This window comes from Rhizobium sp. M10 (assembly GCF_002531955.1).
GTDB lineage: Bacteria > Pseudomonadota > Alphaproteobacteria > Rhizobiales > Rhizobiaceae > Rhizobium > Rhizobium etli_C.
In genome coordinates this window covers 222,306-279,976 of the sequence record NZ_NWTA01000006.1, presented here as the reverse complement: position 1 = coordinate 279,976, position 57,671 = coordinate 222,306, and the positions used below count along the sequence as shown (strand labels likewise).

The 57,671-nt window shown below is 62.4% G+C and carries 48 protein-coding genes (1 of these 48 only partly in view); 28 read left to right on the top strand and 20 right to left on the bottom strand.

All coding sequences use genetic code 11. The features are described 5' to 3' along the window. The first annotated feature begins 106 nt into the window (after positions 1-106). The 5 genes from CO671_RS12785 to CO671_RS12765 are packed head-to-tail and all read left to right on the top strand — an operon-like array spanning position 107 to position 6,018. Positions 107-1,252 carry an isovaleryl-CoA dehydrogenase gene (locus tag CO671_RS12785; RefSeq protein ID WP_097606222.1) on the top strand — a complete coding sequence of 382 codons (1,146 nt, stop codon included), beginning with the start codon at positions 107-109 and terminating at the stop codon, positions 1,250-1,252. Next, positions 1,249-2,859, top strand: coding sequence for a carboxyl transferase domain-containing protein (locus CO671_RS12780; protein ID WP_097606221.1), 1,611 nt, complete (start codon positions 1,249-1,251; stop codon positions 2,857-2,859). The genes CO671_RS12785 and CO671_RS12780 overlap by 4 nt, the downstream gene beginning before the upstream one ends. An 8-nt stretch (positions 2,860-2,867) precedes the next feature. Continuing rightward, positions 2,868-4,733 (top strand): acetyl/propionyl/methylcrotonyl-CoA carboxylase subunit alpha, encoded by a 1,866-nt coding sequence (locus tag CO671_RS12775; RefSeq protein WP_097606220.1) that lies wholly within the window; start codon positions 2,868-2,870, stop codon positions 4,731-4,733. Continuing rightward, positions 4,733-5,185: a MaoC family dehydratase gene (locus tag CO671_RS12770; protein WP_010030463.1), complete on the top strand. Its 453-nt coding sequence runs from the start codon at positions 4,733-4,735 to the stop codon at positions 5,183-5,185. Before CO671_RS12775 ends, CO671_RS12770 begins: the two co-directional genes overlap by 1 nt. Next, positions 5,182-6,018, top strand: a complete 837-nt coding sequence (locus CO671_RS12765; protein WP_010030464.1) for a CoA ester lyase — start codon at positions 5,182-5,184, stop codon at positions 6,016-6,018. The genes CO671_RS12770 and CO671_RS12765 overlap by 4 nt, the downstream gene beginning before the upstream one ends. 8 nt (positions 6,019-6,026) lie before the next feature. On the opposite strand, the gene CO671_RS12760 is transcribed toward CO671_RS12765, so the two are convergent. The 3 genes from CO671_RS12760 to CO671_RS12750 form a co-directional block, all read right to left on the bottom strand. After that, the gene (locus CO671_RS12760) at positions 6,027-7,478 is read right to left on the bottom strand and encodes an efflux transporter outer membrane subunit (protein ID WP_097606219.1); all 1,452 of its coding nucleotides are present in this window, start codon (positions 7,476-7,478) and stop codon (positions 6,027-6,029) included. Positions 7,479-7,593: 115 nt separating this feature from the next. Then, entirely contained in the window at positions 7,594-8,883 is a 1,290-nt protein-coding gene (locus CO671_RS12755) for an ATP-binding protein (RefSeq protein WP_097606218.1), read from the bottom strand. A 2-nt stretch (positions 8,884-8,885) separates the two neighbouring features. After that, on the bottom strand, positions 8,886-9,572 hold the full coding sequence (locus CO671_RS12750; RefSeq protein WP_097606217.1) for a response regulator: 687 nt from the start codon (positions 9,570-9,572) through the stop codon (positions 8,886-8,888). 206 nt (positions 9,573-9,778) lie between these two features. Here CO671_RS12750 and CO671_RS12745 point away from each other — a divergent pair, with 206 nt between their 5' ends. Then, entirely contained in the window at positions 9,779-10,879 is a 1,101-nt protein-coding gene (locus tag CO671_RS12745; RefSeq protein WP_170964978.1) for an efflux RND transporter periplasmic adaptor subunit, read from the top strand. Further along, positions 10,879-14,031 carry an efflux RND transporter permease subunit gene (locus CO671_RS12740; RefSeq protein ID WP_097606215.1) on the top strand — a complete coding sequence of 1,051 codons (3,153 nt, stop codon included), beginning with the start codon at positions 10,879-10,881 and terminating at the stop codon, positions 14,029-14,031. Before CO671_RS12745 ends, CO671_RS12740 begins: the two co-directional genes overlap by 1 nt. Positions 14,032-14,296: 265 nt before the next feature. On the opposite strand, the gene CO671_RS12735 is transcribed toward CO671_RS12740, so the two are convergent. From CO671_RS12735 to CO671_RS12690, 10 genes are all read right to left on the bottom strand, one after another. Beyond that, positions 14,297-15,718 carry a mandelate racemase gene (locus CO671_RS12735; protein ID WP_097606214.1) on the bottom strand — a complete coding sequence of 474 codons (1,422 nt, stop codon included), beginning with the start codon at positions 15,716-15,718 and terminating at the stop codon, positions 14,297-14,299. Continuing rightward, positions 15,715-16,731 carry a hydroxyacid dehydrogenase gene (locus CO671_RS12730; RefSeq protein ID WP_097606213.1) on the bottom strand — a complete coding sequence of 339 codons (1,017 nt, stop codon included), beginning with the start codon at positions 16,729-16,731 and terminating at the stop codon, positions 15,715-15,717. The genes CO671_RS12735 and CO671_RS12730 overlap by 4 nt, the downstream gene beginning before the upstream one ends. 4 nt (positions 16,732-16,735) lie before the next feature. Next, positions 16,736-17,554: a TIM barrel protein gene (locus CO671_RS12725; protein ID WP_097606212.1), complete on the bottom strand. Its 819-nt coding sequence runs from the start codon at positions 17,552-17,554 to the stop codon at positions 16,736-16,738. A gap of 11 nt (positions 17,555-17,565) precedes the next feature. Continuing rightward, positions 17,566-19,431 carry a hypothetical protein gene (locus tag CO671_RS12720; protein ID WP_010033049.1) on the bottom strand — a complete coding sequence of 622 codons (1,866 nt, stop codon included), beginning with the start codon at positions 19,429-19,431 and terminating at the stop codon, positions 17,566-17,568. 68 nt (positions 19,432-19,499) lie between these two features. Further along, on the bottom strand, positions 19,500-20,333 hold the full coding sequence (locus CO671_RS12715) for a 5-deoxy-glucuronate isomerase (RefSeq protein ID WP_010033052.1): 834 nt from the start codon (positions 20,331-20,333) through the stop codon (positions 19,500-19,502). After that, a complete protein-coding gene (locus CO671_RS12710) occupies positions 20,333-21,391 on the bottom strand; it encodes an oligopeptide/dipeptide ABC transporter ATP-binding protein (protein ID WP_170964977.1) in 1,059 nt (352 codons plus the stop codon). The genes CO671_RS12715 and CO671_RS12710 overlap by 1 nt, the downstream gene beginning before the upstream one ends. Next, complete coding sequence (locus CO671_RS12705) at positions 21,391-22,455, bottom strand: ABC transporter ATP-binding protein (RefSeq protein ID WP_170964976.1); 1,065 nt, start codon at positions 22,453-22,455, stop codon at positions 21,391-21,393. Before CO671_RS12705 ends, CO671_RS12710 begins: the two co-directional genes overlap by 1 nt. Continuing rightward, a complete protein-coding gene (locus CO671_RS12700) occupies positions 22,430-23,563 on the bottom strand; it encodes an ABC transporter permease (protein WP_097606209.1) in 1,134 nt (377 codons plus the stop codon). The genes CO671_RS12705 and CO671_RS12700 overlap by 26 nt, the downstream gene beginning before the upstream one ends. A 12-nt stretch (positions 23,564-23,575) precedes the next feature. Further along, positions 23,576-24,562: an ABC transporter permease gene (locus tag CO671_RS12695; protein ID WP_097606208.1), complete on the bottom strand. Its 987-nt coding sequence runs from the start codon at positions 24,560-24,562 to the stop codon at positions 23,576-23,578. A gap of 101 nt (positions 24,563-24,663) precedes the next feature. Continuing rightward, positions 24,664-26,589: an ABC transporter substrate-binding protein gene (locus tag CO671_RS12690; protein WP_097606207.1), complete on the bottom strand. Its 1,926-nt coding sequence runs from the start codon at positions 26,587-26,589 to the stop codon at positions 24,664-24,666. 191 nt (positions 26,590-26,780) lie between these two features. Here CO671_RS12690 and CO671_RS12685 point away from each other — a divergent pair, with 191 nt between their 5' ends. Continuing rightward, on the top strand, positions 26,781-27,788 hold the full coding sequence (locus tag CO671_RS12685) for a LacI family DNA-binding transcriptional regulator (RefSeq protein WP_097606206.1): 1,008 nt from the start codon (positions 26,781-26,783) through the stop codon (positions 27,786-27,788). Beyond that, positions 27,788-29,152, top strand: coding sequence for an alpha-L-fucosidase (locus CO671_RS12680; RefSeq protein WP_348627716.1), 1,365 nt, complete (start codon positions 27,788-27,790; stop codon positions 29,150-29,152). The genes CO671_RS12685 and CO671_RS12680 overlap by 1 nt, the downstream gene beginning before the upstream one ends. Positions 29,153-29,180: 28 nt before the next feature. Here the strand turns inward: CO671_RS12680 and CO671_RS12675 are convergent, their stop codons facing one another. Continuing rightward, positions 29,181-29,522, bottom strand: coding sequence for an FCD domain-containing protein (locus CO671_RS12675; RefSeq protein WP_348627714.1), 342 nt, complete (start codon positions 29,520-29,522; stop codon positions 29,181-29,183). Further along, positions 29,519-30,577 (bottom strand): LacI family DNA-binding transcriptional regulator, encoded by a 1,059-nt coding sequence (locus tag CO671_RS12670; protein ID WP_097606317.1) that lies wholly within the window; start codon positions 30,575-30,577, stop codon positions 29,519-29,521. The genes CO671_RS12675 and CO671_RS12670 overlap by 4 nt, the downstream gene beginning before the upstream one ends. A 145-nt stretch (positions 30,578-30,722) precedes the next feature. Between CO671_RS12670 and CO671_RS12665 the strand changes: the two genes are divergently transcribed. The 5 genes from CO671_RS12665 to ugpC all read left to right on the top strand — a co-directional run bounded on the left by CO671_RS12665 (position 30,723) and on the right by ugpC (position 37,116). Beyond that, entirely contained in the window at positions 30,723-33,044 is a 2,322-nt protein-coding gene (locus tag CO671_RS12665; RefSeq protein WP_097606204.1) for an alpha-L-rhamnosidase, read from the top strand. Positions 33,045-33,081: 37 nt separating this feature from the next. Further along, positions 33,082-34,365, top strand: coding sequence for an extracellular solute-binding protein (locus tag CO671_RS12660; protein WP_097606203.1), 1,284 nt, complete (start codon positions 33,082-33,084; stop codon positions 34,363-34,365). Positions 34,366-34,431: 66 nt separating this feature from the next. Continuing rightward, positions 34,432-35,310, top strand: coding sequence for a sugar ABC transporter permease (locus tag CO671_RS12655; RefSeq protein WP_097606202.1), 879 nt, complete (start codon positions 34,432-34,434; stop codon positions 35,308-35,310). Continuing rightward, positions 35,307-36,134, top strand: coding sequence for a carbohydrate ABC transporter permease (locus CO671_RS12650; protein WP_097606201.1), 828 nt, complete (start codon positions 35,307-35,309; stop codon positions 36,132-36,134). The genes CO671_RS12655 and CO671_RS12650 overlap by 4 nt, the downstream gene beginning before the upstream one ends. Before the next feature lie 4 nt (positions 36,135-36,138). Continuing rightward, a complete protein-coding gene (gene ugpC, locus CO671_RS12645) occupies positions 36,139-37,116 on the top strand; it encodes a sn-glycerol-3-phosphate ABC transporter ATP-binding protein UgpC (RefSeq protein WP_097606200.1) in 978 nt (325 codons plus the stop codon). A gap of 22 nt (positions 37,117-37,138) precedes the next feature. On the opposite strand, the gene CO671_RS12640 is transcribed toward ugpC, so the two are convergent. The 4 genes from CO671_RS12640 to CO671_RS12625 all read right to left on the bottom strand — a co-directional run bounded on the left by CO671_RS12640 (position 37,139) and on the right by CO671_RS12625 (position 40,533). Further along, entirely contained in the window at positions 37,139-37,489 is a 351-nt protein-coding gene (locus tag CO671_RS12640; RefSeq protein ID WP_010027426.1) for a type II toxin-antitoxin system RelE/ParE family toxin, read from the bottom strand. 2 nt (positions 37,490-37,491) lie between these two features. Then, positions 37,492-37,743, bottom strand: a complete 252-nt coding sequence (locus tag CO671_RS12635; RefSeq protein ID WP_096769271.1) for a transcriptional regulator — start codon at positions 37,741-37,743, stop codon at positions 37,492-37,494. Positions 37,744-37,841: 98 nt separating this feature from the next. Then, complete coding sequence (locus tag CO671_RS12630; RefSeq protein ID WP_097606199.1) at positions 37,842-39,134, bottom strand: FAD-binding oxidoreductase; 1,293 nt, start codon at positions 39,132-39,134, stop codon at positions 37,842-37,844. A gap of 1 nt (position 39,135) precedes the next feature. Then, a complete protein-coding gene (locus tag CO671_RS12625; RefSeq protein ID WP_097606198.1) occupies positions 39,136-40,533 on the bottom strand; it encodes a PLP-dependent aminotransferase family protein in 1,398 nt (465 codons plus the stop codon). A gap of 229 nt (positions 40,534-40,762) precedes the next feature. Here CO671_RS12625 and CO671_RS12620 point away from each other — a divergent pair, with 229 nt between their 5' ends. The 14 genes from CO671_RS12620 (at position 40,763) to CO671_RS12555 (ending at position 57,182) form a co-directional block, all read left to right on the top strand. Then, positions 40,763-41,845: an ABC transporter ATP-binding protein gene (locus tag CO671_RS12620; RefSeq protein WP_097606197.1), complete on the top strand. Its 1,083-nt coding sequence runs from the start codon at positions 40,763-40,765 to the stop codon at positions 41,843-41,845. Between the two features lie 49 nt (positions 41,846-41,894). After that, positions 41,895-42,944 carry an ABC transporter substrate-binding protein gene (locus CO671_RS12615; RefSeq protein ID WP_097606196.1) on the top strand — a complete coding sequence of 350 codons (1,050 nt, stop codon included), beginning with the start codon at positions 41,895-41,897 and terminating at the stop codon, positions 42,942-42,944. Positions 42,945-43,013: 69 nt separating this feature from the next. Further along, entirely contained in the window at positions 43,014-44,270 is a 1,257-nt protein-coding gene (locus CO671_RS12610; protein ID WP_097606195.1) for an ABC transporter permease, read from the top strand. Next, positions 44,270-45,091, top strand: a complete 822-nt coding sequence (locus CO671_RS12605) for an ABC transporter permease (protein ID WP_097606194.1) — start codon at positions 44,270-44,272, stop codon at positions 45,089-45,091. The genes CO671_RS12610 and CO671_RS12605 overlap by 1 nt, the downstream gene beginning before the upstream one ends. Before the next feature lie 14 nt (positions 45,092-45,105). Then, positions 45,106-45,462, top strand: coding sequence for a RidA family protein (locus CO671_RS12600; protein WP_097606316.1), 357 nt, complete (start codon positions 45,106-45,108; stop codon positions 45,460-45,462). A 248-nt stretch (positions 45,463-45,710) separates the two neighbouring features. Beyond that, positions 45,711-46,337, top strand: coding sequence for an SIS domain-containing protein (locus tag CO671_RS12595; protein WP_097606193.1), 627 nt, complete (start codon positions 45,711-45,713; stop codon positions 46,335-46,337). A gap of 16 nt (positions 46,338-46,353) precedes the next feature. Further along, positions 46,354-47,592, top strand: coding sequence for a glycosyltransferase family 2 protein (locus tag CO671_RS12590; RefSeq protein ID WP_010034485.1), 1,239 nt, complete (start codon positions 46,354-46,356; stop codon positions 47,590-47,592). Positions 47,593-47,612: 20 nt separating this feature from the next. Further along, the gene (locus tag CO671_RS12585; RefSeq protein ID WP_097606192.1) at positions 47,613-49,583 is read left to right on the top strand and encodes a hypothetical protein; all 1,971 of its coding nucleotides are present in this window, start codon (positions 47,613-47,615) and stop codon (positions 49,581-49,583) included. Next, on the top strand, positions 49,580-50,539 hold the full coding sequence (locus tag CO671_RS12580) for a lysylphosphatidylglycerol synthase transmembrane domain-containing protein (RefSeq protein WP_097606191.1): 960 nt from the start codon (positions 49,580-49,582) through the stop codon (positions 50,537-50,539). The genes CO671_RS12585 and CO671_RS12580 overlap by 4 nt, the downstream gene beginning before the upstream one ends. A 32-nt stretch (positions 50,540-50,571) precedes the next feature. Continuing rightward, positions 50,572-51,513 carry an NAD-dependent epimerase/dehydratase family protein gene (locus CO671_RS12575; protein WP_097606190.1) on the top strand — a complete coding sequence of 314 codons (942 nt, stop codon included), beginning with the start codon at positions 50,572-50,574 and terminating at the stop codon, positions 51,511-51,513. Further along, complete coding sequence (locus tag CO671_RS12570; protein WP_097606189.1) at positions 51,503-53,452, top strand: HAD-IIIA family hydrolase; 1,950 nt, start codon at positions 51,503-51,505, stop codon at positions 53,450-53,452. Before CO671_RS12575 ends, CO671_RS12570 begins: the two co-directional genes overlap by 11 nt. After that, positions 53,449-54,429 (top strand): GHMP kinase, encoded by a 981-nt coding sequence (locus CO671_RS12565; RefSeq protein WP_097606188.1) that lies wholly within the window; start codon positions 53,449-53,451, stop codon positions 54,427-54,429. Before CO671_RS12570 ends, CO671_RS12565 begins: the two co-directional genes overlap by 4 nt. Before the next feature lie 9 nt (positions 54,430-54,438). After that, complete coding sequence (locus CO671_RS12560; RefSeq protein ID WP_097606187.1) at positions 54,439-55,656, top strand: NAD(P)-dependent oxidoreductase; 1,218 nt, start codon at positions 54,439-54,441, stop codon at positions 55,654-55,656. Then, positions 55,653-57,182 carry an FAD-dependent oxidoreductase gene (locus CO671_RS12555; protein ID WP_097606186.1) on the top strand — a complete coding sequence of 510 codons (1,530 nt, stop codon included), beginning with the start codon at positions 55,653-55,655 and terminating at the stop codon, positions 57,180-57,182. Before CO671_RS12560 ends, CO671_RS12555 begins: the two co-directional genes overlap by 4 nt. 91 nt (positions 57,183-57,273) lie before the next feature. Here the strand turns inward: CO671_RS12555 and CO671_RS12550 are convergent, their stop codons facing one another. Next, on the bottom strand, positions 57,274-57,671 hold the 3' portion of the coding sequence (locus CO671_RS12550; protein ID WP_097606185.1) for an NAD-dependent succinate-semialdehyde dehydrogenase. It continues 1,057 nt past the right edge of the window; the window shows 398 of its 1,455 coding nt (coding positions 1,058-1,455); its start codon lies off the right edge, out of view; it ends in the stop codon at positions 57,274-57,276.

The window sequence follows — 57,671 nt, the reverse complement described above, 5'->3', positions numbered from 1 at the left end:
GCGGGCTTGCCGCACCACCTTCCATTAGCGCTTCCAAATACCATTCAACCAACAGCACTTTGAACCTGCCGCAACCCGCGCTACATATTTTAGCGGGAGGAGTGCCATGTTTGATTTTTCGCTCGGCGAAACCGCGGATGCGATCCGCGACACGACGGCGCGGTTTGCCGCCGATCATATTGCTCCGCTGGCAGCGGAGATCGACGAAAGCAACACGTTTCCACGCCAGCTCTGGCCGCAGATGGGCGCGCTCGGCCTGCATGGGATCACCGTCGAGGAGGAATTCGGCGGCGCCGGTCTCGGCTATCTCGAGCATGTCGTCGCGATGGAGGAGGTGTCGCGCGCCTCGGCCTCCGTCGGCCTGAGCTATGGCGCCCATTCCAATCTTTGCGTCAACCAGATCCGCCGCTGGGCCTCACCGGAACAGAAGCGTCGCCATCTGCCCAAGCTGATTTCCGGCGAGCATGTCGGCTCACTTGCCATGTCGGAGGCCGGCGCCGGGTCCGATGTCGTCTCGATGCGGTTGCGGGCCGAGCGCAAGGGCGACCGCTACATTCTGAACGGCACCAAATTCTGGATCACCAATGCGCCCCATGCCGAGGTGCTGGTCGTCTATGCAAAGACCGATCCCGCCGCCGGCCCGAAAGGCATTTCCGCCCTCATCATCGAGAAGGGCATGCCCGGCTTCAGCGTCTCCAAGAAGCTCTCCAAGCTTGGCATGCGCGGCAGCGATACGGCCGAGCTGGTCTTTGAGGATTGCGAGGTACCGGCCGAGGCGCTAATGGGCCGGGAAGGCGAAGGCGTGAAGATCCTGATGTCCGGCCTCGACTATGAGCGCGCCGTGCTTGCCGGCGGCCCGCTCGGCATCATGCAGGCCTGCCTTGATGTCGTGCTGCCCTATGTGCGCGATCGCAAGCAGTTCGGCAAACCGATCGGCGATTTCCAGCTGATGCAGGCCAAAATTGCCGACATGTATGTCGCGCTGAATTCGGCACGCGCCTATGTCTATTCCGTCGCCCGCGCCTGCGACGCCGGCCGCACAACCCGCACCGACGCGGCAGCCGCGATCCTTTTTGCCAGCGAGAACGCCGTGAAGGTGTCGCTGGAGGCGATCCAGGCGCTCGGCGGCGCCGGTTATACCAAGGAATGGCCGGTCGAGCGTTTTCTGCGCGACGCCAAGCTCTACGATATCGGCGCCGGCACCAACGAGATCCGCCGCTACCTGATCGGCCGGGAGCTCATCGCATCATGACGGTGATATCGACCGCGATCGATCGCGACAGCGAGAACTTCAAAGCCAATGCCATCAAGAACAAGGCGCTGACCGACGAGCTCAGCGAGCGTTCCGCGAAGGCGCGCGAGGGCGGGTCGCAATCGGCCCGTGAACGTCACACGAGCAAGGGCAAGCTCCTGCCCCGCGACCGTATCCAGTTGCTCATCGATGCCGGCAGTCCCTTCCTGGAGATCGGCACGCTGGCGGCCAACGGCATGTATGGCGGCGAGGCGCCGGGTGCCGGCATCATCGCGGGCATCGGCCGCGTTTGCGGCCGCGAGGTGATGATCGTCGCCAATGACGCGACGGTAAAGGGCGGCGCCTATTTCCCAATGACGGTGAAAAAACATCTCAGGGCACAGGAAATTGCCATGCAGAACCGGCTGCCCTGCCTTTATCTGGTCGACAGCGGCGGCGCCAATCTGCCGCATCAGGCCGAGGTCTTCCCCGACCGCGATCATTTCGGCGCGATCTTCTACAACCAGGCGCAGATGTCGGCCGAAGGCATTGCCCAGATTGCCTGCGTCATGGGAAGCTGCACGGCAGGCGGCGCCTATGTTCCCGCCATGTCCGACGAGACGGTGATCGTGCGTAATCAGGGTACGATCTTCCTCGCCGGCCCGCCGCTGGTCAAAGCCGCGACCGGCGAAATCATTTCGGCCGAAGAGCTCGGCGGCGCCGAGACGCATGGCCGCCGATCGGGCGTCGTCGACCATGTCGCCGAAAACGACGAACATGCGCTGCTGCTAGTGCGCGATATCGTCGCCAGCCTCAACAGCGTCAAATCGGTCGATATCGACATTCAGCCTCCGCGTCCCCCGAAGCTCGACGTCGAGGACCTTCACGGCATCATTCCTGAGGACGTGCGTTCGCCCTATGATGTGCGCGAAGTGATCGGCCGGATTGTCGATGGCTCGGAACTGCATGAGTTCAAGCCGCTCTACGGCACCACCCTCGTCTGCGGCTTCGCCCGCATCTGGGGTATGCCTGTCGCCGTCATTGCCAATAACGGGGTGCTCTTTTCCGAAAGCGCGCTGAAGGGCGCGCATTTCATCGAGCTTGCCTGCCAGCGCCGCGTGCCGCTGCTCTTTCTGCAGAACATTTCCGGCTTCATGGTCGGCGGCCGCTACGAGGCCGGCGGCATCGCCAAGGACGGGGCAAAGCTGGTGACGGCGGTTGCGACTGCGACCGTGCCGAAAGTGACCGTCATCATCGGCGGCAGCTTCGGGGCCGGCAATTACGGCATGTGCGGCCGCGCCTATCGCCCGCGTTTCCTCTTCACCTGGCCGAACAGCCGCATCAGCGTCATGGGCGGCGAACAGGCGGCCTCGGTGCTCGCCACCATCCGCCGCGACGCGATGGAGGCGCGCGGTGAGGACTGGCCGACCGGCGCGGAAGAGGCTTTCAAGGCGCCGATCCGCGCCGGTTACGAGGCCGAGGGCAACCCTTATTATGCCACCGCCCGCCTCTGGGACGACGGCATCATCGATCCGCGCCAGACACGCGACGTGCTGGGCCTTGCCTTTTCCGCCAGCCTGAATGCGCCAATCCCGAAAGGGCCGCGCTTCGGCCTGTTCAGGATGTGAGGCGTGCTATGATGGAAAGTCTTCTCATCGCCAACAGGGGCGAAATCGCCCGCCGCATCATCCGCACGGCAAAGATGCTCGGCATCCGCACCATCGCCGTCTATTCCGAGGCCGATGCCGGCCTGCCCTTCGTCAGGGAAGCGGACCAGGCGATCGCCATCGGCCCGCCGCCGGCCCGCGAAAGCTACCTTTCTGAGGCACGCATCCTGGAAGCTGCCCGCAAGTCAGGTGCTGCCGCCATCCATCCCGGTTACGGATTCCTGTCGGAAAATGCCGACTTTGCCGAAGCGGTTGAAAAGGCCGGCATGATCTGGGTCGGCGCTCCCCCGGCTGCCATCCGCGCCATGGGTCTGAAGGACGCCGCCAAGGAATTGATGCAGGCGGCAGGTGTCCCCGTCACCCCCGGTTATCTCGGCCTGGACCAGAGCGACGCAAGGCTTGCGGCCGAGGCCGATACGATCGGCTATCCCGTGCTCATCAAGGCCGTTGCCGGCGGCGGCGGCAAGGGCATGCGCCGCGTCGACCGGCGTGAGGATTTCGCTGAACTTCTCGCCTCCTGCCGGCGTGAGGCGGCCGCCGCCTTCGGCGACGACCGCGTGCTGATCGAACGCTATATCGCCAATCCGCGCCATATCGAAGTTCAGGTCTTCGCCGATAAGCTCGGAAATTGCGTCCATCTCTTCGAACGCGATTGCTCGCTGCAGCGCCGGCACCAGAAAGTCATCGAAGAGGCCCCTGCCCCCGGCCTTGATGCCGCCACCCGCGCGGCGATCTGCGATGCGGCGGTCAAGGCTGCAAGAGCGGTAAACTATGTCGGCGCCGGCACGATCGAATTCATCGCCGACGCCTCCTCGGGCCTCAATCCCGACCGCATCTGGTTCATGGAGATGAACACGCGCCTGCAGGTGGAGCATCCCGTCACCGAGGCCATATCAGGCGAGGATCTGGTCCTCTGGCAGCTGAAGGTCGCAAGTGGCGAGCCGCTGCCGAAAAGCCAGGACGAGATCACCATGAACGGCTGGGCCTTCGAAGCCCGGCTCTATGCCGAAAACCCCGCCGCCGGCTACCTGCCCTCGACCGGCCGGCTCGACCATCTCAAACTGCCGCAGGCGGTCCGCGTCGACAGCGGCGTCGAGCAGGGAGACGAGATCACCGCCTTCTACGATCCGATGATCGCGAAGATCATTTCGCATGGGCCGAACCGCGAGGCCGCCTTGTCGAAGCTCGCCGCCGCCTGTGCCGGCATCGAGGTCTGGCCGGTCAAATCCAATGCCGGTCTTCTCGCCCGCATCGCCACCGATCCGGATTTCCGTGCAGCCCGGATCGACACCGGCTTCCTCGACCGCCATGGCGAAAGCCTTGTCGCCAACGATCCTGATGAAACCGTCATTAACAAAGCGGCCACGGCACTGTCGAAGGACATGGATGGCGATCCCTGGTCTGCGCTGACCGGCTTCCGCATCGCTGGGCCAAGCGACAGCCGCGTGCGGGTGCGCATCGACGGTCATCTCCATTGGGGACGCGCCTACACCGACCTCGAAGCGAATGCCGTCGAGATGGACGAGACAACGGTGCTTTTCGATGCGGGCAATGCCTGGTCGATCGGCCTGCCTCACGCAGGCGAGGTCGAGGCGAACCACGGTGTGGGCGATGGCGCCATCCTGTCACCCATGCCGGGCCTCGTCATTTCGGTGGAGGTCACGGAGGGCGATCGTGTCGCCAAGGGAGACCGCCTACTGACGGTCGAAGCCATGAAAATGGAACATTCGCTGCGGGCGCCCTTCGACGGCATCGTCGGCAAACTGCAGGTTTCCCCCGGCGTCCGTGTTTCGGAAAACCAGCTGGTCGTCACCGTCATGAAGGGAGAGGACTGATGGCCGGCCGCTATTTCGACGAATGGGCGGTCGGCGACCGCATCGCACATAACATCCGCCGCACGGTTACCGAGACCGACAACCTGCTCTTTACGACCCTGTCCCACAATCCGCAGCCGCTGCATCTCGATGCCGAATATGCGGCCGGCACCGAGTTTGGCCGGATCGTCGTCAACGGCACCTTCACCTTTGCGCTGACCGTCGGCCTTTCGGTCGGCGACACCACACTCGGCACGCTCGTCACCAATCTCGGCTATGACAAGGTGACGATGCCGAAACCGGTCTTCATCGGCGATACGCTTCGGGTGGAAACGGAGGTGACGGAGCTGCGCCGCTCGAACTCCCGCCCCGATGCCGGCATCGTCACTTTCCGTCATGTAACGCTGAACCAGCGCGACGAGATCGTCTGCCAGTGCCTGCGTACCGCCATGCTGAAGGGGAAGCCATCATGAAGCTGCGCTCGCTGCTCTTCGTGCCCGGCGATCGGCCGGAACGTTTCGAAAAAGCGCTCACATCGGGCGCCGATGCCGTCATTCTCGATCTGGAAGATTCCGTCGCGCCGGCCAACAAGCCAAAGGCCCGCGACAGCGTCCACGAATTCGTGCAGCGCCATGCCGGCGAGACCAAGCTCCTCATCCGCATCAATCCTCTCGCCTCGCCGGAATGCGAGGACGACCTCGCCGCCCTGAGCGGTCTTCAGCCTTTCGCGCTCATGCTGCCGAAGGCCGAAGGCGCCACTTCGGTGCGCAAGCTTGCAAGCGCTCTCGCGGCGGCTCCTCCCATCCTGCCGATCGCGACCGAAACGCCATCGGCGATCTTCGAGATCGGCAGCTATCGGGATGTCTCGGACAAGCTCTGCGGCCTGACCTGGGGCGCCGAGGATCTGCCGGCTGCGATCGGGGCTGCGACCGCGCGCAGAACGGACGGCCGCTATACGCCGCCTTACGAGCTTGCCCGCTCGCTCACGCTCTTTGCAGCCCATGCCGCAGCTGTTCCGGCAATCGATACTGTCTATCCCGATTTTCGTGATCTCAACGGACTGCGAGCCTATGTCGGCCGCGCCCGGCGCGACGGCTTTTCCGGCATGATGGCCATCCATCCGAGCCAGGTGGAAACGATCAACCACGCCTTCACGCCGGATGCCACCGAGATCGCCTGGGCGGAGAAGGTCACCGCCGCCTTTGCCGCCCAGCCCGATGCGGGTGTCATCCAGGTGGACGGACGCATGCTTGATATGCCGCATCTGAAGCTCGCGACTCGCATTCTGGAGAGTGCCAGACGATAGAGTGCAGATTAGCCCGACTTTGCGGTTGGTTTGGCGGCGACATGCTCCGGCTCAAGGTAGCCGGCACCGATGGCGACGTAGAGATCCACATAGTCCTTGGCGACCTGCTGCACGGTGGCGGCAAGGCTTGCCTCAGCGTCGGAGACCGAACGCTGCGCGTCGAGGACATCGAGCAGCGACGAGGCGCCATCCTTATAGCTCGTGGTCGAAAGCGCGAGTGATTCCTGCGCCGTCTGCACCTGCCGGCGCAGCGGCTCCAGCGTCTGCGTGTCGCGACGAACAGCCGTCAGTGCGTTTTCGACTTCTTCGACGCCGCTCAGCACCGCTGCTTTCCAGGCGAGATACTGGGTCCTGGCGTCGGATTTTTCGATCTCGACATTCGCCCGCAACGTGCCGCCGTCAAAGATCGGCAAGTTGAGCGATGGCCCGAACGACCAGCTGGTCAGACTTCCGCCGCTGGCGCCCGACGCTTTGACCCAGCTCGGCGAGATCGAACCGGAGAGCGAGATCGACGGATAGAGCTGGGCTTCGGCCGCGCCGATATCGGCAACGGCGGCCGCCAGCTCGCGTTCGGCCTTGCGAATATCGGGACGGTTGCGGATGAGGTCGGCCGGAATACCGGCGCGAATGTCGCCGCGGAAGACCGGCTGGCCGGCACTCTTCTGCAGCTCCCCCATCAGCGCGGATGCCGGCATCCCGATGAGCGTGGCGATGTGATGGGCCGATTCCGTGAAGCTCTTTTCGAGGCCGGGAATATCGGATTTGGTTGACTGTACCAGGCCCTCCGCCTGAACAACATCGAGGCGGGAGGCCGCACCGGCTTTCAACTGCAGCTGCGTCAGCTCGTAAGTCTGCTGGCGAGATTTCAAACTCGCCTGCGACAGCGCGATGCGCTCCTGGTAGTAGCGGGCGTCGATATAGCTCTCGACAAGGTCCTTGAGGAAGGTGAGCTTGGCATTGTCGGCCGTTGCATAGGCGGCCCCGAGCGTGGCGATTGCACTTTCCCTGGAGCGACGATACTGGCCGAAAAAGTCGAGCAGCCAGGAAAGGCTGGCATCGCCGCCGGTCGTGTTGGTCGTGCCGACGCTCGTGCGCAACCGGCCCTTCTCCCCGGAGACCGTATGCGATGCGCCGACAGTCAGGCTCGGCAGGCCGCCGGCGCCGGCGACGGTGACGTTGGCAGCTGCCGAATTGATGCTTTCGAGCGCCTGCAGCACATCGAGGTTCTCGCTGAGGCCATGGGCCACCAGGCCGTTTAACTGCTTGTCGCGATAGGCCGTCCACCACTCGGCCGTCACGACATTGCCGTTGCTCTTGTTGCCCCCTTCTTCGAATTTGGCGGGCAGCGGCATTTGCGGGGGAACGTGATCCGGGCCGCTGACGCAGCCTGCCAGCAGAAGTGTCAGTGCGGATGCGGCGTAGCGGAGGGATGATAGTCTTATGCGAAGCGACGTACTCACGGGCGAGCCTCTTGAACCGGGATCGTGGGTTCAGGCTTAGCGGCGCCAGTGTTAATGGCGGTTAAGGAACTGTAAAGTTAGGTAAAATCCGGCACCGCCTGTCGAGCGATGCTGATCAGCTTTCACCGCCGGCCGCACCATAAGGCATCGGCCGCCTCGGAAGCTCGAGCGTGATCGCCAGGCCGCCGGCTTCCGGCAGCGAGGCATGCACGCGCCCGCCGTGACGCTCGATCGCCTGCCTGGCGATAGCAAGGCCGAGACCATATCCGCCGCGCGGCATGGCATCCTTGCCGCGGGAAAACGGCTGAAAGATCCGTTCGAGCTCATCACGCCCGACGCCTGGCCCCTGATCGGTGACGCAGATCCTGAGGCGGTCGGCCATCGTTTCGCAGGATACGGCCACACGCGAATGCTCGGCGGTATATTTGACGGCGTTGCGGACGACATTTTCGAGCGCCCTGTAGATCAGTTCGCCTTCCACCTCGGCACGGAAGATGCCGTCGACGCTCGCCGTGATCGCGACCTCCCGCGCCTGGGCTTCGAATGCCGCGTCGCCCAAGATTTCGTTGAGGAGCTCGATGATGTCGAGGGTCTGCGTCTTCAGCGGCCGGCCGGATCCCGCCGTCAGCCTGGCAAGGGTCAGAACCTCGCCCACCAGCGTATCGAGCCGTTCGACCTCCCTGTCCATACGGTCCAGCATGGCGCCGAGTTTAGCGGGGTTCTGCCGGAGCACGCCGACGGCTGCCTGCAGGCGGGACAAAGGCGAACGCAGCTCATGGGAGACGTCATGGAACAGCCTCTGCTGCGCATCCTGAAGCTCCTGAAGCCGGGCGGCGCTCGCATCGAAATCATAGGCAAGGGCGGTCACTTCATCCTTTCGCCCGGCCATCTTGTCGCCGATGCGAAAGTCGAAACGGCCATGGGCGAGCGCGCTCAGGCCATCGCGCAGATGCACGACGGGACGAATGAGATATCGCGCCAGCGCGCCGGCCGCGATCGTGCTGGCGACCAGGATGGTGAGCCACGGTAGGAATGGGCCAAGGCTGTCGAAGGTGGAACCGGCCGGAGCCGACACGGAAAGCCGATAGCAGACTCCATCCTTCGGCACGGATCGGGAGGTGACCGTGTTCTTCTCGGCGCAGGCATCGGCCTCGGCAGGCTTCGACAGGGACAGGCCGAGCGGTTGCGTCTTTTCGCTTGTGGTCACGAAACGCGCCGCGGCCGCTTCGCCGTCCTCAGCCAGAATATTTGCAGTCAGGTTGAGCACAAGCGTCCGCCGCTCATGTTCCAGCTCGCTTGCGAAGGGGACCGCCTGAAGGAGTTTGACGATAAGAATAATGGCAGCAAGGCTTGCCGCCAGAGTCAGCCAGATAATCCTGAAGAATTTCCAGAAAAGCCGGGGCATGGTCAGTCCACGAGAAGTTGATAGCCCTGGCCGCGGACGGACTGGATCCAGGATTGCCCGTCCTCCCGCAGCCCGAGCTTCTGACGAACGCTGCTGATATGGACGTCGATGCGGCGATCGAACGGCGTGAGCGGTTTTCCGAAGGCCCGCTTCGAAATCTCCTGCTTCGACACCAGCTGGCCGGCGCTGCGGGCGAGGACTTCGAGCAGGCTGAATTCGGTGCCGGTCAGCTCCAAGGTCTCGCCGCGCCATTCGGCGCTTCTATTACCGGAATGGATGACGAGCTGCCCCGCCCTGATCGTGTCGGTCGATACACCCGTCGCTGGCTGACCCGCGCGGCGCAGGATGGCGCGCAGCCTTGCCGCCAGTTCGCCCGGGGAGCAGGGTTTCGGCACATAGTCGTCGGCGCCGAGATTGAGGCCCGATATCCTGTCCACGTCATCGCCTCTTGCCGTCAGCATCAGGACGGGAACCTGGCTCAGCTTCCTGATCCGCTGCAGCACCTCGATCCCGTTCATCCGCGGCATCATGATGTCGAGCACGATGATGTCGACCGTATTGCCGGCAGCCGCGGCAATGGCGGCACGGCCGTCCGTATCGGTTACGACATCATATCCTTCCTCGACCAGATATTCCTGCAGAAGCGTCGTCAGCTCGGCATCGTCGTCGATGAGGAGAACCTTGTTCATTCGCGTTATCCGTCTTTAATCCCGGCGAGCCATACAGCACGAAAGCGCGCGGGCGGCCAAGTTTTACCTATCTTAACACTAACTTGACCGCGCTTAACGTTCGCCCCGTTACTTATGCTGCCATGACATGGATGCGCACCAGGACGGGTCGCCTCGACATCAGCGGCAGTCCTTCGTCGCGTTCGCGCGGAACGCAAAGGCCACCCATGCCTTTGACCACAAGGAATGCTTTGTTGAGAAACCCATCCAGAATACTTGCCGCCGCGCTTGTCGCGGCAGCTCTTGTCTCCCCCATGCGTTCTGCCATGGCGGAACAGGCCGCTGCAACGGCTCTCACCGTCTCTTTGACGTCGCCGATGCAACGAGACTGGCCGGAGACCGTTCCGGCGAGCGGATGGCTGAAGCCCTGGCAGGAAGCGGTCATCGCCTCCGAAACCAGCGGCCTGCGCATCACCGATGTCCTGGTCGACGTCGGGTCCGTGGTCACGAAAGGACAGACGCTCGTCCGGCTTTCCCAGGAAAGCGTGCTTGCCGATCTTCGCAAGCAGGAGGCGGCCGTCGAGAACGCCAAGGCAAGTCTTTCGAAGGCCAAGGCCAATGCCGACCGGGCGCGGCAGCTGCGTCCTTCCGGCGCGCTCTCCGACGAGAAGATCGTCGAATACCTGGCCGACGAGCAGACGGCGACGGCAAGCCTTGCATCCGAAGAGGCCGCACTCGACAGCGAAAAGATCAAGCTTGCGCAAACCACGATCACGGCCGTCGACGACGGCCTCATCACCTCCCGTTCCGCCGATCTCGGTGCCGTCGTCTCCGCCGGCACGGAGCTGTTCCGCATGGTCCGCCAGCAGCGTGTCGAATGGCAGGCCGAGATTTCCGCGCGCTATCTCTTGCGTATTTCGGAAGGCTTGAGCGTCAAGATCAACGGGCCGGACGGCCAGGTCATCGATGGCAAGGTGAGGCTTGTCGGGCCTTCAGTGAGCACCGACACCAGCCGGGCCATCGTCTATGTCGCGCTTCCCGCCGATGCCCGTCCGCGCACCGGCCTTTACGTCACCGGCAACATCGAACTGCAGACCTCTCCGGCGCTGACCGTTCCCGAGACGGCGATCGTGTTCCGGGACGGGATCAGCTACCTCTTCACTTCAGGCGAGGATCAGCGGGTGCAAAGGGTCAGGGTGGAAACGGGCCGCCGCAACAATGGCGAGGTGGAAATCGTCTCCGGCATCGACCGCTCGTCGAAGGTGGTGACCTCGGGCGGCGCCTTCCTGTCGGACAATGACCTCGTGAAGATTGCGGAGAAAAACTGATGAACTTCTCATCCTGGTCGATCCGCAATCCCGTGCCGGCGATATTGCTGTTTGTGATGCTGACCGTCGGCGGACTGTTGGCCTTCAAGCAGTTGCCGATCCAGAACTTCCCCGATATGGACCTTCCCACGATCAACGTCACCGCCACGCTCGAAGGCGCCGCACCGACGCAGCTCGAAACCGAGGTCGCCCGCAAGATCGAGGATGGTCTTGCCGCCCTCAGCTATCTCGACCATATCACCACGACGATCACGGACGGCACCGTCTCGATCAAGGTGTCCTTCAAGCTGGAAAAAGACAGCGAAACGGCCCTGAACGAAGTCCGCAATGCCGTCGACAGCGTCAAGGGCGATCTGCCGGCGCAGATGGAAACACCCAGCGTCAGCAAGGTCACGGTGCAGAGCTCCCCTTTGGTCACCTATGCCGTCCGCTCCACCGCTCTCAACGAGACCGAACTTTCCTGGTTCGTCGACAATGATCTGACCAAGGCGCTGCTGTCGGTATCCGGCGTCGGGCAAGTCAACCGCATCGGCGGCATCGATCGCGAGGTTCATGTGGATCTCGATCCCGCGACGATGGCGTCGCTGGGCGTCACTGCGGCCACCGTATCGTCGCAGCTGAAGGCGGTGCAGACGGATACGTCGGGCGGCCTCGGCGAAATCGGCGGCACCCGCCAGACCTTGCGCACGCTCGGCGCCCTGCCGTCGGTCGAGGCGCTGAAGGGACTCAAAATTCCCCTGGCGAACGGCCAGCAGGTTCGCCTCGATGACGTGGCATCCGTCACCGACAGCTTCGCCGAGCGCTCCTCGATGGCTTATCTCGACGGCAAGCCGGTGATCGCGGTCGAGATCAAACGCTCGAACGGATTTTCCGACAGCGGTGTTGCCGCCGACGTCGACAAGGCGATCAAACAGTTCGCCGCCAAGCATTCCAACGTTGAGATCGACGAGGCTTACAGCACGATCGGACCGATCATCGGCAATTACGACGGTTCGATGCACATGCTCTACGAAGGCGCGATCCTGGCGATCATCGTCGTCTGGCTTTTCCTGCGGGACTGGCGGGCGACGATCCTGTCGGCCGTGGCGCTGCCCTTGTCTGTCATACCGACCTTCCTTGTCATGTATTTCGCCGGCTTCAGCCTGAATATCGTCACGCTGCTTGCGCTGTCGCTGGTGGTCGGCATCCTCGTCGACGATGCCATCGTCGAGATCGAGAACATCGCCCGCCACTTGCAGATGGGCAAACGGCCGATCGATGCCGCCCTCGAAGCGGCCAACGAGATCGGGCTTGCCGTTATCGCAACCACCTTCACGCTGGTCTCGGTCTTCCTGCCGACGGCCTTCATGAGCGGCATACCGGGCCTCATTTTCCGCCAGTTCGGCATCACCGCTGCCGTCGCCGTGCTCGCCTCGCTCGTGGTCGCGCGCCTGCTGACGCCGATGATGGCCGCCTATTTCATGAAGGCCCATCCGACCGAGGAGAAGGATGGCCGGATCATGCGTGCCTATATATCAATCGTGAAGGCTGCCATGAACCGCAGGAAGACGACCGTGGCCGTCACCGCCGTCGTCGTGGCGCTGTCGCTTGCGACCATCCCGCTGCTGAAATCGGGCTTCCTGCCCGCGTCCGACGACGCGCGAACCCAGATCACCCTCACCATGCAGCCGGGCGCCACCATCGAGCAGACGGATGCCACGGCCAGGAAGGCCGCGGATATTATCGGCAAGCTTCCCGACGTGACGCATGTCTTTTCCGCCGTCGGTTCGACCTCCTCGGGCGGCGGCCCCGACGCCAGCACCACGAGCGATGTCGGATCGGCGACAATCGTTGCCGTGCTGCCGCCCATCGACGAGCGCGACCGCAAGCAATCGGAAATCGAAAACGATATCCGGCAGGCGCTTTCCGTCCTCCCCGGCGTGCGTGTGGAGGTCGGCGGCGGCGGCAATGGCACGAAGCTCGAGATCACACTAGCAAGCGACGATGCGAACGTGCTCGACAGCGCCAGCACGGCGCTCGAGGAACAGCTCCGCTCGCTGCAGGGCATCGGCGCGGTGACATCGACCGCGGCCAGGCAGGCGCCCGAGATCCAGATCACGCCCGATTTTGCACGCAGCGCCGCGCTCGGGGTCACGTCGAGCGCTATCGCCGAGGCTGCGCGCGTGGCGACGAACGGGGAATATTCCTCCGATCTGCCGAAGCTCAATCTGCCTCAGCGGCAAATCCCCATCGTCGTCCGCTTCTCGCCCGAGACCCGCACCAATCTGGACGACATCAAGAACATGCGGGTGGCCGGAACGAACGGCAACGTCGATCTCGGATCGATTGCCGATGTGAAGATCGGCGGCAGCCCCTCCGAGATCGACCGCATCGATCGGATGCGCAATGTCACCCTTTCCGTCGAACTGAACGGCCGGATCCTCGGCGACGTCAACCGCGAAGCGCAGGCGCTGCCCGCTCTCCAGCACCTGCCGGCGGGCGTCACCCTGGTCGAACAGGGCGAACTTCAGCGCAGTTCGGAGCTGTTCCAGAGCTTTGCTCTTGCCATGGCAATCGGCGTGTTCTGCATCTATGCGGTCCTCGTTCTGCTCTTCCACGATTTCCTGCAGCCGCTCACTCTGCTGATGGCTCTGCCGCTCTCGCTGGGCGGCGCGCTGATGCCGCTGGTGCTGACCGGAACGAGCTTCTCCATGCCTGTTGTCATCGGCCTGCTCATGCTGATGGGCGTGGTGACGAAGAACTCCATCCTGCTCATCGAATATGCGATCATGTCACGTCAGCGGGGCATGGCCAGGTTCGACGCCCTGGTGGATGCCTGCCACAAGCGCGCACGGCCGATCGTCATGACCACCATCGCCATGGCCTCAGGCATGCTGCCGGCCGCGCTCAGTCTGATGGGCGGCGATTCCAGCTTCCGCCAGCCGATGGCGATCGTGGTGATCGGCGGCGTGGTGATGTCGACGCTGCTCAGCCTGATCGTCATCCCCGTCATCTTTACCTTCGTCGACGATTTCGAACAGATCCTCAAACGGGTCCTGCGCCGGCTCGGACTGGCCCAGGACATCGCCGGGGATAAGCCGCATGCGTCCAACGATCACGCAGCGGTCGCCTTCCAGCCCGAGCAGGCAAGACGAGGGCAAGGTCACAGATGATGTCCGCTGCCCGACAAGGCGACAGAAAGTGACGGCAAGCTCTTCGGTCGCGTTCTCTCCCCCACGGGAACAAGACCGCGGGACGTACTCCCCCGCAGGCGGCCTCAAGCCGCCTGCGCGTCCTGCATCCCAATCAGGAGGTACAGAAATGGTTCGGAAAGAGCGTGATGCCCTGTCGGGAGACATATCAATTGGTGGAACGGGGTGATCCGATCTCCCAGTTCAACAGAGCAGCGCTGCTGCCTATGCTGAATGTTGCCAAGTCTCACGACAATGGCCTCATCGACCCGAAATCGGGTAAAGCGCCGCTCGCGTAGCCGACGGCGCCGAGCGAAGCGATGGCGATCCGGCCGTCGCGGATCGACAGCAGCGGCCCCTCCCGCCCCTGCTCGTAGAGATCGGAATGGGCAGCGGCAAAACGCACCTTCTCCGCCTGCGGTGCGCCCTGCATGCCGGTCACATAATGATGGCCGTTGCGCTCGACATGGAAGAGGCCGAGCAGCGAAACCAGCGCCAGATCCTGCTGCACGGCAAGCCCGGCTTGGCAGGTCAGATCCTCGCCGGTGAGAAACAACCCCGGCACGCCTGCCGTTTTGATGCGGATCGCTTTCAGCAGCGAGCGGTAAATGCCCTTGCAGGTCTTCGAGGAGACGCCGGTATAACCAAGCCGCCGGGCGCGGGCGAAGGCGCCGTCGCCATCGTCGCTCTCATCAATCAGGAAGGGCAATTGCGCGGCCAGATTCCCGAGCGGTGTTTCCATGGTGATCGCGCGCGAGAACGGCTGTTCGACAAAGGCAATGGCCGCGCGCAGCCGCGACAGCCGCGGCATGGCCGCGATCCGCACCAGCAGGGCAGCAAGCTCGTCGACTGCTGTGAACTGTTCGTTGCCATCGACCGTCACCCGATAGTCCGGCAGATGGTCCAACGCGGCGGCGATGCGCGCCAGCCGGTCGATATCGGCATCGACCGCGCCCGAAAGCTTGATCTTGAACCAGCGATTGCCATAGCGCGCGATCACCGCCTCGAGGCTCTGCGGCAGGCCGTCATCGACGGGATCGACGATCTCGCTCTCGGTGATCGGGTCGAGAAGCCCGATCGTATGCCGGGCCGAGATGGAACCGGCGGGACGAAAGCCGGCCAGCACAGCCGACACTGCATCCGCGTCGATATCGCCGGGCAGCATCGGGCCGCCGATGCCGATGAGGTTGCGGCTCACCACCTCGAAAAATGAAAACCCCGCAAGACGGCAATAGGCATCGAGCGCCGCGCGGGCGATCAGCGAAGGACCGAAACCGGCGGCCAGTGGATTTCCAGGCAGGCGGCGGGCGGTTTCCATCTCGTTCAGACGGGCGGCGGCGAACAATGTCATCGGGGCGGACGGTTCCCGCGACGCAGCCGTGGCGACGCGGATAGAGCCGCGCAATTGATCGACATTCTGCGCCGGCGTCAGCGCCGGATTTTTGTCGAACCATTTCGGCACCATCATTTCGGCGGCAGCACCGATGGCACTTTTCCCTGCCTCATCCTCGACACGCACTCTGAGGAAGGCCTGCGGCGCCTTTTCCAGCGTCGCCGCACCGAAGCGGAACGGCAGGCGCAGGCTGATATCGCGCTCGAAGGCGTCGATCTCGACAATTTTGATGCGCGGCGCCGTCACGGAACCTCCGATGCTTCTGTCCATGGTCACGCCATCCGGTCCAGCATGGCGCGTGATACTTCGTGCTGAAGCGGTTCACGGCGCAGCAGCCGGCCGATCTCGTCGACCATGGCCTGCCCTTGGGCGAAATGTGCCTCCTCGGTGTGGCCGGCGGCATGCGGCGAAATGGTGACATTGGTCAGCTGAGGGTCGCGGAACGGACTGTCCTGAGGCAGCGGCTCTTGATCGAAGACATCGAGAGCCGCCTCGATGCGGCCGGACCTGATTTCGGCGAGCAATGCGACTTCGTCGACCAGCTCGGCCCGCGCCGTGTTGATGAACAGGGCGCCGGGGCGCAGCAGCACCAGCTCGCGGGCGCCGATCATCCGGCGCGTTTCGGGCAGGACGGGCGCATGCAGGGAAATCACATCGCTCTGTGCAAGCGCGTCGTCCAATCCTGTTCTGACGACGCCGAGCGCTGCGGCCTCGCTGTCGTCGAGATAGGGATCGACGACCAGCACGCGGCAGCCGAATGGAACCAGCAGACGCATGACTGCCCGGCCGACATATCCGGCCCCGACGATGCCGACCGTCCTGGCGCCGAGCAATCTTTGCGGCACGGCGGCGCGGACATCGAGCCATTCACCGCCTCTGCGCAATCGATGATGCAGCCGGTGAATGCCGCGCATGGCAAGCAGCGCTTCGGCGACGACGAATTCGGCAACCGAGGCGGCGATTTTCGAGGCGGCATGGCTCACGCGCAGGCCGTCGTCGAACAGACGGGCGGGAACGAGCGTGCGGATGCTGCCAGCCGAATGGGCGACGAGGGCAAGTTGCGGATGGCGCTGGCGCAGGGCGGGATCGAAGGGCGGCGTGCCCCATCCGGTCAGGCAAGCCGTAGCGCCCTGCAGCAACCGGTCGGCATCGGCGGCATCGATCGTGGCGCCGGCCGGCCAGCGCACCTCACCGAGGCCGTTCAACCGGGCGGTCGCCGCATCGTCCAGCATCATGCGGCGGGTCTTTTCGGTCAAAAGGACGGCGATGATGGGGGCCTGTTCGCTCATGGTTCTACTCTTTCGCTGCGGCGACGAGGCGCCTGAGATGGGCGAGATCGGCGCGAGCCTTGGCGAGCGCCTGGTCCCGGGGAACCCGGTATTGCGAATGCATCGAGAGCGCGCCGGCAAATCCGGTGGCGATGAGATGCGGGACGATATCGTTCCAGGGCACCATGCCCTCGTCGAGCCCATACCAGTCCGAATGCCATGCGCGCTGACCATGGGCGCCGTAGGCGCCGGGAAACCAGCCGCAATTCTTGACACCCATGCAGCAGAACCACGGTTCGAGAAGGTCGAGGGTCAGACGCCAGTCCTCGCTGCCCTCGCGAATGAGCTGGTTGGCCGGATCGGGGTAAGCGCCGGTCCTGATCGGATCGCGCCCGGCCAGCAGTTGCGCGGCGAGCGCGCCCGAGGCGTGCAGGGTCCCGCCGTGAAGCTGGATGGTGAGCTTGATGGCGAATTTTTCGGCGAGGTGTTCGAAGCCATCGAGGTCGCGTCGCGCGTCGTCGAGTTGCGCCTGCCAGCGCCGCGACGAATCATACCGCCAGAAGCCGAGCCGGATCTGCCCGATGCCGGCCTCGCCGCAGCAAGCAAGCAGCCGGGACGCGGCATCGTCCGGCCGCGTGGCGTCGATGGTCGCCATCGGGATGCGCAGGCCGGCCGCAGCAAAAAGCTTGACCGCCTTGACGATTTCCTCCGGCCGGTCGGGCGAGACGGCGTGACCCTCGCGAACAAGAAGGTCGGCACAGTCGAAGCCCAGCCCCGCCGTGATCTCCGCCGCCGTCTGTAACGGCAGGCCTTCCAGGGTCTTGGTGAAATAGGCGATATCCATCGTTGCATTGCTCATCGACGAGAAACACAGAGCTCGCTGTGGCGGCCGAATGCATCCCGGGCGCGCACCGCGTATTGCGCGCCCGCCGGCGGCGACATGTGCAGGAATGCCGTCGAGATCAGCGGCGCGGGGCTGACCTTTTCAAAGGTCTCGCCATCCCTGCTGACGAGGACATCGTAGAAGATGGCGGGGCTCGCATCGCCGGCCGCCCAGAACAGCATGCGCTCCTCCCGGCCGCCGAGACCACGGTAGCCTTCGACGGTGAGGCCGGTGGGTGCGGCCGGAGACGCGCCGGTGTCGGGGACGACGAGCACCTGCGTCAGCGACGGCAAGGGTACATCGAGATCGACGCTGATCCGGCCCTCGTCGCATTCAACGACACTGATCGGATGCAGCAAAGCCGGTTCCTGGGCGCGGCGCAGTTCGCCAAACTGCGCTTCATCAGGTTCGGGCGGCGCGCCGACCGGCTCGAAGGGTCCGCGCGGATTGCTTTCGTCGCGCTGGGCCTCCCAGACTTCCATCGGATTGGTGAATTCCTCGTCGATGCGCAGCAGGCACAGCGCGTGGCGGCCGAGAGCGAGCCCGTTGACCTCCAGGCGCACGGCGGTCCGGCCCGAACGGTTGATGGCATCGACGCTATGAATAAGGCTGATCGAGACGCCGCCCCCCGGCAGCCGCGTCGGCAGGATCGCCAATCCATCCTGGTCGGGGGTCAGCGGCGGCTCGGCCGTTACCTTGCAGACGGTGTCGCCGAGCGTCGCCAACAGTTCCATCGACGTGAGACCGGGCTTTTTGATGATGTCGAAGGGCGGCGCCGTGTCGATGTCGGTGACCAGCCTGTCCAGATCGGTCTTATGTTCCCATTGCGCCTTGGTGAAATTGCGCGAACCGAAATAGGCAAAGATCGTGCGCTGGCTCCAGCCGCCGATAAAGGCGTGGTCATTGCTGAGGAAGGTGAAATTCGCCGCCTTCGGGGCGATGATGCGCCGATCGTGCTGTTCGATGATGCGGGCAATGATGCCGGCATAATAGGCCTTGCCGTGCCAGCTGTGATGATCGCTCCAGCCGAGCTGCGGGTCGCATTCGTCATTGATGATCGGCAGGCCGGCAAGGCGTGGATGGTGCTCCTTGAGATAATCGACGACGAGCAGCGTGCGGTCGACAATGGCATGGGTTTTCGGGGTCAGGTCGTCCTTGCTGCCGTTGACGCCCTTCTCGTGGATCGAGATGTAGTCGAGGCGAGGCGGGCCGCCGCCGGTCAGGCAGCTCGTGCCGCTGTCGCAATGGGCCATGAGGGCGCGAAAGATCGGCGAGAGCGTGCGGGCGGTACCTGGGCCACCCATCGGCAGGCTGGAATCGACCGCATCGAGCCCTGCCACGCAGGCGTCGTAATAGTTGGTGTAGCCCTTGATCCCATAGGTCCACCAGCCGGAATCGGCCTCGTTCGTCGTTTCGAAGTACCAGGTGCGCAATTCGTCCATGCCGTAGCGCGCGCCGTAGCGATCCGCCGTCACCGTCACCAGATCCCGCCAGCGCTTGACCTGATCCATGTCCTCATAGTCGGTGAAAAGGCCCGAGGGATTGCCCATCAGCTCGAAGAACGGCTTCAGGCGGTGTTCGATCATCACGTCGAGCGCCCGGTCGAGCAGGGACCAGTCATAACCTGCGCCGCCGGTCGAGCGCAGCAGATTGTAGAGATAATGGACGCGCAAATATCGGATGCCCTCGTTGGGCAGGCCGCCCATATAGGCGAGCATCTGGCGCATTTCGGGTTCGAGCAGCAGCTCGGCCGGCGAAAATCCGGTGCCGCGCCAGAACCGGTTGAACGGGCGCACGGCCTGGCCGGCATCAACGTTTATTCGCGTACGCTCGCGCATGGATCGTCTCTCCTAGGACGGAAATCTGGCGGTGCCGACCGAGCCGGCACAGGCGGCCAATGGCCTGACTATTTGAATTTGTCGCGCATCGCATCGATGCCGGGGATGGTTTTGGTCAGATGCTGGTGGGCGGGATCGAAGCGCTGGATCAGCCCGCGGCGATGTTTGCCGACCAGGATGGTGAAGATGTAGCCCCGATGGCCGGGCGAGGTGACGGTCGGGTGGTAACCGCGATCGACCAGGACGGTATCGCCATCACGGGTCATCAGGATCTTGACCGGACCGTCGTCGTCATAGGTGATCTGGCTGCCGAAGCCGGTCTCCGGCAGGAACCGATAATGATAAAGTTCCTCGTGCAGGGTCTCGGCATCGCCGTCTTCGGTGTCGTGCTTATGCGGAGGATAGCCCGACCAGCAGCCCTCGCCGGCATAGAGCTCGCTCACCAGCAGATTGCCGCAGCGCCCGTTCTGCCCTTGGCCGAGCAGATGGACGATCCGCCGCTGGCTGTGCGTATCGGGCGAGCCGACATTGACCGCGTCGACCTCCTCAGGCGTGACGCGGAACGGGGCGTAGCGCCTGTCGCAGATGCCGCCGGCAATCGCGACTTCGGCCGGGCCGCCACGAGCCGATACCCGGACGTTGGCGTTGACGGGCGCGTAAACCGAGTCCGCATCGCCTTCCCAGATATCGGCTCGCCGGCCCACCGCCCCGAAGCTGACGTCATCCACCTCGATATCCACCTGCCCCGACAGCACGACGTAGAGGCTTTCGTGCAAGGGCAGCCGCCGCGTCTCCCGGCCATCCAACGGAAGCGCGAGGAGATCGAAGTAGATGAGATCGAGCGTCCTGGAGGAGGTATCCACAATGGGACGCTGCTCGGAGCGTGGAATGAATTCGGGCATCAATTGAACTCCGGAACGATACGGTCGGCAAAGGGATTGAGCGACAGGGATTCGGCGTAGTGACAGGCGGCCGCGTGCCCATCGGCCGTCACGGCGCGCAGCGCCGGCACCTTCTGCCTGCATAGCTCGGTTGCGTAGCGGCAGCGCGGATGAAATGCGCAGCCGGGAGGCGGATGAGCGGGGTCGGCGACCTCGCCCGCCAGCCGGATGCGCTTGCCGTGACGGCGCATCCTCGGATCGGCGATCGGCACGGCCGAAAGCAGCGCTTCGGTATAGGGATGGCGCGGGCGAGAAAAGATCTGCTCCGTCGGCGCCTTTTCGACGACGCGGCCGACATACATGACGGCAATATTGTCCGAGATGTGCCGAACGACCGAGAGGTCGTGGGCGACGAAGAGATAGGTCAGGCCGAACTGTTCCTGCAGATCCTGCAACAGGTTGATGGTCTGGGCCTGCACGCTGACATCGAGCGCCGAGACCGCCTCATCCGCGATGACAAGGCGCGGGTTGGACGCCAGCGCCCGGGCAATCCCGATGCGCTGGCGTTCGCCGCCCGAAAAAGCATGCGGGTAGCGGCGCATATATTCGGGCCGCAGGCCCACACTCTGCATCAGCTCGGCGACCCGGTGCTCGAGTTCCCGGCCCTTGGCGATGCCGTTGACGCTCAATACCTCGCCGATAATATCGATGACGGGAAGACGCGGATTGAGCGAGGATTGCGGATCCTGGAACACGATGCGCAGGTCACGATGGACTTCATCGAGGGCGGGACCGGAGAGGGCCGCGAGATCCACCGTGCCGCCGCTGCGATCGCGATAGCGGATCTCGCCGCTGGTCGGCTGGTAGATGCGCAGGACGGTGCGGGCAAGCGTCGACTTGCCGCAGCCGGATTCACCGACAATGCCAAGCGTCTCGCCGTCATCGACGCGAAGCGAGACGCCGTCGACCGCCTTGACGTGGCCGACGACCCGTCGGAACGCGCCCTTGCGGATGGGGAAATGCATCCTGAGATCGTTCAGTTCGAGCAGCGGGCTTGGCTGCGTCATGGGATCGGCCATCATTGTCTTCCCTCGTAAAGCAGGCAGCTGGCGACGTGCCCGTCACCGATGACGACGGATCCGGGGTCTTTCTGATCGCACAGGCCCGCCCTCGCCTGCCTGCATCGGGGATGAAAGCTGCAGCCTTCGGGCCGGTCGAAACGCGAGGGCACCATGCCCTCAATGGTCGCGAGCCGTTCGGTCGGCTGCCCGTGCATGCGCGGCACCGATTGCAGCAGGGCCTTGGTGTAGGGATGAACGGGCGCATGGAAGATCGTGTCGACGTCACCCGCTTCCACCACCCGGCCGACATACATGACGACGACCTCGTCGGCGATTTCGGCCACCACGCCGAGATCATGGGTGACGAACAATACCGAGAGCCCGAATTCGGCCTGCAGCGAGGCGAGGAGATCGAGGATATTGGCCTGGGTGGTCACATCGAGCGCCGTGGTCGGCTCGTCGGCGATCAGGAGTTTCGGGCGACAGGCGAGCGCCAGCGCGATGCAGACGCGCTGGCGCATGCCGCCGGAAAACTGGAAGGCATAGCTTTCCATGCGCTCGGCCGGCCGGGGAATGCCGACCAGAGCCAGCGTCTCGATCGCATGCTCGCGCGCTTCCTTCTTTCCCATTTTCAGATGCAGGCGGATCACCTCCATCATCTGGTTGCCGATCGTATGGACGGGTGAAAGAGCGGCCATCGGCTCCTGGCTGATCAGGCCGATCTGGGCGCCGCGGATCGCCCGCATATCGCGGCCGCGCGGGTCGAGCGCCGCGAGATCGATCGGGGGGGCTGCCGGATCGGGCCGGTAGCGGATCGCGCCCGAGACGATCCGCCCGCCGCGCGGAACCTGGTTGAGGATCGAGCGGCCGGTGATGCTCTTGCCCGAGCCGGATTCGCCGACGACGCAGACCGTCCTGCCGCGCGGGATGGAGAAGGAGACGCCGTCCACCGCCCTCACCGTACCCGCGCCGCCGAAAAAATGGGTCCTGAGGTCGTCGACCTCGATCAGCGGGTCGCGATCGGTGCGCCCACGGCCGGCCGCGGCGAAATTGGCGTCAGTATTCATAGGGATCTGCAGCATCGCGTAATCCATCACCAAGGAAATTGAGGGCGAGCACCGTGACGATCACCGCCAGGCCCGGAAGAAACAGCCAGGGTGCGCTCGTGACCGCGAGAATGTTCTGCGCCTCCTGCAGCAGCACACCCCAACTGACCACCGGCGGCCGCAGGCCGATGCCGAGGAAGGAAAGTGCGGTTTCGGCAAGGATCATCGTCGGGATGGCGAGCGTGACCGAGGCGATGATGTGGCTCATGAAGGACGGGACCATGTGCCGCCAGATGATGCGCATCCTGGAGCAGCCATCGAGATGGGCGGCGATGACGAAGTCTTCGGTCTTCAGCGACAGGAAACGGCCGCGCACCACACGTGCCAGGTCGGTCCAGCCGATCAGCGACAGGATGACGGTGATCCAGAGATAGACCAGGATCGGATCGGCGCTGATCGGCACGGCAGCCGCAAGCCCCATCCACAGCGGGATGGTCGGGATCGAGTTGATGAGCTCGATCGAACGCTGGATGACATCGTCCACCCAGCCGCCGTAAAGACCGGAAATGCCCCCCAGGATGATGCCGAGGACGAGGCTGATCGCCACGCCGATCAGCCCGACCGACATGGAAACGCGCGTGCCATGCACCGTCCGGCTGAAGACGTCGCGGCCGAGGCGATCGGCGCCAAAGAGGTAAAAGGGTTTGCCCGCCTCGATCGGGCCGATCAGGTGACGGTCGAAATCGAACAGTCCCCAGAACCGATAGGTCTCGCCTTTGACGAAGAAGCCGACGGGAATGACGACGGCCGGATCGGGCACATAATTGCGGCTGAGCGCGATCGGGTCGACCTTCATCGAATAGCCGTTGACATAGAGTGGATGAAACTGGCCCGTCGCGTCGTAGCCGGCGACTTTGAGCCGCTGGGGCGGCGCATAAGTGTAGCGGGAATCGTAGGTCTGCGATGAAACCGGAGCGATAACCTCGGCAAACAGGGCGACCAGGTAAATCAGCAGGATGACGACGCCGGCCCCAAGCGCCAGCCGGTGGCGGCGGAAGCGGCGCCAGATGAGTTTCCATTGGCCGGCGACCGCATCGGAATTGCGAACACGTTCAGGTATCAGGGCGATGGCTTGATCGGTCATTGATATCGTTCCTCAGCCATTGCGAATGCGTGGATCGAGCCAGGCGAGCAGCAGGTCGGAGATCAGCGTGCCGATCAGCGTCAGCATGCTCATCAGCAGGATGAAGGTGCCGGCGAGATACATGTCCTGGGCAAACAGGGCGTTGAGCAGAAGCGGCCCCGTGATCGGCAGGCTGAGCACGATGGAGACCACCACCGAACCCGAGACGAGGTGCGGCAGCACCCAGCCGACCGTCGAGACGAAAGGATTGAGCGCCACCCGCACCGGATATTTCAGCAGCAGCCGGATTTCGCTCAAGCCCCGGGCACGCGCCATGTCGACATAGGGCTTGTTGAGTTCATCGAGCAGATTGGCGCGCATGATGCGGATCAGCGCCGCCGTCGCACCGGTACCGAGCACGACGACCGGAATCCACATATGCGAGATGAGATCGCCGAGCTTGGCCCAACTCCAGGCAGCATTGATATAGAGGGGCGAAAACAGCCCGCCGACGCTTTGACCGAAATACTGCGCCGAGACAAACATCAGCACCAGCGCCAGCAGGAAATTCGGGATGGCAAGGCCGAGAAAGCCGAAGAAGGTGGCGAAATAATCGCCGAGCGAATATTGCCGCACGGCCGAATAGATGCCGATCGGAAAGGCCACCGCCCAGACAAAGAGCAGCGTTGTGACCGAGACCACCATGGTCAGGCCCATGCGTGCCCAGATCAATTCGCTGACCGGCTTGTTCCAATCGAGGGACTGGCCGAAATCGCCATGCAGCAGGATGCCGCTGATCCATTTCCAATATTGCACCGTCCAGGGTTGATCGAGGCCATAGCGCTCGCGCAGGCCGGCGATGACGCCGGGATCGATGGTCTCGTTCTGCGAGGCAAGACGCGCGGTCATCGCGGTCAGGAAATCGCCCGGCGGCAGCTGGATGATGATGAAGGTCACGACCGAGATCGCGAACATCATCGGGATCATGTAAAGCAGACGTCTGATGATGAAGCCGGCCATATTCAAGCTCCTTCAACCGGCGATCGCCGCTCGGTCTGGGTGATGGGGCGGGGCTGCTGCCGGAATGGCGCCACGGACGCCATTCCGCCGATCGGATGTCTTTATTGCTGGTAGTAGAAGGTCTCAGGCTTTGCCGGTCCCGGCGTCATATAGAAGGACGTGCTGGGAATGACCTTCGGAACATTGTGCATATTGGTCTTGACGATACCGACGCGATCCGGCTCGAGATTGGTGCCGATGACGTAGAACTCGTCCCGGGTGATCGCCAGCAGCTCTTTCATGGCTTCAAGCTGCTTTTCGAGCGTCGGGGCTTCTTGCACCTGCCGGTAGAGATCCATCTGCTTCTTGGCGGCCGGGCTCGGTTCCTGAGCGTTCGGATCCTTGGGGTTCTGGTAATAGAGGCCCCAGGCGGTCGCGAAGCTCGACTCGTATTCGTGCGGGAAATACCATTTGGGATCGAGCAGGCCGAGGAAGTCATAGCCCCCGCCGCCGACCCATCCGAGGCCGTCATTGTCGTTGTTCTGCAGGCGGGAGAAGATCAGCGAGCGTTCGGCCGGGCGCGGCTGCATGTCGATGCCGACGGCCCGCCAATAGCGCTGGATCAGCTCGAGGGCGTCGACCTGGATCGGGCTTCCGGTCAGCGCATCGATCGCGAAGGTGATGCGCTTGCCGTCCTGACCGACGCGATAGCCTTCGCCGTCTTTCTTGGTCAGGCCGGCCTTGTCGAGATATTGATTGGCGAGGTCGACGTTATATTCCAGATATTGCGTCGCCATCTTCTCGTCGTAGAGCGCCGTGCCTTCGCGGGGCGCTGCCTGATAGGGCTTGGCCTGCCCGGCATAGATCAGCTGATTGAGCTCCTCGCGATTGATGGCGTAGCTGAGGCCGATGCGGAAATCCTTATTGGAGAAGACGGCGCGCAAGGCTGGGTTCTTGTGGGTCTGGTTGAGCGTGATCAGCAGGGCGTTCGACCAGGCGGGCCGGGCGATGAACAGGCCGTAGCCGGCCTTCTGCTGGTTCTGCACAATCACCGTGCGGGCGTCCGTCGTCTCGATGAAGCGGTTCTGCATATCGATTTCGCCGCTGATCGCCTTCAGGATGATTGCCTGGGTATCCTGCATCACGTCGATGGTGATGCGGTCGAAGTAGGGCAGCTGGTTTCCTGATGTATCCACCTTGGCATAATAAGGGTTGCGCTCGGCGACGACCTGGGTCGTGCCATTATAGGGCGCAGTCAGCACCCAGGCATCAAGGGTCGGACGGCCGAGATCGCGCCAGCGGCCGGGAAATCCGATCTTGTTGTTGAAGAGCTGGACCCAGTCGGTCGCACCGGCCGCCTTCACCAGGGCGTCGATGCCATCGGGATTGAAATCCTTGTGGAACTGTTTGAGGTAATGCGCGGGTGCCGCCGCCAGGATATCGGAGCCGCGCACGGTCGCCATGTTCATCAGGAACAGGCCGTTCGGTGCGGCAAACTTGAAGACGACCTTGTCGTCGGCGAGCTTTTCGACCTTGACCGGCTCTCCGCCGGCCGTCAGCCAGTCCGGTGCTGCCGGTGTGATCTTGGTGTTGCGCAGCACGTTCTCGTTCCACCAGACCAGGTCGTCGGCCGTGAAGGGCTCGCCATCCGACCAGCGTGTGCCCTCCCGAAGGGTGAAGGTATATTCGGTGGCGTTCGCATTGACCTCGACGCTCTTGGCGATGTCGGGGATGACTTCCGTCCATTCCGGATTCCAGCGGACCAGCCTGGTATAGCCGATCGAACGCTCGATCTCGCTGTCACCGCCGCCGAAGGTGGCCGTGCGCCAGGTTCCGCCATAGGCGCCGACCGATTCAAGCGGCGTCAGCACCAGCGGCTCCTTCGGCAGCCGTTTTTCCACCAGCGGCAGCTTCCCGGCATCGACGAGCGCCTTGAGTTCCGGCGCCTCCTGAAAGCCGAGCGCGGCGCCGGCCCAGCCGGCACCGATGAGGATGGCCGCGGCAATGGTCGAAACGACCTGCCGTCGTAGAATTCTGGCGTGCTGCATTCTCTCCTCCCGATGATGTCGTTCTAGGTTATCGTTAACGTATTCTCCTCTTTTTCTAACGTTATCGTTACCGTATTTCTTTGTCAAAGAGATTCTCTCGCCCACGTGATACGCCGAGGCAGCCTTGGCTTTTCAGGAAATTATGTTAGTTATCGTTATCGTAAATTTCCGCCCTTCTCAGAGACAATCCATTGAGCCGTCCCAAAGACCTGGAATCCAAGATAACCATCGCCGATGTCGCCCGCGCCGCCGGCGTGTCGCCGATGACGGTGTCGCGCGTGCTGAACGACCAGGGCGGAGCGAGTGCCGAGACCACGCAGCGCATTCTTTCGGCCGCGAACGAACTCAATTACCGCCCCAATCCTTTTGCGCGCGGATTGCGATCCGACCGGTCAAAGACCATCGGCCTTCTCGTTCCCGACATCACCAACCCGTTTTTTCCCGAGGTCATCCGGGGCGCCGAGGATGCGGCGAGCGCGGCCGGCTACAATCTGCTTCTGTCCAATGTCGTCGAAAACAGCAAACGGGAAGAGGAACTCATCGAGGCGCTCCTCAGGCATCGGGTCGACGGGATCATCGTCTGCAGCGCGCGACTGCCCGACGCCGCCCTCCACAAGGCGCTCGCCCACCACCGCGCCGTTGTGCTCATCAACCGCGAGGCTCCCCCCGAAGTCGCCGGAACGATCGTCACGGACTACGAGACTGGAGCCTCGCGGGCCATCGACCATCTGGTCGAACGCGGCCGCCACAAAATCGCGATCATTGCCGGGCCGCGCAGCTCCTTCGGCGGCAAGAGCCGTCTCGTTGGCTTCCGCAAGACGCTGGCAGCCCATGGGCTGAAGGCGCACGGCATCGTCTACTGTGACCCCACGGCTGCCGGCGGACAGACGGCGGCGGCGCAATTGCTGGCGGAAACACCCGGTATCGATGCCCTCATCTGCTACAACGACCTCAATGCGATCGGCGCCATGAAGGCCTGCCGGGCAGCCGGCATTTCGATCCCGGGACAGATCGCCCTCATCGGTTTCGATGACATTCCGGCTGCCGAACTGCTGTCTCCGGCACTCACCACGCTGCGCGTGCAGAAACGGGAAATGGGAGAGGAAGCGGTGCGCCTGCTGCTCAGCCGCATCGCCACCAAAAACCGTCAGCACGGCATCGTCATCGTGCCCGAGCTCATCATCCGCGAAACGACCTGATCGACGATCAACAGGAGGAATATCCCATGGATGCCGGCAATCTGCAGTCATTGGCGTTGCCCGAGGAAAAGAAGGCCTGGTTCGTTCACGACCGTTTCGGCATGTTCGTGCATTGGGGTCTCTACGCCCTGCCGGCCCGCCATGAATGGGTCAAAAGCCGCGAAGAGCTGAGTGACGCCGATTACCAGAAATATTTCGAGCATTTCGACCCCGATCTCTACGACCCACGCGAATGGGCGAGACGCGCCAAGGCCGCGGGCATGAGATATGTGGTGCTGACGACCAAGCACCATGAAGGCTTCTGCCTCTGGGACACCAAGGCCACCGACTTCAAGGTGACGAACACGCCTTATGGCAAGGATCTGCTGCGCCCCTTCGTCGACGCCTTCCGCGCCGAGGGTCTGAGGATCGGCTTCTATTATTCGCTGATCGACTGGCATCACCCCGACTTCACCGTCGATCCCCGCCACCCGCAGCGCAATCATCCCGATGCGCTTGAGATCAACGAAGGCCGGGACATGCAGCGTTATGCCGCCTTCATGCGCGAGCAGGTACGCGAACTGCTGACCGAGTTCGGCCGGATCGACATCCTGTGGTTCGACTTCAGCTACCCGCAGTGGAAGCTCGGAGACTTGGTCGGCAAGGGTCATCGGGATTGGGAAAGCGAGAAACTCGTGCGCCTGGTGCGCGAGCTTGCCCCCGACATCATCATCAACAACCGCCTCGATCTCGCCGGCCTGCAGCCCGACATCGTGACGCCGGAGCAATATATGCCGCGCGCCTGGCCGAAACGCGACGGCAGGCGCGTCGTCTGGGAAGCCTGCCAGACGCTCAGCGGCTCCTGGGGCTATCATCGCGACGAGGACACCTGGAAAAGCACGGAGCAGCTGGTGCAGATGCTGATCGGCACCGTTGCGATCGGCGGCAATCTGCTGATGAATGTCGGCCCGACGGCGCGCGGCACACTCGATCACCGGGCAATATCAGCGCTTGGCGCCTATGAGGAATGGATGGCGCTGCACGAGCGCAGCATTGTCGGCTGCACCCAGTCCGACTTCACCGCTCCCCCCGATTGCAGGCTGACCCAGAACGGCGACCGCCTCTACATCCACCTGTTCAACTGGCCCTATAGACATCTGCATTTCGATGCGCTGGCGGGCAAGATCGAATATGCGCAGTTCCTGCATGACGCCAGCGAGGTCACCTGGCTGCGCCCATCGGCCAACACGCTGTGGGCGAACACCCAGTTCCCCGTCGGCGAGGACGAACTGACATTCGTGTTGCCAGTGCGCCGCCCCAAAGTCGTGGTCCCGGTCATCGAGGTCAAGCTCAAGGCAGGGAGCGACTCTGGCGTTCAGGATTGATGCATTCGCTGTGCCCTGATCCGGCGCTTCAGGACAAGCTGATCGCCATCGGCCGGTCGAGGTCGCGGGCGAGATAATACTGGATCTGGCGGACGATCTGGCCGGCGTGGGAGATTGCCAGCCGGTCGGCCCGCTCGGCATCGCCGGCCTCGATCGCGGCGATGATTTCCTCGTGTTCATCGATATATTGGTGCGGCAGGCGGTCATCGAAGGTCGAGTAGTAAAGGCGAAGGATGCGCCCGCCTTCATCGAGCAATATCAAGGCCGTCAAGGAAAGTGCGCCGATCCGCGCCGCTTCACACGTCCCTCGAATCTCAGCTGCCTGAACCGATGGGCCGGCAAGCTCGATAGCTGCTGCCGGCCTCTTCATCCGTCGTGTTTCGTATCCTTGGACCGGGTCAGACTGTTGCGGCTGACCAGCGACGGCACTTGGAGAATATGCTCTGAAGCGGTGCGGCCCTCGATCCGGGAGATGAGGGCCCGGGTTGCGATCTGGCCGAGTTCCCTGCCCGACTGGTCGATGCTAGCAAGATTGACGAGGCCGAGTGCTGCGGTCGAGGAGTTGTCATATCCGACGACGGCGAGGTCCTCGGGCACACGCACGCCCATCTCCATCGCCAGGCTGAGAAGCGTGATCGCATCGAGATCGCTCCAGCAGAACACGGCGCGCGGCCTGTCCTTCCTCGCCAGGAATTTTCGCATCGCGTCTTCCCGCCTCGGTGAGGCTATCGGAATCTTTCCGATCGGCGCCGCGCCGAGCCCACCCCGCTGCATCGCCCGGCGAAAGCCGATCTCCCGCTGGCGGACGACGGAGACCGCGTGCCCTTCGCGCTCGCCGAGGCTGAGCATTTCGATGTCGCGATAACCGCAGGCCAGCAGCGCCTCCACCGCAATCTCGGCGCCGCGCTGATCGTCGGCATTGACGGTGTCGAAGGCCGTGGCGCCGGCATCGTGATAACCGACAGTGACGATCGGGATCTGGACGGCGAATTTTGCAATGATCTCGGAGGGCAAGCGCGGTGCAACGAGGATGAGGCCGTCCATTTTGTAGTCGATCATCGACTCGATCAATGACGTCTCCAGCTGCACGCGCGCATCGCTGACACCGATCATCGCCTGATAGTGCGAAGGCGCCAGCACCCCGTTCACGCCGGCAATCACTTCCGGCAGAAAGGGATTGCGGATGTCGATCAGAAGCACGCCGATGGTGAAGCTGCGCCCGCGCAATCCACGCGCCGCCCGCGAGGGACGATATCCGAGCGCCTCAATGGCGTCGGTTACCTTGGCCCGCAACGCTTCGCTGACGCCGTAAGCGTTGCGCATCACCTTGGACACTGCTGCGACCGATACGCCGGCATGGGTGGCCACTGTGCGGATCGTCACGCGCTCGTTTCGTTGCAGCTTTTGTTTGTCTTCGACTGGCATGAAATCTCTGCGCTCGTGGCCGCGGACCGTCAATATTCGCCCGCAGAATCACCATGGCAGACTGGCGATGAAATTTCTATTGCGCTCCCGAAGAAAATGTAGAACGTTATATGGAGAACGTTCTACAATTCATCGGGAGGACTTGATGAACTTTCAGCCTGTAGCCATCAGCGGCAATCCCGTTTCGCGCACATGGTCGGGGGAAATGATCGCGCCGCTGTCGGATGGCGGCCAGGGAACGGCGGCAAGCTTCGTCTCCAAGACCTTCGATCACGATGGTGCCGGCCTTCCGATCGAACTCTTCATCTCGGCGCTCGGGCTTTATCGCTGCTTCATCAATGGCACCCGCGTCGGCAACGATCTGCTGACGCCCGGCTGGACGAATTATGACGACCGCATTGCCTATCAGCGATACGACATCTCGAAATTGCTGAAACCCGGCCCCAACCGGATAGAAATCTGGCTCGCCGACGGATGGTACCGCTCGCCCATCATGTGGGGCGCCAAGGCTATTCCCAACTGCTGGGGCGACAGGATCGGCGCCATCGCCGACCTGGTCGGACCGAGCGGCGTCGTTCTTTCCACCGACACCACATGGCGCAGCGGCGCGTTGCCGATCCTGAAGTCGGGGATCTATTTCGGCGAGATTTACGACGCACGACTGGAAAACGCCGTGGAAACGCACGCTACAGAGCGATTGCCGTTCGACAAAGGACTGCTGGTCGCCCATGAAACGGCAGCGGTTCGGGAGCTGAAGCCGCTCGACCCGGTAGAAAGCTGGATCGATAATGACGGCAGGGCCGTCTTCGATTTCGGCCAGAATGCCGGCGGCTATATCAGATATACGGTCCGCGGCGCTGCCGGCGCCACTGTACGGGTGGAGCATTCGGAAGTCCTCGGCCCCGATCGCCATTTCGACAATCGCAATTATCGCACGGCCGCGGCGCACACGCTCTACACGCTGCGCGGAGACGGCGATGAGACCTACGCGCCGCATTTCACCTTCCATGGCTTTCGCTACGCCCGGGTGACGATCACTGGAAACGCCGAGATTCTCTCGATCGCCTCCATTCCGATTTCCTCAGTGCCCGAGCCGGCCGGCGGTTTCACCTCCGGCAACCCTCTCGTCAATCGACTCGTCCAGAATACCATCTGGTCGCAGCGCGCCAATTTCGTCGAAGTACCCACCGATTGCCCGCAGCGTGACGAACGGCTGGGCTGGACGGGCGACGCCCAGGTGTTTGCCGCAACCGCATGTTGGCTGAGCGACAGCCAGTCCTTCCTCAGGAAGTATCTGCGCGATGTGATGGCCGACCAGCGCGAGGACGGCGCCATCTCGCATTTTTCGCCGGACCCGACGCGTCTGCATCCCGCCGACTTTCCGAGTTATGCCGGCTCGACCGGCTGGGGCGATGCGATCGTCGTCATCCCGTGGGTTCTCTACACCCATTACGGCGACCGGGCGGTTCTTTCGGAGTGCCTGGATTCGATGGTGCGCTGGGTCGATTTCGTCTGGTCGATCTCCGACGGTCCGATCGTGCGCCCGCCGTCGCACTGGGGTGCGCGCGGCTTCACCTTCGGCGATTGGCTGCAACCGGTCGGCGACAACAGGAAGCCGCGCCCGACGATTGCCGACGATTGCGCCGCCACCCTCTACCACTTCATCTCGACAGATCTTCTGGCAAAGATCGCCGCTGTTCTCGGCGAAGATGCGCTTGAAGCGCAGATGAAGCGGCGCGCCGGAGAAATCAGACAGGCTTTCGCCAGCGAGTTCATCACCCCGGCGGGGCGGCTCGCCCATAACGACCAGACATCCTATGCTCTCGCCTTCCTTTACGACCTGATACCGGCGGAGCATCACCAGGCGGCCCGGCAGCATTTCCGGCAGGTGATCATCGATGCCGACTACAAGATCGGCACCGGCTTCATCGGCACGCCAGCCCTTTTACCGGCCCTGACGAAGCTCGACATGGACGACCTCGCCGAAAAGGTCTTCCTGCAGGAGGACGTGCCGGGCTGGCTCTACCAGGTCTCCAAGGGAGCGACGACGATCTGGGAGCGCTGGGATTCCATGGCGCCCGACGGCACCATCTACGAACCCGATATGAACAGCTACAATCATTACGCCTATGGCGCCGTCTGCCAGTGGCTGTTCGAATGCGTCGCCGGCATTTCGCCGAAGCCGGATGCGCCGGGGTTTGCCGAGGTCATCGTCGATCCCGCGCCGATCCCCTCGCTTTCCCCGGTTTCAGCCTATCACGATATCAGCCAGGGGCGCATAGAGGCCGGCTGGCACTGCACCGGCAACGAGATCACCTATGTGCTGACGCTGCCGGAGGGCTGCGTCGGCCGCTTCCGGCCCGGCCGGCGGCACCAGAACCCGTCGCTCAATGGGGAGCCTGTCATCGAGGAGGCGGTTCTTCCCCCGGGCACGCACCGGCTGGTCTTTTCCCTACCCGATTCCTGAGGAGCATACAGGTCACACCGTTCAGAGGAGGAACGTCATGACACATCGGATAAGGCTCATTCTCGCGGGCGCATCCACGCTTCTGGCGCTGGCAGCGGCCAACCCGTCACATGCGGAAGTCACCCTGTCATTCCTGATCGACAACAGTCCCGATACGGTGGCGGCCGCCGAAGCGCTGGTTGCCGCCTATCAGGCCAAGGCGCCTGATGTAACGATCGAAATCGAACAGCGGCCGGGCGGCGGTGAAGGTGACAACATCGTCAAGACGCGTCTGGCGACAGGCGAGATGCCAGACGTGTTCCTCTATAATTCCGGCTCGCTGCTGCAGGCGCTGAAACCTGCTCAGGCGCTTGTCGATCTCAGCGGCCTTCCCTCGCAGGCAAAGGTGGATGACGGTTTCAAATCCGTCGTCCGCGCCGGTGACAAGCTTTACGGGGTTCCGTTCGGCACAGCGATGGCGGGCGGGATTCTCTATAACAGAAAGATCTATCAGGATCTCGGCCTCTCCGTTCCGAAGACATGGGCGGATTTCATGGCCAACAACACCAAGGTCAAGGCATCGGGCAAGGTCGCCGTCGCGCAGACCTATCGCGACACCTGGACCTCGCAGCTCTTCGTTCTGGCCGATTATTACAATCTGCATGCCGCCGTGCCGAACTTCGCCGCCGACTATACCGCCAACAAGGCGAAATATGCCGAGACGCCGGCGGCCATGAAAGGCTTCGAGCGGTTGAAGGATGTTCACGACGCCGGCCTGATGAACGAGGACTTCGGCGCGGCAAGCTATGACGACGGCCTGAAAATGGTAGCGACCGGCGAGGCGGCGCATTACCCGATGCTGAGCTTCGCAGTCGGCGTGCTCAAGCAGAACTATCCGGAAAACCTCGGCGATGTCGGTTTCTTTGCGCAGCCGAGCGACGACGCCGCTGTCAATGGCCTGACGGTGTGGATGCCGCCTGCCCTCTATATTCCCGCCGCCAGCCAGCATATCGAAGAAGCGAAGAAGTTCGTGGATTTCGCCGGGGGCGTCGAGGGCTGCAAGATCATGGTCGAGACCAACACAGTTCAGGGTCCTTCGCTGGTCGATGGTTGCGGTCTGCCTGCCAATGTGCCCCCTGTCGTCAAGGACATGCTCCCTTACTTCGAGACCGAGGGCAAAACGACGCCGGCGCTGGAATTCGTTTCGCCGGTCAAAGGGCCGTCACTCGAGCAGATCACCGTCGAAGTCGGCTCCGGCATCCGCCAGCCCGCCGACGCGGCGAAACTCTATGACGACGATGTGCGCAAACAGGCCAAGCAGCTCGGTCTGCCCAACTGGTAGCGGTCTTTCGGGCCATTTAACCTCGCGCCTGATGGGGCGAGGTTCCACCCGATCGAAGAGGTAGTCATGACCGAGACACGCCCCCGCTCGCGCAAGTCGCCCTACCCGCTGTGGTTTTTCATTCCGGCTGCCATCATATACGGCGTGCTGTTTCTGGTTCCCACGGTCTCGTCTCTCTGGTTCAGCCTGACGCGCTGGGATCTGTCGACGGCCGAATTCATCGGGCTCGAAAATTTTCAGCAGTTCTTTTCCGAGCCGTTCCTGATCAAGGGACTGATCAACACTTTGATCTATGCCGTGACGACATCCGGGCTGAAGACGGTCTGCGGGCTGCTGCTGGCCGTGCTTCTGACCGGCAATATCTTCGCCCGCGGCTTCCTGAGAACGCTGGTCTTCTTTCCTGTCCTGGTCTCGACGATCGGCATAGGCATTACCTTCGCGGTGATGATGCATCCAACGAAGGGCATCATCAACGTCACGCTCGAGACGCTCGGCATTCCTGGACCGGGATGGCTGACCAATCCGGCGCTCGCCCTGTTTTCGGTAGCCCTGGTCGACCTGTGGAAGGGTGTCGGCCTCGCTACCCTGATCTTCATTGCCGGTCTAGCCGCGATCAGCCCCGATTACTACGAGGCGGCAAGAATCGACGGAGCGACGCGCCTGCAGCAATTTTTCCGGGTCATCCTGCCGCTTGTGCGCCCAGCCACCATCACGGTGGTGACATTGTCGCTGATCGGCGGCCTTCGCTCGTTCGACCTGATTTGGGCGATGACCCGCGGCGGGCCTGGTTTCTCCTCCGACGTGATCGCCTCGGTCATTTACAAGCAGTATCAGGCAGGCTTCTACGGTCTGTCGACCGCCGGCAACGTCATCCTGTTCGCGCTGATTGCCGCAATCATCCTGCCAGTCACTTTATGGTTCAACCGGCGCGGGGTCGAAGAATGAGAAGCATCCGTCCCTATATGACCGGCGCGATATCGCTTGCCGTTGCCGCGGTCATCTTCGTCATGCCTTTCGTTTTCGTCGCTCTGCAGGCGGTGAAATCGAAATCCGAAGCGTCCCGTCTCGATTTCGAGTTGCCGGAGCGATGGCTGTTCTGGGACAATCTCGTGGCCGTCTTCAAGGCGCGCGATTATCAGCTTGTGCTCGCCTATTTCAATTCGACGCTGATCACCGTCGCTTCCGTCACGATCCTCATCCTGCTGTCGGCGATGGTGGGCTATGTGATGCAGCGCCGCAGGACCGCCTGGAACAAGATCGCATCCGTTGCCCTCTTCATGGGCCTGATGATGCCGCCCGCCGTGGTTCCGACAATCGGTCTGCTGCAGGAGATCGGCCTCTTCAAGACGATGACAGGGATGATCCTGATCCAGGTCGCCTATAACCTCTCCTTTTCGATATTGCTCTACCGCTCGTTCATCTCGACCATCCCGCGCGATCTCGATGAGGCGGCGCTGATCGACGGCGCCAAACCCCGGCAGATCTTCTTCCGGGTGGTCTTGCCGCTTCTGAAGCCGGTGACCGTGACCAATATCGTCGTGCAATCGATCGCGATCTTCAACGATTTCACCAACCCGCTCTACTACTTGCCAGGCAAGGAGAATGTGACGGTGCAGCTGACGCTCTATAATTTCCAGAGCATGTATTCGAGCCAGTACAATCTCCTCTTCATGAACATCCTCCTCGTGACGATCCCGCCGCTGATCGTCTTCATCTTCTTCAACCGGCAGATCGTCGCGGGCATGACATCAGGCGCAGTCAAAGGGTAGCAGAATGGCTGAACTCACACTCAAACAGGTTCGCAAGAGCTTCGGCGCCCTTGAAGTCATCAAAGGTATCGATCTGGAGGTGGCCTCCGGCGAATTCGTCGTATTCGTCGGCCCGTCGGGATGCGGAAAATCGACGCTGCTGCGCATCATCGCCGGCCTGGAGGAGACGACGTCCGGCATGCTGACCATCGGCGGCAAGGACGTGACCTATGCCGAACCCTCCGAGCGGGGCATCGCCATGGTGTTCCAGAGCTATGCGCTCTACCCGCACATGACGGTTGCCGAGAATATCGGCTTCGGCCTTTCACTCGCCCGCCGTCCAAAGACGGAAATTGCCGCCAAGGTCGCGGCGACTGCGGAAACGCTGCAGCTCACCCAGTTGCTGGAGCGAAAGCCGAAAGCGCTCTCCGGCGGCCAGAGGCAGCGCGTCGCCATCGGCCGGGCGATCGTCCGCGATCCCAAGGTCTTCCTGTTCGACGAGCCGCTTTCCAATCTCGACGCGTCGCTCAGAGCCCAGATGCGTCTTGAGATCGCCGATCTCCACGCCCGGCTGAAATCGACGATGATCTATGTCACCCACGACCAGGTCGAAGCCATGACGATGGCCGACAAGATCGTCGTGCTGAACGGCGGTGCGGTCGAGCAGGTCGGCAGTCCGATGGAGCTCTATCGCAATCCGGCGACCCCTTTCGTCGCCGGCTTCATCGGCAGCCCGAAGATGAACCTCTATGGCGGCGAGACGGCGCGACGATTGAATTGCACGACCTACGGCATAAGGCCGGAACATATCCGGCTTTCGGAAAATGCCGGGCAATGGCAGGGCAGAGTCCGCCACATCGAAAGGCTCGGCGCCGATGCTATCCTCTACCTCGACGTTCCCGAACTCGGCGAGATGGTCGTGCGCGCCGAAGGCGAGACGCCGTTTTTACCCGGTATGATGGTTTGGGCAAATCCGGTCGAGGGAGCGGAGCATCGGTTTTGAACGTGGACGAAGATAGTCCGCGTCACGGCTGCTTGCGTGAGAGAGCCGCCAAGTCCTCTTTGAGCCGGACAGGCAGATTCATCCGTTCGTGAAGAATGCTCATGACACCGAGATCACCATTCTCGAGCTCGCGAAAGAACACATAGTGATGCTCGTAGCGACCGAAATAGGCCGAACGTTTGATGTCTGCCGGGACGGCCAGACGTTGTGGAAGTTGTCGCCAGATCGGTCGATCCCCGCATAGGCGCTGCAAATAAGCATGCAGCCCGAGAATGTAAGCGTCCGCCTGCTTTTCTCCCCATGCCTCGAAGGTATCGCGCCAGATCTTGTCCTGCGCGGCGTCGGCGCGCGGATAAAAGCGATAAGCCGGCATGGCTATCGGCGCTTGTTGCGGCGGATGACGTCTTCAGCCGAAACGGCGACAAACTCGCTGTCGTCGGCCCGCATTGCGGGCGCAAGCTCTTTTTGCAGCATATCCCACGCCTCATCACGCGTCTGCAAATCTCGCCGGATCAGAGCACGGATATATTCGCTGGCATTTTCATAGAGGCCGTCGTCGCCGATCTGCTGCTGGATATGATCCTGCAACTGCCCACTGACTTTCACATGAATGCTGCCCGACGCCATCGGCATTCCCTTTCACTCTCCCCTTATCATGGGTGGCGTAGCATATATTGTCAATATTCATCACATTCAGCCCTCAGACAACGGGAGCCATCAGAGGCTCAAAAGCGATCGGGACGCAGCGGCGTCAGATCGATGACCGGGCGTTGTCCGGCGACAAGTTGGGAAACCAGATAGCCGGTCAATGCGGCCAGCGTCAGGCCGAGATGGCCGTGACCGAAAGCATAGGTGACGTGGGACGAGCACCGGGAGCTGCCGATGACGGGAAGTGAATCCGGCATGGATGGGCGAAAGCCCAGCCACTCGTCGCTGCCTTCGCCGGCCGACGGCAAGAGCTTTCTCACCCCTTCGCCGATCATCGCGGTCCGCTTCGGGTTCAAAGGAGCGGCAAGCCCGCCGAGTTCGACGGTTCCGGCGGCGCGCAATCCGTCCGCCATCGGCACCATGTAGAAGCCGTGCTCTGGATAGCAGACCGGGCGCGACAGAAGATTGCCTGCCTGCGGGAACAGGACGTGATAGCCGCGCTCGGTATCGAGCAGCACGCGATCGCCGGCCGCTGCCGCAAGCTTGCGGGAATGGGCGCCGGCGGCCACCACGGCGTGGTCGGCAAGGATCGCCTTATCCGCGATCCTGAGGCCGACGCCGTCATCGCGCGGCGCGATTGCCGAGACTTCCCCGCGGATAATCTCTCCTCCGCCGCTGACGAGCGCTTGCGCCAGCCCGAAGGCGAGCTGCCTGGGGCTCGAAAACACATAGGCGTCACCGAATAGCACGCCCCTGTGATAGAGCGGCGCAAGATTGGGCTCCATGCTCTGGATATCGGTGCGGCTCAGCCGATCCATGGCGACGCCATGGCGTTCACGCAGCGCGTTCTCGGCATCGGCTGCCTGGTATTGCGCTTCCGTCTTGTAGAGATAGAGGCAGCCCCCATGCCGCTGCAGCCGTTCGGCGCCGGCCTGCGTCACCAGCGGTTGCCAGGCGGCATCGGCGTGAGAGAGCAGCGTTGCCAATGTCGCAGCGATCCGCTCGACCTCGGCTTTCGTGCTCGACGCCAGGAAGGCGCTGAGCCACGGGGCCAGGCGCGGCAGGTATCTCCAGACGATCGCCAGCGGACCGAGCGGATTGAGCAGCATCCCCGGCACACGCCAGATGACACCCGGCATAGCCACGGGAACGACGCCATGCGGCGCGAAGGTGCAGGCATTTCCATAGGAACAGGCCTGCCGGTAGGATGCATCGCCCAATGGCGGCGCCGGATCGATGATCGTGACCCGATGCCCCATTCTCTGCAGCCAGAGGGCCGAGCAGAGACCAACCAGTCCCGCGCCGACAACGGCCACATGCCGGCGTTCGGCGTCGGGCAAGGGTTGAAGCGCGGGGAGCGGCCTATTCATCCTAGACCAGGCCGGCCAGAGCGCGGGGACGATCGTTCAGCGTGGCGACAATGATGCGCAGCGCCGTTGCCAGTTCGTCCCGCGACGACGCGCAGCCGACATTGACGCGAACGGCATGTTCGACGGGCTGGCGGTCGCAGGCAAACGCGGTGGCCGGCATGACGGCAACGCCGTGAGCACGCAGATTGGCGGCAAAATCCTCGCACCGCCATGGCGCCTGCAGTCTGAGCCAGAGAAACATGCAGCGCGGATCGGCGGAGAAGGAATGGCCGGCGAGCATCGTCGCAACGATCGCATGGCGGGCGCGCAGCTCCGCAAGCTGGGCCTTCAGGATCGCTTCTGCCGTACCGTCCTCCAGCCAGCGGGTCGCCAGCAGCAGCGGCAGCGGAGAGGGCATCCAGGCAGTCGTACGCACCGCCTCGGCCGACAGCAGCGCTCGCCCGGGCGGGCAGGTCAGATAGCCGACGCGCAGCCCCGGCGCCAAAGCCTTGGACAATGCGGAAATATGGTAGGTCCTGGCCGGAGCCAGCGTGATCAGGGCGCTTGCGCGGGTCCCGAGCATCGGACCGTAGACATCGTCCTCGATGATGACGAGATCGTGCTTTTCCGCGACCCCGACCAGTTCCCGCCGGCGGGCCTCGCTCATGGTGACGACGGTCGGATTGTGCATGGAGGGGACGGTGAAAACGGCGCGCACGCGCTCTCGGCTGCAGATATCGTCAAGCTCCGCCGCCGACATGCCGTGTTCGTCACTACCGATGCCGATAATGCGGAAGCGGAACATCTGGGCAAGCGCGATCAGGCCGTAATAGGTCAGCCGATCGCAGACGATGGTGTCGCCAGGCTCGATCAGGCTGCTGATGACAGCCAGAAGAGCGTGCTGGGCACCGCTGGTGACGACGATATCGTCTTCGGACGGGTCGAAGCCGTTGAGCGATATCCATTTTCTCGCCGCCAGGCGCGCCCAGGCCGGCCCCTCCGGCGGCTGGTATTCCTGCATCTGGCGGAAGCGCGGGTCGGACGAAAGGGCCGGCAGGGATTGGGCGAGGCGCTGCTGAAAATCGTCGACGGCCGGCCGGTTGACCGTCAGGTCGATGATGCCGGCCGGGCTCGCCGCCCGGTCGACCCGCGGCATGGCGCCGTCGCCGGTGACGATCGTGCCACGCCGGGTGCTGCCCATGACAAGATTGAGGTTCTGCAATTCGCGATAGGCGCGCGTGACGGTCGAGACGTTGAGCGACCGCTCCCGGGCGAGGTCGCGCTGCGGCGGCAGCTGGCTGCCGGGCGGCAGGGCACCCGAACGGATCCTTGCCTCGAGCTCGCTGGCGAGTTCGAGATAGGCCGGCATGCGTGTTTCCCGCTCCTGATTTGTCCGGTTCATTTCCGATCGTTCAGACATACAATCCCTGAAAATACGTGTACAATCCCACGACTGAACGCACGGTCGCCGCCGCCATTCAGCTTGATTTCCTGCGACATAACACGCTTTCTCAATATTTTCGAGACCCACAGGCGTTACCATACAAAATTATTTGTGTGGCTTGACAAACGTAAATTGACCGAGACAATATGCCCTTGCATCGAGACAAAGAGGCAGGGATCCCGGCCGATGCCAACAGGAGGAATTCATGAGCGAACGCTTCATCGCTTTCGAAGGCGTGCGTAAATCCTATGACGGCGTCAGCTATGTCGTACGCGGTCTGGATCTCGACGTCGCCAAGGGCGAATTTCTGACCCTTCTCGGCCCTTCCGGATCCGGCAAGACGACGACGCTGATGATGCTGGCCGGCTTCGAGGCTCCGAGCAGCGGGACCATCACCCTTGCCGACACCAGGATCGACAGCGTTCCACCGCATCGGCGCAATATCGGCGTGGTCTTCCAGAATTACGCCCTCTTCCCGCATATGACGGTCGGAGAGAACGTCGCTTTTCCGCTGAAGATGCGCCGGCTCGGCAAGGCGGAGATTTCCGAGCGGGTTCGCCGCGCGCTCGACATGGTGCGCATGGCGAGTTTCGAAACGCGGCGGCCCAACCAGCTTTCGGGCGGCCAGCAGCAGCGCATCGCGCTCGCCCGCGCGCTGGTCTTCGAGCCGCAGCTGGTGCTGATGGACGAGCCGCTGGGCGCGCTCGACAAGCAGCTTCGCGAACATATGCAGCTGGAGATCAAACATCTGCACGCCCGCCTCGGCATCAATGTCGTCTACGTCACCCACGACCAGGGCGAGGCGCTGACCATGTCGGATCGGGTCGGCGTGTTCAATGATGGCATTCTGCAGCAGATCGCGGCCCCGCATGCGCTCTACGAAACGCCGGCCAATCCCTTCGTCGCAACCTTTATCGGTGAGAACAATGCCATATCGGGCGAAGTCGTCGCGATCGACAATGGCCTCTGCCGGATCCGCGCACCTGACGGCTCGATCATCATCGGCCAGGCCGGAGAAGGCTTGAAGGAAGGCGCGCGGGCAACCCTGGTGCTGCGGCCGGAGCGGATCCAGCTGGCGCCGGCGGCAGACCTTGCGAACCGTTTCACCGTCATGCTCAGGGAAATCATCTACCACGGCGACCATGTGCGCTTACGTGTCGCCGCCTGCGGCTGCGACGACGTCTTTATCAAGGTCGCCGCCGCGCAGGATATTCCGGTTCGCTCGCTCGGGTCGACCGCCATCATCGGCTGGGCGCCGGAGGATTGCCGGGCGCTCGCGCTCTCCTGACCCGGGTGCTCATTCTTTCGTAAACGCAGCAACAAAAAGGGGAACCACCATGATGCGTTTAAACTGCATGCTTCTCAGTTCCGTCATCGCTCTTGCGACCGCCGGAGCCGCATTTGCCGAGGAAACGCTGACCGTCACCTCCTGGGGCGGCGCCTATACGAAGAGCCAGGAGGAGGCCTTCTTCAAGCCCTTCGCCAAGGAAACCGGCACGAAGATCCTCCAGGATGAATGGGACGGCTCGACCGCCAAACTCAAAGGCATGGTTGAAACCGGCCAGGTGACCTGGGACGTCGTCGACGTCGAACCCAGCCATGCGCTGCAAGGTTGCGACGAAGGCTGGCTCGAGACGATCGACTATTCGAAGCTCGGCGGCAAGGACGCCTTCATCGATGGCGCGGCGATGGATTGTGCGGTCGCAACCATCGTCTTCGGCACCATCTATGCCTACGACGCCGCCAAGTTCCCGAACGGCGGGCCGACGACCATGGCCGATCTCTTCGATACCGCCAAATTCCCCGGCCCGCGCGCCTTGCGCAAATCGCCGAAGACCACGCTGGAATTCGCGCTGATTGCCGACGGCGTCAAGCCTTCCGAGGTCTACGACGTGCTCGGGACGCCGGAGGGCGTCGACCGCGCCTTCAAGAAGCTCGACACCATCAAGAAGGATGTGAAGGTCTGGTGGACCGCCGGCGCACAGCCGCCGCAGCTTCTCGCCGATGGCGAAGTGGTGATGACGACGGCCTGGAACGGCCGCATCTTTGACGCCGTCAAGAACAGCGGCAAGAACTTCAAGATCGTCTGGGATGGCCAGGGCATGGACTTCAATCTCTGGGCCGAGCCGAAAGGCTCGAAGAACAAGGAGCTGGCGGACAAGTTCGTCGCCTTCACCGTCAATCCCGACGTGATGGCGCAGCAGTCGAAATATATCTCCTATGGCCCGACCCTGAAGGCGGCCATAACCAAGGTTCCGCCGGACATTCTCGCCGATTTGCCGACAGCACCGGAGAATACGAAGAACGCGTTTGTCGTCTCCTCCGAGTTCTGGGCCGACCATGACGAGGAGTTGACCGAACGCTTCAACAAGTGGCTCGCACAGTAACCTCGTCGGGCGGGCGAATAGTCCCCCGGCTTCGCCCGCCCCTTTCTCTACCGCAAAAAGGCATGAGCGATGGTGACCGCGACAATGAATGAAGGCGACGGTTCGATGATTGCCGCCGGCATACGGGTGAAAAGCCTCGGCAGTGCGAAAAGCAAGGCGCGGCTGAGAGCGCTGCTGCTGGTCGCGCCTCTGCTGGTCTTCCTGCTGCTCGTCTTCGTCCTGCCCATCGCCTTGCTGTTGACCCGCGCGGTCGACAACAGGGCGGCTTCCGCCGCCCTGCCCTATACGATGTCGGCGCTTTCCACCTGGGATGAACAATCCGCGCCGGACGAAGCACTGTTCGCCGCCTTCGCCGCCGATCTGAAACAATCGCCCCGCGATCAGATCGCCGAGGTGGCCAAACGTCTCAATTATTACGAGGCGGGCATGCGCTCGATGCTCTTGAAAACCGCGCGCACCATCCGCAATGCCGAGCCGCCCTACAAGGCCGCCTTCATCGCCATCGATCCCAAATGGGAGACCCCGCATTACTGGACGATCATCAAGAACGCGTCGCCGCCCTTCACCGACTACTATCTGCTCGCCTCGCTCGACCTCGAGCGCGATGCGTCGGGCGCGATCGGCAGGGTCTCGGCGGAGAATGCCGTGCATGTCGACGTGCTGATCCGCACCTTCGTCGTCAGCGCGTCGGTCACCGTGATCTGCCTGTTCCTCGGCTATCCCCTCGCCGCCCTGATCGCCCGCTCGAAAGGTGCGGTCGCCAATACGCTGCTGATCCTGGTGCTGCTACCGTTCTGGACCTCGCTTCTGGTGCGCACCAGCGCCTGGGTCGTGTTGCTGCAGGGGCGCGGCGTGATCAACTCGGCGCTCATCTGGCTGGGTCTCGTCGATCCCGCGCGGCCCCTCGACCTGATCTACAATCGCATCGGCGTCCTGATCGCCATGACCCATATTCTGCTGCCCTTCATGGTGCTGCCGATCTACAGCGTCATGAAGAGCATACCGCCAGTCTATGTGAGGGCCGCCTCCTCGCTCGGCGCACCGCCCATATCGGCCTTCTTCCGCATCTACCTGCCGATGAGCATGCCGGGTGTCAGTGCCGGCGGCCTGCTCGTCTTCATCCTGGCGCTCGGCTACTACATCACGCCGGCGCTGGTCGGCGGGCCGGGAGATCAGATGGTGAGCTATTTCATCGCCTATTATTCCAACCAGGTCACCAATTGGGGCATGGCGGCGGCTTTGAGCACGATCCTGCTGGTGGCGGTGCTCATCCTCTACGCCGTCTATAATCGCATCGTCGGCATCGACCGGCTGAGGATAGGCTGATGACCAACTTCCTGTCTTTCCCGCGACTGTTTTCCATCCTCCTGTGGCTGGCCGGCGGCCTGGTGATCCTGTTCCTGATCGCGCCGATCGTCGCGATCGTGCCGCTCTCCTTCAACGCCGAGCCGTTCTTCACCTACCCGATGCCCGGCTTGTCGCTCAGATGGTACCGCGAATTCTTCGATTCCAACGTCTGGCAGCTGGCGCTGAGGAACAGCAGCATCGTCGCCGTCTGCGCCACTGTCCTGTCGACCTTTCTCGGCACGCTTGCCGCGATCGGCCTCAGCCGGCCCTCCTGTCCGGCGCGGGCAACGCTGACCGCCATTCTGATCTCGCCGATGATCGTGCCGGTCATCGTGTCGGCGGTCGGCATCTATTACGCCTTCGCTGCCGTCGGGCTGCTCAACAGCCTGACCGGGCTGGTGCTGGCGCATACGGCGATCGGCGCGCCCTTCGTGGTGATCACCGTGACCGCGACACTCGCAAGCTTCGATCACAATCTGATGCGGGCGGCGTCCAGTCTCGGCGCAACCCCTGTCGAGGCGACCTTGCGCATCATGCTGCCGGTCATCGCCCCGGGCGTGGCCTCCGGCGCCCTCTTCGCCTTCGTGACGTCGTTCGACGAAGTGGTGATTGCGCTCTTCATCGCCGGTTCCGAGGAACGCACGCTGCCGCGCCAGATGTGGAGCGGCGTGCGGGAAACGCTGAGCCCGACGATCGCCGCCGTCGCCACTCTCCTCATCCTCTTTTCGACGCTGTTCCTCGCCACCATCCAATGGCTGCAGCGACGCGCCGAACGCCAGAAGATTGCGCACAGGGATTGATGAAGGAGGCGAGCATGCAGATCGAACGTTACGAGACCGGAAAACGGATGAGCCAGGCCGTCACCTGTGGCGGCTTCGTCTTCCTCGCAGGCCAGGTCGCAGTCGACGCGCCGGGCGCGTCCATCCGCGAGCAGACGACCAATATCCTGACACGGATCACTCGACTCCTGGACGGCGTGGGCAGCAATCCGACACGAATCCTCAGCGCGACGATCTGGCTTGCGGACATGTCCGCATTCGAAGACATGAATGCCGTCTGGGACGACTGGGTGCCATCCGGCCATGCGCCGGCGCGCGCCACCGTCGAGGCAAGACTTGCCGCGCCACAATATTCCGTGGAAATCGGCATTATCGCAGCAGTCGGCAATTGAGCGCGGAGCCTTGCCGGAAGCGCCTGCCACGCAGTTCATATCGAATGCCGCAAGGGACGAGCGCGTAAGGCAAGCCGCAACGGCCAACCGTCTTCGGATAAATTTCGTCCGCATGCTTGACGAAGACCATGAGTTGCAAAGCCGTGACACTCGTCGGCAACCCTCGAAAGGGGCCGCGGGCAACTTGCCTTTGTATCATTTAGTCTTTAAGGACGCCCCAATTTCCAAGGCGTAGGGACTGAACCGGCATGTCGCATCACCAGAGCAAAACATCCGAGCTTGGCGTCACGGCCGGCGATCTCGATCGCTATTTCACATTTCTCCGCCACGTGCTCGTGAATGCCGCCGCCTCGCGACCGGCTGATGAAGGCCTGGATTATGCAACTGCGGTGAGTGAGGCCATGCAACTCGCCCGTGCCACCCATGACGCCGGCCGGAAGATCATCTTCATCGGCAACGGCGGCAGTGCGGCCATTGCCAGCCATATGGCGACCGACTACTCCAAAAATGGCGGACTCCGCGCCATGGCGATGAACGACGGCGCAACGCTGACCTGCCTCTCGAACGACCTCGGCTATGAGAACGTCTTCGCAAAGCAAATCGAAATGCATGCGAATGAAGGAGATCTGCTGATCGCGATCAGCAGTTCAGGCCGATCGGAAAGCATTACCAAGGCCGTCCGCACCGCCCGCGAAAAAGGCGGCGCCGTCATCACGTTGAGTGGCTTCGCGCCGGGCAACCCGTTGCGCGCGCTCGGTGATCTGAATTTCTACGTTGCTTCCGATCAATATGGCTATGTGGAGATTGCCCATCTCGCGATCTGCCACGCCATATTGGATTTTTCCTGCGGCCTCGTCCCGCCCAGCCTTTCCTAAGAGCCGTATCACGCGCATGAATTTCTCCCCCACCCACGATCCGGAATTGACGCTTCTGACGCCAGACGACGACGTCGCCGAACCGGAAGTAACCATCCTCGTCCCCTCGCTCAACGAGGAATTGACGATCGGAACCTTCGTCGATTGGTGCCGTCAAGGCATCGCGGCAAGCGGTGCGGCGGTGGAAATCCTCATCGTCGACAGTTCGACCGATCGCACGCCGGAAATCGCCCGTGAGAGGGGTGCGCGCGTGTTGCGGACGCCGAAGCGCGGCCTGGGCCGGGCTTACATCGATGCCATTCCCTTCGTCCGCGGCAAGTTCATCATCATGGGCGATGCGGACTGCACCTATGATTTTCGCCAGATCGCGCCGTTTATCGAAGCCTTCCGGAAAGGCTATGAGTTCGTGATGGGCTCGCGGTTCAAGGGCTCGATCGAAGCCAATGCAATGCCGCCGCTGCACCGCTATTTCGGAACGCCCCTGACGACATGGATTCTCAATCGCATGTTCGCCAGCCGCTTTTCCGACATCCATTGCGGCATGCGGGGCATCAGCGTCGATGCCTTGCTCCGCATGGATCTTCGTTCGCAGGGTTGGGAATATGCCTCGGAAATGGTGCTGAAGTCCGTGCATATGGAGCTTGCCACCACCGAAGTGCCGATCCATTTCCTCAAGGATCCGGAAGGACGGCTAAGCCACATGAAGCGGCGGGGCTGGATGGAGCCGTGGCGGGCAGGCTGGCGCAATCTGCAGGCCATGTTTGTCTACGGGTTTGATTTCTTTCTCGTCTGGCCGGGTCTCCTGCTTCTCGCCCTCGGCTTGATCATGATGCTGCCGTTGCTCGCTGGCCCCATGTCCATCGGCGGTGTGCGGTTCTCGTCCAACGCCATGTTGTTTGCCATGGCTATGGCCGTCCTTGGTCAATCAATGCTGGTTTCGGCGGCGATCGGTCGAGTGATTTTCGACTATTCGGGACATGTGCAGCCCCGTTTCGAGCGGCTTCTGCCTTACAATGCAACGATCTGGGGATCGGTTATCGCCGTTCTGGCAGGCGCATTGTTGGCGGTTCCGCTGTTCGATTCCTATGTCGGCAACGGATACGTGCTGCCCGAGATCGGCATCGAGACAAACTGGGCCGTCTTCGGGCTTTGGCTTATCATCACGGCGTTCCAGATCTTTATATCAGGCCTCATGGTACGAGCCCTCGGCGTTATGTTGCCGGTCAAGAAAGCTGCGCCGCCTCTCGCGGGATAAGAGCCACGAAAGGGGCGATCATGATCCTAGGCTGGTGCACGGTTCTTTCCATAATCTTATGGGGCCTCGTGATCGACCGAGGCATCGTTGCCCGGCTCAACCGACATTGCGATCAACCCTTTCGAGATGGCGCCGATTTCCTATTCAGCGGTATTCTGCCGGCTCTGGCGATATCAGGCGCAGCGGCTACCGTCCTTGGCGCATTTCATGGGTTGCGATGGGAAATCGTTCTTCCTGTCGTTGTGATCTCGATGATCTGGCGGCGGCGTGATCTCGTCGCCGTTCTCTGCGACCTGGCTTCGCTGCTTCGTAAAATTGCCGCTCAAACGAAAACCGGAAATCCGTTGCCGGCGCTTGCGGCCTTCACATGCGTCATACTCTGCTATGTCTCGAGCGTTCTGGCCCTATTTCCGTCTGGTATCGCCGACGTGTGGGTTTTCCATATTCCGCTCGCAAACAGCATCATCGATCACGCCGGCTTTGTGTCGCCGCAGATCGACCATCCCTTCTACGGCAATATTCCGCTCTTCTTCAATCTGCTGTTTGCGCTCGTCATGATGGTCAGCGGTCACTGGACCGGCGCGTCCGTCATGAATATCGCGATTTTCTTCGGGTTTCTGTTTCTGCTTTCAAGCTGCGCCAGCCGTTGGCGGGCATGCGGGTTTTTCCTGGTGGCCGCTCTGATCCTCAGCATCCCCTTCTTCAGAGGGAGCGTCGGCGAACCGATGACGGATCTGGCCCGGTCGTGTTTCTCGGTCGCAGCCGTGCTTTTCCTGTGGCGTTATCTGGAAACTCGGCGCCCGGCGGAGCTTTTCCATTGTGCGCTCGTGTTGGGGGGAGCGGTCGGCGGAAAATATACCGAATTGCAAATGGTTGGCCTCATAGGGCTGGCATTGCTGCCGATGCTCCTCAAGGGACGGGTATCGCTGCCGCTCTTTCTGTCATGCCTCTGCGCATTCCTCGCGGTCGCGGGCTACTGGTATGCGAGAAACCTGATCGTCCTCGGCAATCCGATCTATCCTTTCATGTTCGGTCATCCGGGCCTCACCGACGCTTGGATGGCGGATTACATGCTCGAATTGGGCCGGGCTTTCGATCCCGCCAACCGGCATTTCGTGACGAATCTCGCAACTCTGCAAGGCTGGCGCGATTTCCTCCATATTCTTTACCAGTGGTTTCTCGCGAGCAAGCCGAATGCTTTCGTCGCTCTCGCTTTGATACTGGCCGGCCTGGCAGTAGCTTTCCGGCGCATCGCATTCCTCGCAGCGATTACCGCTGCCATGTTTGTGATATGGTACACCGTTATGTTCAATCACATCAGGTGGGCGACGCCAGCCTATCTGCTCTTCTTTTCGACAGGGTTTATCGGCGCCTCGTTGGTTCGCGAACGGCTGGATCAATGGCTCGACCGACGGGTGCTGCCGCAAATCGCTCCCCTTGCGAAAATTGCCTCTTCGCCGGCATCTATGGTCGCCAGCCCGGTGGCCATCGGCTTGCTGGCCGGGGGACTCTGGATTTCCCACTGGCATCGGATGGGCGGCAGCGACATCGATCCCGTCAAGGCGAAAGAGCTCGACGTCGTGCTTGGGATGATCAGCGTCGACACCTACATGGAGAGCCATCGCGAAGCCTATTTCATGTACCGCTATATCGCTGATCATGACCTGCGAACCGTTTTTCAACCCTTCGATACGGCCAATACATTATTGTCGACGGCTTATAACGACGGCCGCGATGGGGGCTGGCAATTGCCGCGCTACGTGCTGCCTGCACCGGGTTCGGATATCGATGCTTTCATCAGGGACAATCATATAGGCTACTTCATCGTTCCCCCCGATGCCGGCAGCGCGTTCCTCGCCGAACGCATCGGAGAAGACAAAATAGCGGTGGCCAACAGCGTCATAGCCCGCATGATGCCCCGTGCCTCGCTGATATTGACGGATCGGTTCGGCTGGAAGCTCTACCGTTTCGACGCGGATCGGGCATCGTGACCACTCCGTCCTCCCGCGCATTGCTTCGCATCGGCATCCCGGTTCTGAAAGTGGTCGTCGCGCTTGGCCTCGTCATATGGATCGCGCTTAAGGTCGATTTCACGGAAGGATGGGCGGCGGTCCGGACCCTGTCAGCGACGACCATCTGCGTCAGTGTCATCCTTCTTCTCTTCCAGGCCCTGCTTTCGGCGTGGCGGTGGTGCCTTCTATCGGAGATGATCGGACAGAGGCTGAAAATATCAGGCGCCATGAAACTCTTCATGCAAAGCCTCTTTTACAATCAGGCTCTTCCCAGTCCCATTCCAGGCGATGCCGCGCGCATATTCGGCGCCCTCAGATACGGCCTGACGATCAAGGAAGCCACGCTTGGCGTCGTCATGGACCGTATCCTCACGCTGTTCGGGCTGGCGGTCGTTGCGCTGATCGGACTGATCATCATGCGCGCCTTTTACGGGCACGACTTCCCAATCCCCTATCTCACCGAACTGACGGCACTCGGCGTCGCGGGAACCATCGCATCGGCCCTGGTGTTCAGCTGGCGTCGCCATCTCTTCGTTCGGCTTCTTCCGGAAAAGCTGCACGCGCTGAACGAGGCGCTGGGGGCTTTTCTCGCCCACCGCAGAATGCTCGGAATATTTCTATTAACCCTCGTCATCCACGGCTTGGGTGTCGTCTCGCTTGAGATCCTCGTTCTCGGTCTTGGTCTCCCGCTCGACTGGGGTCAGGCCGCAGCCGCGTTCCCACCAGTGCTGTTGATCGCCATGGTTCCCATTTCCGTTGGAGGATGGGGCCTGCGCGAAGGCGGCATGATCATCTCGCTTGCCGTGTTCGGCATCGGTACGACGGAGGCCGCAACGCTGTCGGTGGTTTTCGGCCTGTTGCAGCTTGTGGTCGGCTTGGCGGGTGGTGTATTCGTCCTTTCGCGTCCTCATTCGGGAAAGATCAAAGCGCTCTGACGAGCCTTAACAGATCATATGGAGCTGCCGACATGCATGCCTTGGTAACGGGAGGGGCCGGATTTATCGGCAGCCATCTCTGCGATCGCCTCTTGGACTCGGGTTATCGGGTAACGGCAATCGACAATCTTCATCTTGGCCGGATGCGCAATATAGATCATCTCCAGGGCCGGGCGGATTTTCGCTTCCACAAGCTTGATATGCTCGATCGGGAAGGTATGGACCACCTCTTTGCGGAGGACCGTCCTGATGCAGTTTTTCATCTCGCCGCCAATTCCGATATTGCCGCAGGCAATACCAATACGGAACTGGACCTGCAGCTGAACCAGCTGACGACGACGACGCTGCTTGCCATCATGCGCAAGCATGATGTCGGCAGGCTTTTCTTCGCCAGCACTTCCGCGGTGTTCGGCGAAGCCGAAGGCAATATTCACGAGAACCACGGCCCCTTGCAGCCGATCTCGTTCTATGGCGCCAGCAAGCTTGCTGCGGAGGCCTATCTATCCGTCTATGCTCTGTCATTCGGCATCAAGACGCTCGTGCTGCGCTTTCCCAACGTCGTTGGCGAACGTTCGACGCACGGTGCAATCTACGACTTCATCAATAGGTTGAAAGCGGATCCGACGAAGCTTCAGGTTCTCGGCAACGGAAGGCAGACGAAGCCCTATCTCTATGTCGGCGATCTGGTGGATGCGATTCTCCTGGCCTGGGACAAGGCGCCAGGCGCCTATGAAGTGTTTCATGCCAGCGGCATCGGCGAAACCTCCGTCCGGGATATTGCCGAGATCGTGGTCTCGAAGGTCGCAGCCGGAGCCGCTATCGAATATGGAAGCGAGGATCGCGGCTGGCTGGGCGACGTTCCGCGCTTCAGCTACGACATCAGCAAACTGATAGCGCTGGGCTGGTCGCCGAAGCGAAAGTCGACGGAAGCGGTTGAACTCGCCGTGGAGCGGATTCTGGCGAATGGGTTCTAACACCGCTATCCGCGAGGCAATCATTATTGCCGGAGGCCTTGGAACGCGCGCGCGCAGCATGACGGGCGATGCCATTCCGAAAGCCCTCCTGCCTATCGACGGCGTGCCGATCATTCTGAGGCAGATCCGCGTCCTCGCCCGCGAAGGCGTTCGGCATGTGCGCGTGCTCGGCGGCCACCTCGGCAGCCAGCTCGAGCCTGCTCTCGGCCCGGAAGCGGAAAAGCTCGGCATTGCGATCGAGGTCTTCGTGGAGACGTCGCCGCTCGGCACGGCCGGCTGCCTGACGACTTTGGACACGATCGCCGACGATGTCCTGATCGTCTATGGTGACATGCTTTTCGATCTCGATCTGTCGGCGCTGGCGCGGCATCGCCAGCAATTTCCCGCCGCCCTGACGATCATCGCGCATCCCAACGATCATCCGCGCACATCCGATATCGTCGTTCAGAAGAACGGCTATCTCACGCGCCTCTTGGCTCGCAAGGCGCCACGCGATGCGGATTGGCGCAATCTCGTGCCGGCCGGCTTGTACGTGGCTTCCGGTCAGTTCTTCGAGACGCTCCTGCCGGGCCAGCAGGCCGACATGATCCATGATGTCATTCCCGATCTTCTCGAGCGTTCCATTCCGGTCGCAATCTACGACACGCCCGAATATATGAAGGATACCGGCTCTCCGAGCCGGCATGCCGCCGCGGCCGAGGATCTTCGCCAGGGCCGTGTCCATGCAATCCACTTATCGGTCCGAAGACCCGCGGTGTTCTTCGATTGCGACGGCGTGCTCAACGAAGACGTCGGCGGCCATGGCGTCATTCATCCCGACCAGGTGACGTTGGTCGGCCGCGCCGGCCAAGCGGTACGGCTCGCCCGCGAGACTGGCTTCCTCGCGGTCGCCGTAACCAACAGGCCGCAGGTCGCCAAAGGCCTGCTTGACGAAGCCGGCCTGGATCATGTTCTCGGTCGTCTGGAGGCCGAGCTGGCCGAAGACGGCGGCGTCCTGGATCGTATCTACTTTTGTCCGCATCATCCGGACAAAGGGTTCCCCGACGAGGTGCCCGAACTCAAGATCGATTGCGCTTGCCGCAAGCCCGGAGATCTGATGATCCGCCAAGCCATGGCGGAACTGCCGATCGAAAAGTCGAGATCCGCCATCATTGGGGATAGCCTGCGCGATATCGGTGCGGGCCGCAAAGCCGGGATCTGGGCCTATGGCGTCCGGACCGGTTACGCCCTGCGGGACGATAGGAGCTATCCTGCCGCAGAAACAGGAATCCCCCGCGCCGACCTGGTCTTCGACACGGTCTATGATGCTGTTCGCTTTCAATGCAGCTACCACGACACTGGGCAAGCTCTCTTCAAAGCGATTGATGAGCGGCTTTCCAATGCGGCAGGCCCGCTGCTCGTGGGCATATGCGGTCGTTCACGCTCAGGGAAAAGCACGTCCGCGCATGCCGCACAACGGCTTCTCTCGGAAGCCGGGCGCAGCGTGCTGCGGCTGGAGCTCGACCGCTGGATACTGCCGCTCGAGCATCGCCGACCCGATATGGATGCGGAAGAACGCAACAGGGTGGAGCATTATCCCGAGATCGTCAGAATGCTGCGTCAATCCGGACGGCTCGAGGCACCGGGTTACGACGCGGCAAGCCGTGGCCAGCATGCATCTCCGACCCTCTACGATGCGCGTGATGCCGACGTGATCCTTCTGGACGGCATCTTTGCCGGACATGCGTCGATCCGCGAGGACGTCGATATGACTGTCTTCGTCGAAGCCTCGCAGCAGGCGCTGCTGGAGCGCTTTCATAAGTTTTACGCCTGGAAGGGCCTAACACCAGCGGCGGCCGAAGAGCTCTGGCAGTCGCGAATTCAGGAAGAGTGGCCGAGGATCGATCTGCAGCGCACATCGGCCGATATTATCATCAATCTCGAGGAGGCACTCCTTTGATCGTTTCATCCGCACCTTTTCGGGTCAGTTTTGCCGGCGGCGGCTCGGATATAGCGTCCTATTACCGTCGTCAGGCGGGCGCGGTATTGTCCTGCGCGATCGCCAAATACAGCTTCGTGATCGTGCACAACTATTTCAACGAAAACAAATATCACCTCAAATACACCCGCACCGAACTGGCCGACACGCTTGAGGATATTGCCCATCCGCTGCTGCGCGAGGCCTTGCGCATGCATCGGGTCGAGCCCGGCATCGAAGTCGCCTCCGTCGCCGACATTCCTTCCGGCACCGGTCTCGGATCCTCCAGCTCCTTTTCGGTGGCGCTGATCAACGCGCTTTATGCCCACCGGTCGCGCTTCGCCTCCAAGGATCAGTTGGCGGAAGAAGCCTGCAAGCTCGAAATCGACATCCTGAAGGAGCCGATCGGCAAACAGGACCAGTACGCAGCAGCGCATGGCGGCCTGAACTTTATCGAGTTCAATTCCAATGGCGGCGTGAACGTTCAGCCCGTTGTCCTCAGCTCTGAGAAGATGGCAGAGCTCGAGAGCAATATCCTGCTGTTTTTCACTGGCAGCCAGCGCGATACGCGTTCTGTGCTGTCGACGCAGGTGCAGGCGATGGAAACGGATGAGGACAAGTTCCGGACCGTCGAGCGCATGGTGCAACTGGCCTACGAAATGCGCGACATCCTGATGAGCGGGGATCTCGGTGCCTTCGGCGAAGCGCTGCATCGCGGATGGATGATGAAGAGGTCGCTGACATCGCAGATCACCAACAGCACGATCGACGAGTTTTACGATGCCGCGCGGGCTGCCGGTGCGATCGGCGGCAAGCTCGCGGGTGCCGGCGGTGGGGGCTTCCTCGTCCTCTATTGCCCGAAAGACCGCCAGGCAAAGGTCCGGCAAGCGCTGTCGCAACTCAAGGAGATCGAGTTTCGTTTCGACTGGAGCGGCGCGCGCATCGCCTTTGCACAGTAGAGGGCGTGAATGGCACAGCGTCTTATCATCACGGGATCGACAGGCTATATCGGCGCAAGACTTGCGGCGACAGCGCGTGAGCTCGGCTTCGAGGTGATTGAATTCGGCCGGCGCTCCGGAGCGAAATGGCGCATCGGGGATGAGCCTGCTGCATCCGATCTGGAGGGAGCGGCCGCAGTCATCCATCTCGCGCATTCCTGGGCGACCGAGCCGGAGGCGGCTGAAGAAAACAACATCAATATATCGGGAACCGTTAAACTGGCCGAAGCGGCAAGAGCGGCCGGCGTGCCGCACTTCGTCTTTTCCTCCTCCACATCGTCCCGGCAGGAAGCGCTCAACGTTTACGGACGCACCAAGTTCAGGATCGAACAGCACCTGGCTGCCAGCTCTGGAGCACCCATCGTTCGCATCGCGCGGATCGGTCTTGTCTACGGCGGCCCACGGGTTGCGATGTACGGCCTGATGGCGAAGCTGGCAGGCTTGAGTCCGCTCCTGCCGATGATAGGGCTCAGCCGAAAGGTCCAGCCGATTCATCTCGATGAGGTTGCTGCAGGCCTTTTGGCGCTGGCGACCCGGGAAGACCTGCAGCCGCAAACATTCATGCTCGCGCAGGAAAAACCGATCAGCTTCGCCGCCTGGCTCAGCATTCTTCGCCGCAGCCAGGGCAAGGGCAAGCTTCATTTCATACCGATCCCGCTGGGCTTCGCTCTTTTTGCCTGCCGGATGACCAAGCTTGTGCCGTTGATCCCGACTGTCGATCCGGAGCGGGTCCTGGGGCTCGCGGGCGCAGCACCGATGGAGAGCGCGGAAAGCCTCAGGCTGTTGAACTTGAATCCGGCCGATCCGATAACGGTGCTGACGCAAGAGTTTGCCGAAACAGACCAGGAAGAGCCCCACGGTGAGGCGAAGGCGCTGCTGCAATATCTCGGCATCACGCCGACAGAGTTGCAACTGCAGCGGTTCGGCGAAGGGCTTCGGCGCGAAGGGCTGTCGCCGCTCGGCCTCTCCCCAATGCTGATCCGGCATCCGTGCCTGCTCGCCCTCTTCGAGCCGCCGGCCAATCGCACGCAGCATCGCCTGGCGCGCGCCCTCTATCTCGCAGATCTCGCGAGCGAGCCGGAAAGATATTCGGCCAAAAAGACCGGACTTTTCGGCGCCATGTTGACCATCGCCGGCGATGTCCTGCTGTTCCCGCTCCGCGCGCTTTTGGCGGGACGATACCGATGAAGACGCCCGATGCCGACTTCATCATCGTCGGCAGCGGCCCGGCAGGCGTCTCCGCTGCGTTTCCACTGATAGCGGCCGGGCGCCGCGTGCTGATGCTGGATGCCGGCAATGATGCCGGATCGGAGGATGAGAGCCGCAGCGCCCGGGTCTTGGGACGCAATCTGGAATCGCTGCGCGCCGACGATGGCAGTTCACCGAAACTGCAGACCCCGGTGGCCCGCGGAATTCTTGAACGGTTCCGGCGCGAGTCAGGGATCACAGGCGACGGATTCATGCCGGTCGCCAGCCTCGCCCGCGGCGGTCTTTCCAATATATGGGGAGCGCAAATCAGCTACCTCGATGCCGAGGACATCGCAGCTTGGCCTATCGATATCGAGCTGCTGCAGAGATCCTACGAACGTATATCGCAACGCGTCGGGATCAGCACGAATGCCGATTTGACCGCAGGCGCCAACAGCGGACCTGTCCTGCCACTTGGCGCCACAGCCGCCCATGTCCTTCGTCGGCACGAGATCGCAAAGCCGGCGGATGGGTCGTTTCGGCTTTTTCCCGCCGTCAACGCCATCCTTTCGGAGCCGAGGCCCGGGCGGGCGGCGTGCGACCTGCGCGGCGACTGTCTCTATGGCTGCCCGAGCGGCGCAATCTATAACAGTCGGCAGGATCTGCTTGCGTTGCAAAAGTCGCCGCATTTTCGGTTGCTCGACAACATGCGGGCCATATCTCTGACGTCCAACGCGGGCTGGACGATCGGAACGGCCGACGGATCGTCATTCTCTGCGCCGAGGATCATTCTCGCCGCCGGCGTGCTCGGAACCGCCGCCCTGTTGGCGGACCTCCTGCCGATCGGCGGTGAAGGACTGCGCCTTTTGAACAGTCCGACACTCGCCATTCCTCTGCTCTCTCCGGCAAGATTGCTGCGCTCGGCCACGGCGACCCACAGCCTGGCGCAACTTGGATTGTCGCTGCGTTACGGCGAGCGCGCATCCGATTATGTGACGGGAGCGGTCTATGAAGTCGGCTCGCTGCCGGCGCAGAGCTTCGTCAACAGGATGCCGCTCGGCAGAAAGGCCGGGCGGGCTGCGTTCGAAACGATCGCCGGCAGCCTGCTGGTTGCGACGATCTATTATCCTGGCGACCAAAGCCGGAGCTACATCCATCGCGATACAGCGGCAGGAAAAGGCATGACCGTCCGGGGCGGTTTTGCAGACGGTTTCGATATCCGCGCCAAGGATCTGAAAAGAAGGCTTCGCCGCGAGTGGCAACGGTTGGGGCTCATTCCGCTTCCGGGCGCATCGCTGGCGGAACCGGGGGTCGATGCGCATTTTGCCGGCACCCTGCCTATGGGCGCAACGGGGCCGTTCGGTACCTCGGTGGACGGTGAATTGAATCTCCATCCGGGTCTTCACGTCGTCGACGGCTCGATTCTTCCCGAACTCTCCTCGAAATACATCACAATGACAATTATGGCGAATGCCGATCGCATTGCCCAGCGCCTCGCTGAAACGGAAGCAAACCCGGCGCTCTGATGTCCGCTGCCTCTTTCAGGTCCGCAATTGCGGCAAGGCATCGCCGGCCAATGATAGCAGCGGCCCGGCGAAGCACAGTCGCCGATCGAAATCAGGCAATGCCGCCCAGGCATACATATTTGAGCTCGGTATATTCGTCCAATCCGTGCCTGGAGCCTTCGCGGCCGAGACCCGACATCTTGACGCCGCCGAACGGCGCCTCGGCGGTGGATACGAGACCGGTATTAACCCCGACCATTCCATATTCAAGCGCCTCGGCCACGCGGAAGACCCGCGACAGATCCCGCGCATAAAAATAGGAGGCAAGTCCGAACTCGGTGTCATTTGCCTGCTCGATGACGTCCTGCTCGTCGCGGAACCGGAAAAGCGGTGCAAGCGGCCCAAAGGTTTCCTCACGCGCCACCTGCATGCCGGCAGCAACGTCACGCAGAATCGTCGGCTCGAAGAAATGGCCGCCAAGCGCGTGGCGCTTGCCTCCCGTTACGATCC

Bases quoted from the DNA above. Each gene is read 5' to 3' on its own strand.
- CO671_RS12755 (WP_097606218.1), bottom strand. From the start codon at position 8,883: ATGCCCCGGCTTTTCTGGAAATTCTTCAGGATTATCTGGCTGACTCTG.
- CO671_RS12625 (WP_097606198.1), bottom strand. From the start codon at position 40,533: ATGTCTGAACGATCGGAAATGAACCGGACAAATCAGGAGCGGGAAACA.
- CO671_RS12765 (WP_010030464.1), top strand. From the start codon at position 5,182: ATGAAGCTGCGCTCGCTGCTCTTCGTGCCCGGCGATCGGCCGGAACGT.
- CO671_RS12560 (WP_097606187.1), top strand. From the start codon at position 54,439: ATGGCACAGCGTCTTATCATCACGGGATCGACAGGCTATATCGGCGCA.
- CO671_RS12585 (WP_097606192.1), top strand. From the start codon at position 47,613: ATGATCCTAGGCTGGTGCACGGTTCTTTCCATAATCTTATGGGGCCTC.
- CO671_RS12650 (WP_097606201.1), top strand. From the start codon at position 35,307: ATGAGAAGCATCCGTCCCTATATGACCGGCGCGATATCGCTTGCCGTT.
- CO671_RS12710 (WP_170964977.1), bottom strand. From the start codon at position 21,391: ATGGCCGATCCCATGACGCAGCCAAGCCCGCTGCTCGAACTGAACGAT.
- CO671_RS12745 (WP_170964978.1), top strand. From the start codon at position 9,779: ATGCCTTTGACCACAAGGAATGCTTTGTTGAGAAACCCATCCAGAATA.
- CO671_RS12590 (WP_010034485.1), top strand. From the start codon at position 46,354: ATGAATTTCTCCCCCACCCACGATCCGGAATTGACGCTTCTGACGCCA.
- CO671_RS12725 (WP_097606212.1), bottom strand. From the start codon at position 17,554: ATGGATATCGCCTATTTCACCAAGACCCTGGAAGGCCTGCCGTTACAG.
- CO671_RS12770 (WP_010030463.1), top strand. From the start codon at position 4,733: ATGGCCGGCCGCTATTTCGACGAATGGGCGGTCGGCGACCGCATCGCA.
- CO671_RS12730 (WP_097606213.1), bottom strand. From the start codon at position 16,731: ATGAGCGAACAGGCCCCCATCATCGCCGTCCTTTTGACCGAAAAGACC.
- CO671_RS12605 (WP_097606194.1), top strand. From the start codon at position 44,270: ATGACCAACTTCCTGTCTTTCCCGCGACTGTTTTCCATCCTCCTGTGG.
- CO671_RS12750 (WP_097606217.1), bottom strand. From the start codon at position 9,572: ATGAACAAGGTTCTCCTCATCGACGACGATGCCGAGCTGACGACGCTT.
- CO671_RS12655 (WP_097606202.1), top strand. From the start codon at position 34,432: ATGACCGAGACACGCCCCCGCTCGCGCAAGTCGCCCTACCCGCTGTGG.
- CO671_RS12595 (WP_097606193.1), top strand. From the start codon at position 45,711: ATGTCGCATCACCAGAGCAAAACATCCGAGCTTGGCGTCACGGCCGGC.
- CO671_RS12700 (WP_097606209.1), bottom strand. From the start codon at position 23,563: ATGACCGATCAAGCCATCGCCCTGATACCTGAACGTGTTCGCAATTCC.
- CO671_RS12785 (WP_097606222.1), top strand. From the start codon at position 107: ATGTTTGATTTTTCGCTCGGCGAAACCGCGGATGCGATCCGCGACACG.
- CO671_RS12780 (WP_097606221.1), top strand. From the start codon at position 1,249: ATGACGGTGATATCGACCGCGATCGATCGCGACAGCGAGAACTTCAAA.
- CO671_RS12720 (WP_010033049.1), bottom strand. From the start codon at position 19,431: ATGCGCGAGCGTACGCGAATAAACGTTGATGCCGGCCAGGCCGTGCGC.
- CO671_RS12670 (WP_097606317.1), bottom strand. From the start codon at position 30,577: ATGCCAGTCGAAGACAAACAAAAGCTGCAACGAAACGAGCGCGTGACG.
- CO671_RS12665 (WP_097606204.1), top strand. From the start codon at position 30,723: ATGAACTTTCAGCCTGTAGCCATCAGCGGCAATCCCGTTTCGCGCACA.
- CO671_RS12615 (WP_097606196.1), top strand. From the start codon at position 41,895: ATGATGCGTTTAAACTGCATGCTTCTCAGTTCCGTCATCGCTCTTGCG.
- CO671_RS12575 (WP_097606190.1), top strand. From the start codon at position 50,572: ATGCATGCCTTGGTAACGGGAGGGGCCGGATTTATCGGCAGCCATCTC.
- ugpC (WP_097606200.1), top strand. From the start codon at position 36,139: ATGGCTGAACTCACACTCAAACAGGTTCGCAAGAGCTTCGGCGCCCTT.
- CO671_RS12775 (WP_097606220.1), top strand. From the start codon at position 2,868: ATGATGGAAAGTCTTCTCATCGCCAACAGGGGCGAAATCGCCCGCCGC.
- CO671_RS12660 (WP_097606203.1), top strand. From the start codon at position 33,082: ATGACACATCGGATAAGGCTCATTCTCGCGGGCGCATCCACGCTTCTG.
- CO671_RS12690 (WP_097606207.1), bottom strand. From the start codon at position 26,589: ATGCAGCACGCCAGAATTCTACGACGGCAGGTCGTTTCGACCATTGCC.
- CO671_RS12635 (WP_096769271.1), bottom strand. From the start codon at position 37,743: ATGGCGTCGGGCAGCATTCATGTGAAAGTCAGTGGGCAGTTGCAGGAT.
- CO671_RS12640 (WP_010027426.1), bottom strand. From the start codon at position 37,489: ATGCCGGCTTATCGCTTTTATCCGCGCGCCGACGCCGCGCAGGACAAG.
- CO671_RS12705 (WP_170964976.1), bottom strand. From the start codon at position 22,455: ATGCTGCAGATCCCTATGAATACTGACGCCAATTTCGCCGCGGCCGGC.
- CO671_RS12620 (WP_097606197.1), top strand. From the start codon at position 40,763: ATGAGCGAACGCTTCATCGCTTTCGAAGGCGTGCGTAAATCCTATGAC.
- CO671_RS12740 (WP_097606215.1), top strand. From the start codon at position 10,879: ATGAACTTCTCATCCTGGTCGATCCGCAATCCCGTGCCGGCGATATTG.
- CO671_RS12630 (WP_097606199.1), bottom strand. From the start codon at position 39,134: ATGAATAGGCCGCTCCCCGCGCTTCAACCCTTGCCCGACGCCGAACGC.
- CO671_RS12570 (WP_097606189.1), top strand. From the start codon at position 51,503: ATGGGTTCTAACACCGCTATCCGCGAGGCAATCATTATTGCCGGAGGC.
- CO671_RS12695 (WP_097606208.1), bottom strand. From the start codon at position 24,562: ATGGCCGGCTTCATCATCAGACGTCTGCTTTACATGATCCCGATGATG.
- CO671_RS12675 (WP_348627714.1), bottom strand. From the start codon at position 29,522: ATGAAGAGGCCGGCAGCAGCTATCGAGCTTGCCGGCCCATCGGTTCAG.
- CO671_RS12600 (WP_097606316.1), top strand. From the start codon at position 45,106: ATGCAGATCGAACGTTACGAGACCGGAAAACGGATGAGCCAGGCCGTC.
- CO671_RS12715 (WP_010033052.1), bottom strand. From the start codon at position 20,333: ATGCCCGAATTCATTCCACGCTCCGAGCAGCGTCCCATTGTGGATACC.
- CO671_RS12555 (WP_097606186.1), top strand. From the start codon at position 55,653: ATGAAGACGCCCGATGCCGACTTCATCATCGTCGGCAGCGGCCCGGCA.
- CO671_RS12610 (WP_097606195.1), top strand. From the start codon at position 43,014: ATGGTGACCGCGACAATGAATGAAGGCGACGGTTCGATGATTGCCGCC.